At 40.6% G+C, this 55,329-nt stretch carries 66 protein-coding genes, 2 tRNA genes, 4 pseudogenes and 1 riboswitch (2 of these 73 cut by a window edge); of the genes and pseudogenes, 16 read left to right on the top strand and 56 right to left on the bottom strand.

All coding sequences use genetic code 11. The features are described from left to right. On the top strand, nt 1–946 hold the 3' portion of the coding sequence (locus tag DQN49_RS01535) for an NAD(P)/FAD-dependent oxidoreductase (protein WP_005693148.1). Its footprint begins 389 nt before the window's first position; 946 of the gene's 1,335 nt are visible here — the last part of the coding sequence; its start codon lies off the left edge, out of view; its stop codon occupies nt 944–946. 78 nt (nt 947–1,024) lie between these two features. Here DQN49_RS01535 and plsB read toward each other — a convergent pair whose 3' ends face one another. Beyond that, nucleotides 1,025–3,457 carry a glycerol-3-phosphate 1-O-acyltransferase PlsB gene (gene plsB, locus DQN49_RS01530; protein ID WP_013527334.1) on the bottom strand — a complete coding sequence of 811 codons (2,433 nt, stop codon included), beginning with the start codon at nt 3,455–3,457 and terminating at the stop codon, nt 1,025–1,027. Between the two features lie 254 nt (nt 3,458–3,711). On the opposite strand from plsB, the gene lexA reads away from it, so the two are divergent. Then, nucleotides 3,712–4,335 carry a transcriptional repressor LexA gene (gene lexA / locus DQN49_RS01525; RefSeq protein ID WP_005648504.1) on the top strand — a complete coding sequence of 208 codons (624 nt, stop codon included), beginning with the start codon at nt 3,712–3,714 and terminating at the stop codon, nt 4,333–4,335. 142 nt (nt 4,336–4,477) lie between these two features. Next, on the top strand, nt 4,478–5,302 hold the full coding sequence (gene dapF, locus DQN49_RS01520; protein ID WP_005655521.1) for a diaminopimelate epimerase: 825 nt from the start codon (nt 4,478–4,480) through the stop codon (nt 5,300–5,302). A 218-nt stretch (nt 5,303–5,520) separates the two neighbouring features. On the opposite strand, the gene tpx is transcribed toward dapF, so the two are convergent. Continuing rightward, nucleotides 5,521–6,018 (bottom strand): thiol peroxidase, encoded by a 498-nt coding sequence (gene tpx, locus DQN49_RS01515; protein ID WP_005652331.1) that lies wholly within the window; start codon nt 6,016–6,018, stop codon nt 5,521–5,523. A 62-nt stretch (nt 6,019–6,080) separates the two neighbouring features. Beyond that, nucleotides 6,081–6,325, bottom strand: a pseudogene (locus tag DQN49_RS01510) (hypothetical protein); the annotation flags it as partial. A 326-nt stretch (nt 6,326–6,651) separates the two neighbouring features. Here DQN49_RS01510 and purL point away from each other — a divergent pair. From purL to DQN49_RS01495, 3 genes and pseudogenes are all read left to right on the top strand, one after another. Continuing rightward, nucleotides 6,652–10,480: pseudogene (purL, locus tag DQN49_RS01505) on the top strand (phosphoribosylformylglycinamidine synthase). Between the two features lie 195 nt (nt 10,481–10,675). Then, on the top strand, nt 10,676–11,029 hold the full coding sequence (locus DQN49_RS01500; RefSeq protein ID WP_006995406.1) for a hypothetical protein: 354 nt from the start codon (nt 10,676–10,678) through the stop codon (nt 11,027–11,029). Nucleotides 11,030–11,042: 13 nt separating this feature from the next. After that, entirely contained in the window at nt 11,043–11,786 is a 744-nt protein-coding gene (locus DQN49_RS01495) for a glycosyltransferase family 25 protein (protein WP_005655529.1), read from the top strand. 60 nt (nt 11,787–11,846) lie between these two features. On the opposite strand, the gene DQN49_RS01490 is transcribed toward DQN49_RS01495, so the two are convergent. Together DQN49_RS01490 and envC are read right to left on the bottom strand one after the other, a co-directional pair. Continuing rightward, nucleotides 11,847–12,689 carry a divergent polysaccharide deacetylase family protein gene (locus tag DQN49_RS01490; protein WP_006995407.1) on the bottom strand — a complete coding sequence of 281 codons (843 nt, stop codon included), beginning with the start codon at nt 12,687–12,689 and terminating at the stop codon, nt 11,847–11,849. Next, nucleotides 12,689–13,921: a murein hydrolase activator EnvC gene (envC, locus tag DQN49_RS01485; protein WP_065246947.1), complete on the bottom strand. Its 1,233-nt coding sequence runs from the start codon at nt 13,919–13,921 to the stop codon at nt 12,689–12,691. The genes DQN49_RS01490 and envC overlap by 1 nt, the downstream gene beginning before the upstream one ends. Before the next feature lie 175 nt (nt 13,922–14,096). Here envC and DQN49_RS01480 point away from each other — a divergent pair, with 175 nt between their 5' ends. Next, nucleotides 14,097–14,780, top strand: a complete 684-nt coding sequence (locus DQN49_RS01480; protein ID WP_006995410.1) for a 2,3-diphosphoglycerate-dependent phosphoglycerate mutase — start codon at nt 14,097–14,099, stop codon at nt 14,778–14,780. Nucleotides 14,781–14,854: 74 nt separating this feature from the next. On the opposite strand, the gene rpmE is transcribed toward DQN49_RS01480, so the two are convergent. Then, nucleotides 14,855–15,067: a 50S ribosomal protein L31 gene (rpmE, locus tag DQN49_RS01475; protein ID WP_005625828.1), complete on the bottom strand. Its 213-nt coding sequence runs from the start codon at nt 15,065–15,067 to the stop codon at nt 14,855–14,857. A 176-nt stretch (nt 15,068–15,243) separates the two neighbouring features. Between rpmE and mutY the strand changes: the two genes are divergently transcribed. From mutY to DQN49_RS01450, 5 genes are all read left to right on the top strand, one after another. Continuing rightward, nucleotides 15,244–16,380, top strand: coding sequence for an A/G-specific adenine glycosylase (gene mutY, locus DQN49_RS01470; protein ID WP_006995412.1), 1,137 nt, complete (start codon nt 15,244–15,246; stop codon nt 16,378–16,380). After that, the gene (locus DQN49_RS01465) at nt 16,358–16,630 is read left to right on the top strand and encodes an oxidative damage protection protein (RefSeq protein ID WP_005670008.1); all 273 of its coding nucleotides are present in this window, start codon (nt 16,358–16,360) and stop codon (nt 16,628–16,630) included. The genes mutY and DQN49_RS01465 overlap by 23 nt, the downstream gene beginning before the upstream one ends. A 14-nt stretch (nt 16,631–16,644) precedes the next feature. After that, the gene (gene mltC / locus DQN49_RS01460; protein ID WP_006995413.1) at nt 16,645–17,718 is read left to right on the top strand and encodes a membrane-bound lytic murein transglycosylase MltC; all 1,074 of its coding nucleotides are present in this window, start codon (nt 16,645–16,647) and stop codon (nt 17,716–17,718) included. 236 nt (nt 17,719–17,954) lie between these two features. Beyond that, nucleotides 17,955–18,030: transfer RNA gene (locus DQN49_RS01455), tRNA-Phe, on the top strand. Nucleotides 18,031–18,032: 2 nt separating this feature from the next. Next, nucleotides 18,033–18,108, top strand: a tRNA-Asn gene (locus DQN49_RS01450). A gap of 218 nt (nt 18,109–18,326) precedes the next feature. Here the strand turns inward: DQN49_RS01450 and DQN49_RS01445 are convergent. Together DQN49_RS01445 and nadR are read right to left on the bottom strand one after the other, a co-directional pair. After that, nucleotides 18,327–19,007, bottom strand: a complete 681-nt coding sequence (locus tag DQN49_RS01445; protein ID WP_006995414.1) for a metallophosphoesterase family protein — start codon at nt 19,005–19,007, stop codon at nt 18,327–18,329. Then, nucleotides 19,004–20,245 (bottom strand): annotated as a pseudogene (gene nadR / locus DQN49_RS01440) (multifunctional transcriptional regulator/nicotinamide-nucleotide adenylyltransferase/ribosylnicotinamide kinase NadR); the annotation flags it as partial. The gene DQN49_RS01445 and the pseudogene nadR, both read right to left, overlap by 4 nt. Beyond that, nucleotides 20,222–20,399, top strand: a riboswitch (FMN riboswitch). Its footprint overlaps the pseudogene before it by 24 nt. A gap of 88 nt (nt 20,400–20,487) precedes the next feature. Here nadR and ribB point away from each other — a divergent pair. The 3 genes and pseudogenes from ribB to DQN49_RS01425 all read left to right on the top strand — a co-directional run bounded on the left by ribB (nt 20,488) and on the right by DQN49_RS01425 (nt 22,273). After that, nucleotides 20,488–21,135: a 3,4-dihydroxy-2-butanone-4-phosphate synthase gene (gene ribB, locus DQN49_RS01435; protein WP_005666218.1), complete on the top strand. Its 648-nt coding sequence runs from the start codon at nt 20,488–20,490 to the stop codon at nt 21,133–21,135. Nucleotides 21,136–21,161: 26 nt separating this feature from the next. Beyond that, nucleotides 21,162–21,641, top strand: a pseudogene (locus DQN49_RS01430) (glycosyltransferase family 25 protein); the annotation flags it as partial. Nucleotides 21,642–22,009: 368 nt separating this feature from the next. Next, nucleotides 22,010–22,273, top strand: a complete 264-nt coding sequence (locus tag DQN49_RS01425) for a hypothetical protein (protein ID WP_005640694.1) — start codon at nt 22,010–22,012, stop codon at nt 22,271–22,273. 38 nt (nt 22,274–22,311) lie between these two features. On the opposite strand, the gene DQN49_RS01420 is transcribed toward DQN49_RS01425, so the two are convergent. The 12 genes from DQN49_RS01420 to DQN49_RS01365 all read right to left on the bottom strand — a co-directional run bounded on the left by DQN49_RS01420 (nt 22,312) and on the right by DQN49_RS01365 (nt 34,136). Next, a complete protein-coding gene (locus DQN49_RS01420) occupies nt 22,312–23,157 on the bottom strand; it encodes a hypothetical protein (protein WP_005688922.1) in 846 nt (281 codons plus the stop codon). 61 nt (nt 23,158–23,218) lie between these two features. Then, nucleotides 23,219–23,338 carry a Com family DNA-binding transcriptional regulator gene (locus tag DQN49_RS01415; RefSeq protein ID WP_005641687.1) on the bottom strand — a complete coding sequence of 40 codons (120 nt, stop codon included), beginning with the start codon at nt 23,336–23,338 and terminating at the stop codon, nt 23,219–23,221. A gap of 175 nt (nt 23,339–23,513) precedes the next feature. Further along, nucleotides 23,514–24,002, bottom strand: a complete 489-nt coding sequence (locus DQN49_RS01410; RefSeq protein WP_006995417.1) for a hypothetical protein — start codon at nt 24,000–24,002, stop codon at nt 23,514–23,516. Further along, nucleotides 23,995–24,621 (bottom strand): hypothetical protein, encoded by a 627-nt coding sequence (locus DQN49_RS01405; RefSeq protein ID WP_006995418.1) that lies wholly within the window; start codon nt 24,619–24,621, stop codon nt 23,995–23,997. Before DQN49_RS01405 ends, DQN49_RS01410 begins: the two co-directional genes overlap by 8 nt. Nucleotides 24,622–24,633: 12 nt before the next feature. Continuing rightward, complete coding sequence (locus tag DQN49_RS01400) at nt 24,634–26,661, bottom strand: pyocin knob domain-containing protein (protein ID WP_006995419.1); 2,028 nt, start codon at nt 26,659–26,661, stop codon at nt 24,634–24,636. Between the two features lie 3 nt (nt 26,662–26,664). Continuing rightward, a complete protein-coding gene (locus DQN49_RS01395) occupies nt 26,665–27,261 on the bottom strand; it encodes a YmfQ family protein (RefSeq protein WP_006995420.1) in 597 nt (198 codons plus the stop codon). Continuing rightward, complete coding sequence (locus tag DQN49_RS01390) at nt 27,258–28,322, bottom strand: baseplate J/gp47 family protein (RefSeq protein WP_006995421.1); 1,065 nt, start codon at nt 28,320–28,322, stop codon at nt 27,258–27,260. Before DQN49_RS01390 ends, DQN49_RS01395 begins: the two co-directional genes overlap by 4 nt. A gap of 14 nt (nt 28,323–28,336) precedes the next feature. Further along, the gene (locus tag DQN49_RS01385) at nt 28,337–28,687 is read right to left on the bottom strand and encodes a phage GP46 family protein (protein ID WP_006995422.1); all 351 of its coding nucleotides are present in this window, start codon (nt 28,685–28,687) and stop codon (nt 28,337–28,339) included. A gap of 69 nt (nt 28,688–28,756) precedes the next feature. Continuing rightward, nucleotides 28,757–29,392 (bottom strand): phage baseplate assembly protein V, encoded by a 636-nt coding sequence (locus DQN49_RS01380; RefSeq protein ID WP_006995423.1) that lies wholly within the window; start codon nt 29,390–29,392, stop codon nt 28,757–28,759. Between the two features lie 9 nt (nt 29,393–29,401). Then, on the bottom strand, nt 29,402–30,526 hold the full coding sequence (locus tag DQN49_RS01375) for a phage baseplate assembly protein (RefSeq protein WP_006995424.1): 1,125 nt from the start codon (nt 30,524–30,526) through the stop codon (nt 29,402–29,404). Then, nucleotides 30,516–31,853 carry a DNA circularization protein gene (locus DQN49_RS01370; protein WP_006995425.1) on the bottom strand — a complete coding sequence of 446 codons (1,338 nt, stop codon included), beginning with the start codon at nt 31,851–31,853 and terminating at the stop codon, nt 30,516–30,518. Before DQN49_RS01370 ends, DQN49_RS01375 begins: the two co-directional genes overlap by 11 nt. Before the next feature lie 3 nt (nt 31,854–31,856). Then, on the bottom strand, nt 31,857–34,136 hold the full coding sequence (locus DQN49_RS01365; protein WP_006995426.1) for a phage tail tape measure protein: 2,280 nt from the start codon (nt 34,134–34,136) through the stop codon (nt 31,857–31,859). Nucleotides 34,137–34,243: 107 nt separating this feature from the next. Here DQN49_RS01365 and DQN49_RS01360 point away from each other — a divergent pair. Further along, nucleotides 34,244–35,571, top strand: a protein-coding gene (locus tag DQN49_RS01360) for an IS3 family transposase (RefSeq protein WP_111723549.1) whose coding sequence is annotated in 2 segments (ribosomal slippage) — nt 34,244–34,697 and nt 34,697–35,571 — 1,329 coding nt in all. Because the reading frame shifts where the segments join, the coding sequence is not laid out codon by codon here. A 6-nt stretch (nt 35,572–35,577) separates the two neighbouring features. Here DQN49_RS01360 and DQN49_RS01355 read toward each other — a convergent pair. The 36 genes from DQN49_RS01355 to DQN49_RS01205 all read right to left on the bottom strand — a co-directional run. Then, nucleotides 35,578–35,805, bottom strand: coding sequence for a hypothetical protein (locus DQN49_RS01355; protein WP_111723547.1), 228 nt, complete (start codon nt 35,803–35,805; stop codon nt 35,578–35,580). Between the two features lie 14 nt (nt 35,806–35,819). Next, nucleotides 35,820–36,161, bottom strand: a complete 342-nt coding sequence (locus DQN49_RS01350; RefSeq protein ID WP_006995428.1) for a hypothetical protein — start codon at nt 36,159–36,161, stop codon at nt 35,820–35,822. Further along, a complete protein-coding gene (locus DQN49_RS01345) occupies nt 36,161–36,532 on the bottom strand; it encodes a hypothetical protein (RefSeq protein WP_005642621.1) in 372 nt (123 codons plus the stop codon). Before DQN49_RS01345 ends, DQN49_RS01350 begins: the two co-directional genes overlap by 1 nt. Before the next feature lie 9 nt (nt 36,533–36,541). Continuing rightward, complete coding sequence (locus tag DQN49_RS01340; RefSeq protein ID WP_006995429.1) at nt 36,542–37,957, bottom strand: phage tail sheath subtilisin-like domain-containing protein; 1,416 nt, start codon at nt 37,955–37,957, stop codon at nt 36,542–36,544. Then, a complete protein-coding gene (locus DQN49_RS01335; protein ID WP_006995430.1) occupies nt 37,950–38,132 on the bottom strand; it encodes a DUF2635 domain-containing protein in 183 nt (60 codons plus the stop codon). The genes DQN49_RS01340 and DQN49_RS01335 overlap by 8 nt, the downstream gene beginning before the upstream one ends. Beyond that, nucleotides 38,104–38,766: a DUF1834 family protein gene (locus DQN49_RS01330; protein ID WP_065246955.1), complete on the bottom strand. Its 663-nt coding sequence runs from the start codon at nt 38,764–38,766 to the stop codon at nt 38,104–38,106. The genes DQN49_RS01335 and DQN49_RS01330 overlap by 29 nt, the downstream gene beginning before the upstream one ends. Beyond that, a complete protein-coding gene (locus DQN49_RS01325) occupies nt 38,750–39,181 on the bottom strand; it encodes a gp436 family protein (RefSeq protein ID WP_006995433.1) in 432 nt (143 codons plus the stop codon). The genes DQN49_RS01330 and DQN49_RS01325 overlap by 17 nt, the downstream gene beginning before the upstream one ends. Nucleotides 39,182–39,190: 9 nt before the next feature. Next, a complete protein-coding gene (locus DQN49_RS01320; RefSeq protein WP_006995434.1) occupies nt 39,191–39,496 on the bottom strand; it encodes a hypothetical protein in 306 nt (101 codons plus the stop codon). Between the two features lie 63 nt (nt 39,497–39,559). Beyond that, nucleotides 39,560–40,483: a Mu-like prophage major head subunit gpT family protein gene (locus DQN49_RS01315; RefSeq protein ID WP_006995435.1), complete on the bottom strand. Its 924-nt coding sequence runs from the start codon at nt 40,481–40,483 to the stop codon at nt 39,560–39,562. Next, a complete protein-coding gene (locus DQN49_RS01310; protein WP_006995436.1) occupies nt 40,483–41,520 on the bottom strand; it encodes a phage protease in 1,038 nt (345 codons plus the stop codon). The genes DQN49_RS01315 and DQN49_RS01310 overlap by 1 nt, the downstream gene beginning before the upstream one ends. A gap of 281 nt (nt 41,521–41,801) precedes the next feature. Beyond that, nucleotides 41,802–42,218, bottom strand: coding sequence for a phage virion morphogenesis protein (locus tag DQN49_RS01305; RefSeq protein WP_065246956.1), 417 nt, complete (start codon nt 42,216–42,218; stop codon nt 41,802–41,804). Between the two features lie 135 nt (nt 42,219–42,353). After that, nucleotides 42,354–43,655 (bottom strand): phage minor head protein, encoded by a 1,302-nt coding sequence (locus tag DQN49_RS01300; RefSeq protein WP_065246957.1) that lies wholly within the window; start codon nt 43,653–43,655, stop codon nt 42,354–42,356. Next, entirely contained in the window at nt 43,639–45,261 is a 1,623-nt protein-coding gene (locus DQN49_RS01295) for a DUF935 domain-containing protein (RefSeq protein ID WP_006995438.1), read from the bottom strand. Before DQN49_RS01295 ends, DQN49_RS01300 begins: the two co-directional genes overlap by 17 nt. Before the next feature lie 79 nt (nt 45,262–45,340). Further along, complete coding sequence (gene terL, locus DQN49_RS01290; RefSeq protein ID WP_006995439.1) at nt 45,341–46,981, bottom strand: phage terminase large subunit; 1,641 nt, start codon at nt 46,979–46,981, stop codon at nt 45,341–45,343. Then, nucleotides 46,971–47,114, bottom strand: a complete 144-nt coding sequence (locus DQN49_RS10160) for a hypothetical protein (RefSeq protein WP_005681449.1) — start codon at nt 47,112–47,114, stop codon at nt 46,971–46,973. Before DQN49_RS10160 ends, terL begins: the two co-directional genes overlap by 11 nt. Continuing rightward, entirely contained in the window at nt 47,111–47,614 is a 504-nt protein-coding gene (locus tag DQN49_RS01285) for a DUF1804 family protein (protein ID WP_006995440.1), read from the bottom strand. Before DQN49_RS01285 ends, DQN49_RS10160 begins: the two co-directional genes overlap by 4 nt. Before the next feature lies 1 nt (nt 47,615). Then, on the bottom strand, nt 47,616–47,882 hold the full coding sequence (locus DQN49_RS01280) for a hypothetical protein (protein ID WP_006995441.1): 267 nt from the start codon (nt 47,880–47,882) through the stop codon (nt 47,616–47,618). Further along, nucleotides 47,882–48,139, bottom strand: a complete 258-nt coding sequence (locus DQN49_RS01275; protein WP_006995442.1) for a hypothetical protein — start codon at nt 48,137–48,139, stop codon at nt 47,882–47,884. The genes DQN49_RS01280 and DQN49_RS01275 overlap by 1 nt, the downstream gene beginning before the upstream one ends. Continuing rightward, on the bottom strand, nt 48,136–48,270 hold the full coding sequence (locus DQN49_RS10560) for a hypothetical protein (RefSeq protein ID WP_006995443.1): 135 nt from the start codon (nt 48,268–48,270) through the stop codon (nt 48,136–48,138). Before DQN49_RS10560 ends, DQN49_RS01275 begins: the two co-directional genes overlap by 4 nt. Continuing rightward, a complete protein-coding gene (locus tag DQN49_RS01270) occupies nt 48,263–48,520 on the bottom strand; it encodes a DUF2681 domain-containing protein (protein WP_006995444.1) in 258 nt (85 codons plus the stop codon). Before DQN49_RS01270 ends, DQN49_RS10560 begins: the two co-directional genes overlap by 8 nt. Then, entirely contained in the window at nt 48,520–48,810 is a 291-nt protein-coding gene (locus DQN49_RS01265; RefSeq protein WP_006995445.1) for a DUF2644 domain-containing protein, read from the bottom strand. The genes DQN49_RS01270 and DQN49_RS01265 overlap by 1 nt, the downstream gene beginning before the upstream one ends. Further along, a complete protein-coding gene (locus DQN49_RS10155) occupies nt 48,807–48,974 on the bottom strand; it encodes a hypothetical protein (protein ID WP_006995446.1) in 168 nt (55 codons plus the stop codon). The genes DQN49_RS01265 and DQN49_RS10155 overlap by 4 nt, the downstream gene beginning before the upstream one ends. After that, nucleotides 48,974–49,522 carry an N-acetylmuramoyl-L-alanine amidase gene (locus DQN49_RS01260; RefSeq protein ID WP_006995447.1) on the bottom strand — a complete coding sequence of 183 codons (549 nt, stop codon included), beginning with the start codon at nt 49,520–49,522 and terminating at the stop codon, nt 48,974–48,976. The genes DQN49_RS10155 and DQN49_RS01260 overlap by 1 nt, the downstream gene beginning before the upstream one ends. Before the next feature lie 80 nt (nt 49,523–49,602). Further along, nucleotides 49,603–50,031, bottom strand: a complete 429-nt coding sequence (locus tag DQN49_RS01255; RefSeq protein WP_006995448.1) for a Mor transcription activator family protein — start codon at nt 50,029–50,031, stop codon at nt 49,603–49,605. A 105-nt stretch (nt 50,032–50,136) separates the two neighbouring features. Beyond that, the gene (locus DQN49_RS01250) at nt 50,137–50,355 is read right to left on the bottom strand and encodes a hypothetical protein (RefSeq protein ID WP_006995449.1); all 219 of its coding nucleotides are present in this window, start codon (nt 50,353–50,355) and stop codon (nt 50,137–50,139) included. A 10-nt stretch (nt 50,356–50,365) separates the two neighbouring features. Next, nucleotides 50,366–51,001, bottom strand: coding sequence for an antA/AntB antirepressor family protein (locus DQN49_RS01245; RefSeq protein WP_111723545.1), 636 nt, complete (start codon nt 50,999–51,001; stop codon nt 50,366–50,368). A gap of 495 nt (nt 51,002–51,496) precedes the next feature. Continuing rightward, nucleotides 51,497–52,048: a KilA-N domain-containing protein gene (locus DQN49_RS01240; RefSeq protein WP_006995452.1), complete on the bottom strand. Its 552-nt coding sequence runs from the start codon at nt 52,046–52,048 to the stop codon at nt 51,497–51,499. A 26-nt stretch (nt 52,049–52,074) separates the two neighbouring features. Beyond that, on the bottom strand, nt 52,075–52,473 hold the full coding sequence (locus DQN49_RS01235) for a gp16 family protein (protein WP_006995453.1): 399 nt from the start codon (nt 52,471–52,473) through the stop codon (nt 52,075–52,077). After that, nucleotides 52,463–53,011, bottom strand: a complete 549-nt coding sequence (locus DQN49_RS01230; protein WP_006995454.1) for a hypothetical protein — start codon at nt 53,009–53,011, stop codon at nt 52,463–52,465. The genes DQN49_RS01235 and DQN49_RS01230 overlap by 11 nt, the downstream gene beginning before the upstream one ends. A 113-nt stretch (nt 53,012–53,124) precedes the next feature. Beyond that, nucleotides 53,125–53,502 carry a hypothetical protein gene (locus tag DQN49_RS01225; protein WP_006995455.1) on the bottom strand — a complete coding sequence of 126 codons (378 nt, stop codon included), beginning with the start codon at nt 53,500–53,502 and terminating at the stop codon, nt 53,125–53,127. A gap of 5 nt (nt 53,503–53,507) precedes the next feature. Then, nucleotides 53,508–53,675, bottom strand: a complete 168-nt coding sequence (locus tag DQN49_RS10150; protein WP_006995456.1) for a hypothetical protein — start codon at nt 53,673–53,675, stop codon at nt 53,508–53,510. Next, complete coding sequence (locus DQN49_RS10145) at nt 53,672–53,830, bottom strand: hypothetical protein (RefSeq protein WP_005688593.1); 159 nt, start codon at nt 53,828–53,830, stop codon at nt 53,672–53,674. The genes DQN49_RS10150 and DQN49_RS10145 overlap by 4 nt, the downstream gene beginning before the upstream one ends. Before the next feature lie 8 nt (nt 53,831–53,838). Next, nucleotides 53,839–54,036 (bottom strand): ANR family transcriptional regulator, encoded by a 198-nt coding sequence (locus tag DQN49_RS01220; protein WP_006995457.1) that lies wholly within the window; start codon nt 54,034–54,036, stop codon nt 53,839–53,841. Nucleotides 54,037–54,234: 198 nt separating this feature from the next. Further along, the gene (locus tag DQN49_RS01215) at nt 54,235–54,852 is read right to left on the bottom strand and encodes a DUF3164 family protein (RefSeq protein WP_111723543.1); all 618 of its coding nucleotides are present in this window, start codon (nt 54,850–54,852) and stop codon (nt 54,235–54,237) included. Continuing rightward, on the bottom strand, nt 54,853–55,044 hold the full coding sequence (locus DQN49_RS01210; RefSeq protein ID WP_005647090.1) for an HTH domain-containing protein: 192 nt from the start codon (nt 55,042–55,044) through the stop codon (nt 54,853–54,855). Nucleotides 55,045–55,052: 8 nt separating this feature from the next. Continuing rightward, nucleotides 55,053–55,329, bottom strand: partial view of a hypothetical protein gene (locus DQN49_RS01205; RefSeq protein ID WP_111723541.1) — the 3' portion only. The gene runs 20 nt beyond the window's last position; only the last 277 of its 297 coding nucleotides appear in the window; the start codon falls outside the window, past its right edge — the gene reads right to left on this strand; the stop codon is at nt 55,053–55,055.

Below are 55,329 nucleotides of genomic sequence, written 5' to 3'. Positions count from 1 at the left end.
GGCTGATAATTGTATTTTTTTAGATAGTTCAAAACAGGCTTTACGTTTTCAACATAAACTGTTGGAATTATTTTTAAAATTTTCAGAAAACCGCGCATTAGATGACATTGGCGAAGAAGAATTTAAACAAAAGTTAGTGGATGAAAATAAAGTAAATATTGCTATTGTGGGAGGTGGTGCTACTGGTGTGGAATTAACCGCAGAACTTTATCATGCCGCTGAAGATTTGTCTTCTTACGGTTATGGTAAAATTGATAGTTCTTGCTTACAAGTTACTTTAGTCGAAGCAGGAACACGTTTATTGCCAGCATTACCTGAAAATTTATCTGCTGCAGTGTTAGATGAATTAAAGGAAATGGGCACCAATGTGCAATTAAACACAATGATTACTGAGGCGCAGCCAAATACACTTATTACCAAAGATGGCGGGGAGATTAAGGCTGATCTTATTGTTTGGGCAGCTGGGGTTCGCGCCTCAACAGTAACGCAGCAATTTGATGGATTAGAAATTAATCGTATCAATCAATTAGTGGTTAAAGATACACTTCAAACTACGGTTGATGATAGTATTTTTGCGATTGGCGATTGTGCTGCATTAATACAATCAAATGGTAAATTGGTTCCGCCAAGAGCGCAAGCTGCACATCAAATGGCAAAGGCTTGTGCAAAAAATATTTTTGCATTGTTTGAAAATAAACCACTGAAATCTTTTAAATATAACGATAAAGGTACTTTAGTTTCTCTGTCAAATTTTACCGCACTTGGTAGTCTAACCAATAAGTTTGGTAAAAATCCACTTACCGTTCAAGGTAAATTTGCGCAGTTTGCTTATGTGTCTTTGTATCGAATGCACCAACATGCTTTGCACGGTTGTATTAAAATTGGTTTGATTATTCTCGTTGATAAATTGAATCGTTATTTAAAACCAAGATTAAAATTGCATTGATTAAGTATAATTTTTCGTTAAATGCGATCTAAATCATTATATAAAAGAAAGGGCATCAATGATGCCCTCAGTATTGTTTTATGAAGAAAGATCTTCGGATTTTTCAATTGTTCCTTTCACCGTTAAGCAAATTTCTGTTGAAATCAAATGGGAAAGCGTTGAAGCTAATTCTTCTATTTTATCAAGAACAGTATAACCAGATTCATCAAAGTAACGTTGCTCTTTCAAGTTTGCAATAAAGCTTGAAAAAACCGCTTTATCAAAGAATTCTGGTGCATTTATGCCGTGTAATACTGATAAACGTTGAGCAACAAGCTGGCTTTCTTTTTCAAGTTCAGCTCGAGAAATAGCAGGTTGTTTTTGTAAAATAGTGACAGTAATGTAATAACGTTGCAAGATTTCCCGCATTCCCGCAGACCAAAGCTGTAAAATTCGTACTTTTGATTTATTAATAGATAAGAAGTTATCATTTGAATTAATAACGCTTTGGCGTGCAAATTCATTAATGATTTGATGGATTTGTACATTCAATTCATCTTCATTGAAATGTAAGAACAATTCGCCTTGTAAGAAAGGGTAAATTTTTCTAATCGCGTCTAATAATAAATCTTTTTGGATCGCTTCGTAATGCAAAATAATACTCGCAACTAAAGATGGTAATACGAATAGATGCTGAATATTATTACGATAATAAGTCATTAGTACAGCAGATGAACGTTCTAAGCGTACAATTTCGCCAAAATTATCTTTTTCAATTAACACACCTATACGATCTAAAGCTAATACGTGTTCTAACATTGCTTGCGGTGTCACATTTGGTAGCACTACGTCCGTAGAATAAGGGACATTTTGTAACAATTGTTGATAACTACTAAGTTGTTCTAACAGTTGCTCACGTGAAAGTGCTCGCTGACGAGATGAAAGTAGTGCTGTACCCACAAGGTTCATTGAATTAACTGCCGCTGCTTTGTTAATATTAATCATTACTTGTTTAGAAATATTATTTACCGCAGGTGTAAACCATTGTGGTTTTTCTTCGTGATTTTGCTCTTTCCAATCAGGGAAATGTTGGCTCAAATAGTTTGAAAGCGTAATTGGCTCACCAAAATTTACAAAACCTTGACCAAGATTACGTAATTTTTTAATTACACGAAGTACTAAACCCGCATTTTCTTTTTCTTTCGCTGCACCACGTAATTCCTTTGCATAAGTGTCTACTTCTAATACGTGTTCATAACCAACGTAAACAGGAACAATCGAAATTGGGCGAGTTTGACTATGTTGCAATGCTTGAAGTGTCATTGACATCATACCTGTTTTTGGTGCCAGCAAACGACCTGTACGAGAACGACCGCCCTCAATAAAATATTCGACGGAATAGCCTCGATGGAATAGTTCTGATAAATATTCGCGAAAAATGGCAGAATATAGTCGATTTCCCTTAAAAGTGCGGCGAATAAAGAATGCCCCCCAACTACGAAACATTCTACCTATAGGCCAGAAATTTAAGTTAATCCCTGCCGCGATATGTGGCGGAACAAGACCTTGATGATAAAGCACATAAGAAAGCAATAAGTAATCGATATGACTACGGTGGCAAGGCACATAAACAATTTCATGACCTTCTAACGCTAATTTACGGACACGATTCGAATTTTGTACATCAATACCTGAATAAAGTTTATTCCAAAGCCAACGTAAAAAACGATCTACTGCACGTAAACTTGAATGGCTGACATCAGCTGCAATTTCATCCAAAATTTTATATGCTTCTTTTTGTGCTTTTTCAATACTGATATTTTTTGATTTTGCTTCATCTTCAATTGCTCGTCGGATTGCTTCTGATTGCAATAATTTATTAAACATTGCTTGACGATTTGGTAAACGAGGGCCTGTCGCTGAAATACGTTGTTTTGCGAAGTGCATTTTTGCAACTCGAGCCAGCTTTTGTGCAATTTTTTCATCTGAGCCATGTTCAACTACCATATAACGTAATGAAACCGCTTGAGAAAAACGCACAAAAGTATCACGTCCAAACCAAATTGCTGCAAATGTTTTTTGTATACCATTTAATAAACGCAAATTAGGCAAATCTGATTTATCTTCTTGTCCGGGAGAACGTCCCCAAAGAACAGAAACAGGAATAAGTTGCACATCTAAACTTTCAGAAGCGCGGTGTAATTCAAGATATTTATTGAAAATGGTAGTGGTTTCGTCTTTCGCACCTTTTGATTTAAAAATTCGGCGACCTTCGTCTAAATATACATAACGTGGTAACTTAACGCCATTAATTTCATTTTTCTCTGCGGGATCGGACAAGCCTAACGCTAAGCAATTTCGGCGGAAAATAACGAAATCAGTTTGAGATGTATAAGGCAAAACATAAACAATAGGTTGATGAATATTAAGTGAAAGCTCTTCTATTGGATTGGCGGGAATAGGATTATTTTTCACCAATGCAGACAGCGGCAAGCTCAATAATTGGCGATACATATTTATAAAATTTGCCATAATAAATTTTCTCTTTGTTATAAGTTTGTAGATCTTATAGACGTTTAAAAAGCAGTTTGTGAATAGAACTATTTTTAGCCCTTTGGTGTTTTTATCGTCCAAAAACTCAAATATTTTAACACATCCGATCTCAACTAATTTAGAAAATTTGGCGACAAAATGTGACTTAATACACAGATTTAAAAAATAACAGTTGCAACTTTACACAATCTGTATACAATACCAGTTATCTGTGTTTAAAAACAGGAGTGTATATGAGACCATTAACCGCACGCCAACAAGAAGTGTTGGATTTATTAAAACGCCATTTGGAAACAACAGGTATGCCACCAACACGAGCAGAAATATCTCGAGAATTAGGTTTCAAATCTGCAAATGCCGCAGAAGAACATTTGAAAGCACTTTCACGTAAAGGTGCAATCGAAATCATTCCCGGCGCATCTCGTGGTATTCGTATTTTAGACAATAGTTCGAATGATGAATTTGACGGTTTACCGCTTGTAGGGCGCGTGGCTGCTGGAGAACCGATTCTTGCAGAGCAGCATATTGAAGCGACATATCGAGTAGATGCAGATATGTTTAAACCACAGGCTGACTTCTTACTTAAAGTTTATGGTCTATCAATGAAAAATGTTGGTATCTTAGATGGTGATTTATTAGCTGTGCATAGTACTAAGGATGTACGTAACGGACAAATTGTGGTTGCACGTATTGAAGATGAAGTAACAGTAAAACGTCTTGAGAAAAAAGGTTCTATCATTTATCTACACGCAGAAAATGAAGAATTTGATCCTATAGTAGTCAATCTTGAAGAACAAAAAAATTTTGAAATTGAAGGTATTGCAGTAGGCATTATTCGTAATAACGCTTGGATGTAATCTGATACCAAGAATGAATAAAGTGCGGTAAAAATTTACGGTATTTTTACCGCACTTTGCTTATACTAGAGTTCTTTATTTGCCATGATTTTTGCTGCTCTTTATAATGCAAAAATCTTGAATTTATACAAAGGATGGAAAAATGCAGTTTTCCAAAATGCACGGATTAGGTAACGATTTTGTTGTGGTTGATGGAGTCACTCAAAATGTCTTTTTTACTCCAGAAACGATCCGACGTTTAGCCAATCGCCATTGTGGAATTGGGTTTGATCAACTTTTAATTGTTGAAGCTCCTTACGATCCCGAACTCGACTTTCATTATAGAATTTTTAATGCTGATGGAAGCGAAGTTTCGCAATGCGGAAATGGTGCTCGTTGTTTTGCTCGGTTTGTGACATTAAAAGGGCTAACTAACAAAAAAGACATCTCGGTTAGCACACAAAAGGGTAATATGGTTTTGACGGTAAAAGATGACAATCAAATTCGTGTGAATATGGGCGAACCAATTTGGGAACCAGCAAAAATTCCATTTACTGCAAATAAATTTGAGAAAAATTATATTCTGCGTACAGATATTCAAACCGTACTATGTGGTGCAGTTTCAATGGGGAATCCTCATTGTGTTGTACAAGTAGATGATATTCAAACAGCAAATGTTGAACAGCTTGGTCCTTTGTTAGAAAGCCACGAACGTTTTCCTGAGCGTGTCAATGCTGGTTTTATGCAAATCATCAACAAAGAACATATTAAGCTTAGAGTTTATGAACGTGGTGCTGGCGAAACTCAAGCCTGTGGAAGTGGTGCTTGTGCAGCTGTTGCAGTTGGAATTATGCAAGGCTTATTGAACAACAATGTCCAAGTAGATTTACCAGGCGGTTCGCTCATGATCGAATGGAATGGTGTTGGTCATCCACTTTATATGACAGGCGAGGCGACCCATATTTATGATGGGTTTATAACTCTTTAATATTTTTCCCCACTTATCTTAAAAAAGATGAGGCGTTTTTCTTAAATTAGCGTAAACATTTTGTATCTAAATATATTTTTATTGAACTGTTTGATAACTTTAAGTAATCAGAACAAGCATTTTTCATACAATCTCTAGATTTTTTACTCAAAGAAATAGATTATTAGCATAATAAAAAAACCGCCTCTCGGCGGTTCTTGTTTTAAATCTTCTATCTACTACGCTAACACTGCCAATGCAGCTTCATAGTTTGGCTCTTCTTTAATTTCTTCAACTAACTGGCTGTGTAAAACATTGTTTTGTTCATCTAACACAATAACTGCACGAGAAGTTAAACCTGCCAACGGGCCAGTTTGAATATCTACGCCTAATTGTGAGTGTAATGCGTGGTTACGAAAAGTTGAAACTGTTTTGGCATTTTCAATCCCTTCTGCTCCACAAAAACGAGCTTGAGCAAAGGGCAAGTCTGCTGAAATACAAAGCACAACAGTATTACTTAATTTTGCCGCTTGTTGGTTAAATTTATGTACTGAAGTCGCACATACACCTGTGTCGATGCTTGGAAAAATATTTAGGACCTTGCGTTTACCTGCAAAATCGTTTAATGCAACATCGGCTAAATCATTACCGACTAAAATAAAGTTTTCTACTATTTCGCCTACTTGAGGGAAATGTCCGCCAACTTCAATAGGGTTTCCTGCTAATGTAACTGTCATAAAATCCTCTTTATTTAGATTAAGTGAAAAGTGTTTAAACTATACCACGCTTTCTAATTATTTCCACCAATTAAAGCTATCCAGAATTTGATTTTCGGGAAAATTTCAGCCACCACACAATAACCAATAGCAAAGACTAATGAAAACAGTATGTGCGTTACCCCGATCCAGTTAAATCCGTGAAATCAATAGGGCTCTGCGCGGTGGAAAAGGATGCTCCGCTCCCCATTTAACGAAAGCAGAGATAAAACCTGCAAAAAATTGCAACGCCATAACGACGTTTAGATGGTTCTGAAAATAAGCTCATTGTTATGTCCTTAAATTAATTAAAAGTATAAAAATTTCCGAGTTTATGAAAGTGTGTAATTTTACGTCTGTTATATCATCAAACAAAAATACTTCAATTGGGTTATCTTTGGCTGGCTGTTCATAAGGTTTTAAAATTTATTAGCAATAGATAAAGTAATTGATTGATTTTTTAGCGATTGTAGAGCGAGTATAAACTTTGTATTACTTGAAAATAGGGAGTATGTTTGAACATAAATCTTATTATTTTATTTTGTGAATGCAAACGTTTGCTTTGTTCGTTATAATACGTCTGTTTTTTCTTTTTCTTTTATACGGAACTGCAATATGACTGTCAAAACCTTTCGTGGCTCGCCTGCTCTTTCTGAATTTCGTTTAACCCAACTTCAGCAAAAATGTCAGCAATATCAATTGCCTATAAAGTCAGTTTATGCAGAGTATTTGCATTTTGTTGAACAAAAAACATCGCTTGTAGAAGATGAAATCGTTAAATTACAAGCATTATTGCATTATGGATCAATGTTTTCTGAACTCAAGCCTGCAGGATATTGTTTAATTGTGACTCCACGAGTGGGGACAATTTCCTCTTGGTCTTCAAAAGCGACAGACATCGCTCACAATTGTGGTTTGTCGAAGGTAAATCGTATTGAACGTGGTATAGCCTATTACTTCAATATTGAGCGTGATTTAACCGAAGCAGAATTGGCTACGCTGAAAGATTTATTACACGACCGTATGTTAGAAACCGTGTTAAATCACGAAACAGAAGCAACCTTGCTTTTTACTCAACAAGAACCCAAAGCATTAACTACCATTGATATTTTAAATGGTGGACGTCAAGCATTAGAACGGGCGAATATTGCCTTGGGTTTAGCGTTGGCAGATGATGAGATGGATTATTTAGTGGAAAGTTTTACTGCCTTAAAGCGTAATCCACAGGATGTAGAGCTTTATATGTTTGCACAAGCGAATTCGGAGCATTGTCGCCATAAAATTTTTAATGCCGATTGGATTATTGATGGCAAAAAACAGGATAAATCGCTGTTTAAAATGATCAAAAATACCTTTGGGCAAACGCCTGATTTTGTGCTTTCTGCTTATAAAGATAATGCTGCAGTAATGGAAGGTTCGAAAGTCGGGCGTTGGTTTCCTGATCCTGATGGACAATATCGTGTTCATCAAGAAGATGTGCACATTTTAATGAAAGTAGAAACACATAACCATCCCACAGCAATTTCGCCATTTCCTGGTGCTGCAACAGGCTCTGGCGGGGAGATTCGTGATGAAGGGGCAACGGGGCGTGGGGCAAAACCCAAAGCAGGTTTAACAGGTTTCTCGGTGTCTAACCTCGCTATTCCAAATTTTGAACAACCTTGGGAAAATCCATTGTCTAAACCAAATCGCATTGCTTCTGCCTTAGATATTATGATAGATGCGCCTTTAGGTAGTGCGGCATTTAATAATGAATTTGGTCGCCCAGCATTATTAGGTTATTTCCGTACTTATGAAGAAAAAGTAAATAGTTTTGCTGGAAAAGAAGTGCGCGGTTATCACAAGCCGATTATGTTAGCGGGAGGAATCGGTAATATTCGTGGCGAACAGGTTCAAAAAGGCAAAATTCCAGTCGGTGCTAAATTGATCGTGTTGGGTGGGGCAGCAATGAATATCGGTTTAGGTGGTGGTGCTTCTTCGATGGACAGTGGTAATCAAAAGAAGATTTAGATTTTGCTTCTGTTCAACGTGAAAATCCGGAAATGGAACGCCGCTGCCAAGAAGTTATTGACCGCTGTTGGCAATTAGGCGAAGAAAATCCAATCCTGTTTATTCACGATGTGGGTGCGGGTGGTTTATCTAATGCAATGCCTGAATTGGTACATGATGGCAAGCGTGGAGGAAAATTCGATCTGCGTTCAATTCTTTGTGATGAAAAAGGTATGTCGCCATTGGCAATTTGGTGTAATGAATCGCAAGAACGTTATGTATTAGCCGTTGCGCCAGAAAACCTCGAATTATTTACCGCACTTTGTGAGCGTGAACGTGCCCCTTTTGCAGTGATTGGCGAAGCAACACAAGCAGAACATTTAATCTTGCACGATAGTCATTTCGATAATAATCCAATTGATTTACCAATGAATGTGTTATTAGGCAAAACGCCTAAAATGACGCGTGAGGTTTTGTCAAAAACAGTAGAAAATCAATCACTTAAAACAGAAGGTATTCAATTAAAAGAAGCATTCCACCGTGTATTACGTTTACCCGTTGTTGCAGAAAAAACTTTCTTAATTACTATTGGTAATCGCTCGGTAACAGGAATGGTAGCCCGAGATCAAATGGTGGGTCCTTGGCAAATCCCCGTGTCTGATGTGGCTGTTACTACTGCTTCACTGGATAGCTACCACGGCGAAGCAATGGCAATGGGCGAACGCTCTCCAGTTGCCTTGCTAAATTTCTCGGTTTCGGCACGTTTAGCTGTGGCGGAGGCCATTACTAACATTGCTGGCACCCACATTGGCGAGATGAAACGTATTAAACTTTCTGCTAACTGGATGAGTGCAGCAGGTCACACAGGCGAAGATGCAGGACTTTATGAAGCAGTAAAAACCTTGGGCGAAGAATTTTGTCCTGCGTTAGGCTTAACTATTCCTGTGGGTAAAGACTCAATGTCGATGAAAACCACTTGGATCGATAATGGCGAACAAAAATCAGTGACTGCCCCACTTTCATTAGTAATTTCCGCTTTTGCTCGTGTAGAAGATGTACGTAAAACGCTTACGCCACAACTTCGTACCGACAAAGGTCTCTCGAGTTTATTGCTAATTGATTTAGGCGAAGGGCATAATCGATTAGGTGCGACCGCACTTGCTCAAGTGTACAAACAGTTAGGAGACAAGCCTGCCGATGTGGTAAAGGTTCAACGCTTAAAAGATTTTTACAATGCAATGCAAATTTTAGTGGCAGAAGATAAATTATTGGCTTATCACGACCGTTCGGACGGCGGTTTAATCACAACTCTTGCAGAAATGGCGTTTGCAGGGCATTGTGGGGTAGAAGTTGATATTTCAGCTTTAGGCGACAACGATTTAGCGGTATTATTTAACGAAGAATTGGGAGCGGTTATCCAAGTTGTCGATAGCCAATTAGGTACGGTAACTGCTGATGATCGCTTTGAGATCAGCCGCGGCAGCCATAAATTATTCAGCGAAAAACGCTCTGAATTACGTAGTATTTGGGCAGAATTAACTTACCAAATGCAACGCTTACGCGATAATCCAGAGTGTGCTGAGCAAGAGTTTGAAGCTAAGAAAAACCCTGACGACAAAGGATTATCCGCATTTTTGACTTACGATGTGAATGAAGATATTACTGCGCCATTTATCAATAAAGGTGTAAAACCAACCATTGCAATTTTACGTGAACAAGGTGTAAATAGTCATTATGAAATGGCAGCAGCGTTTGATCGTGCAGGCTTTAATGCAATTGACGTGCATATGTCTGATTTAATGATTGGTCGTCGTAATTTAGCAGAATTCAATGCAATGGTTGCTTGTGGCGGTTTCTCTTACGGCGATGTGCTTGGCGCTGGGGGCGGTTGGGCAAAATCCATCTTATTTAACCCGAAATTACACGAGCAATTCAGCCAGTTTTTTATCAATCCAAACACACTGACCTTAGGCGTATGTAACGGTTGTCAAATGATCTCTAACTTGGCGGAAATTATCCCAGGTACAGAAAACTGGCCGCATTTTGTACGCAACAAATCTGAACGCTTTGAAGCGCGTGTGAGTTTAGTGAAAATTAATGAAGTGGATTCAGTTTGGTTTGCAGGAATGGCTGGCTCACATATGCCCATTGCGCTTTCTCACGGGGAAGGACAAGTTAAGTTTAAATCAGTTGAACAGTTTGCAGGCTTAAAAGCACAAGGCATCATTGCTGCACAATATATTGATAACAACGGTAGACCCAACTATATCCTGCCAATCCGAATGGTTCTGCGGAGGGCATTACTGCAATTACAAATCTTGATGGGCGAGTTGCTATTATGATGCCACACCCTGAACGTGTGTTCCGTGCTGTGAGTAACTCTTGGCACCCAGAAAACTGGACAGAAGACGGTGCGTGGATGAGATTATTCAGAAATGCAAGAATGGTATTTTAGAGAAATAAATGGACTTGAACGCTAAAAAAGTGCGGTGGAAATCTAGCAGATTTTCACTGTGTGTGTTACTTTTAAAACGGAATTTACGTATTTGTAAAATGAATAGGTAGGGGTATAATTATCTACCATAACTAAACAAATCACATCGTTTACGATTTGTCTTTTTATAAATAAATATTTTATGAAGGCGGAATTATGTTAATCACATTAACACATATTAATAATAACTTGATAATAAGAAATGAAATTTTAGATAGTCTTGGCAAGCAAGCAAGCAAGCAAGCAAGCAAGCAAGCAAGCAAGCAAGCAAGCAAGCAAGCAAGCAAGCAAGCAAGCAAGCAAGCAAGCAAGCAAGCAAGCAAGCAAGCAAGCAAGCAAGCAAAGAGTGACTTAAATAGTACATCACAAAGCAAACAAATTATTCTTCAAGAAATAAATAAGGTAAAAGAAAAGAGAACAATATTAGAAAAAATAATAAGATTGTTTACTAAACATAAAAGAATTACTGCTAAACAAAATAAGCAGAAATTTATCGTTCCATTTAAATAACTATGGAGAGATTATGTTTATTACACCTATCTTCATTATTAATCTAGAAAAATCTACAGATCGAAAAGCTTATATGCAAGCACAGTTTGAACAGTTATTTTCGAATAATTTAATACAAGAAATTCACTTTTTTGATGCTATTTATGGAAAATCAAATCCGAATCACCCATTGTTTCAACGTTACAATGAAAATAAGCGGTTGAATGCAAAGGGGTATCCTTTAACCTTGGGTCAATTAGGCTGTTATGCGAGCCATTATTCTATGTGGGAGAAATGTGTAGAATTAGATTACCCTATTATTGTATTAGAAGATGATGCTAAATTTAAAAATAATTTCTTAGAAGTACTTGATTTTATTAATAGCGATAAAAATACGTTTGAATTTTTCTGGTTACAACCTGATCGTTTGAAAAATAAAAGAAAATTGATCTCTAATTTCGGTAATCTTTCGATATATCAATTTAGTAAAGGATTTGCTGGTGCTACAGGTTATTATTTAACTCCCCAAGCAGCAAGGAAATTTTTAACACAAAGCAAGGAGTGGTATTTAACCGTGGATGTGACAATGGATCGTTTTTTTGAGAATAAAGTGCCACCTTATGCAATAGTACCATTTTGCTTAGAAGATGATGGCGAGATAGAATCAACTATTTATGAGAAACAAAAGAAACAGAGATCATTAAAAATAGTGATTATGAGAGAGTTGTTTAATCTAAAAACTAATATTAAAAGACGTATTTATAACTTATTCCATTGATAAATTGATATAGTAGACAAAGCAGTTGTTAATGTTTATTTTTAAATATTAGCAACTGTTTTATTTTGGAATTCCACGTAGTAATCCTACAGGCTCAAAAGGTTCTATAGAAGTTGGCGCGGGCATTTCGCTGAATAATAAAATAAATGGCTTGGGCGGGATTACTTTTTCATTTCGCCATAAGTTGCCCATTCCGACTAATTGAATATCTTCGGGTAAATTACGAAGACCTGCTTGTAAAACTGCAATCGTATTTGGACGAGGATGACCTATTGCAATGGCGGAGCCGTGTTTTCTAGCATAGTGAATTGCTGCTTTAAATTGACGTTGAACGTCTGCGAATTCGTTACTATCATCTAAAAATATATGGCGATCTAATGAACGCACGCCTTGTTCTTTTGCTATTTTCCCAGCTACAGATTTTCCTATTGTTCGACTATCTAAAAAGAACAAGTGTTTTTCTTGAAGTGCGGTCATTAAATAAGTCATTAATTGGGGATCTGCCGTAGCTGCACTCCCCATATGATTGTTCATACCGATGGCATCACGCACAATATTTTTAGCCGTATTAACGCGATCATTTACTTGTGCTGCAGACATTCCTAAATGTAATCCGCCGTCTTCGATTTTAATTGCACTAATTGGTTGCATCGGCATATGGATTAAAATATCTCTACCTTGAGATTTTGCTTCTTGATTACGTGCTCGAGCATAGGGCGCAGCAGGAATAATTGCTACGGAAATTTCACGTGGCATCGCAAAAATTGCCGCATCTTCTTTGGAATGATAGCCTACATCATCAATCACAATAGCAAGTTTACTTTGAGCAAAAGAAAAAGAGGTATAAAGTGCGGTAGAAAAAACAATGAAATTTTTTACCGCACTTTTTATCAAAATATTCATCAACGAACCCACCCTGCAGGATTTACTGGCGTTCCTTTACGGCTAATACCAAAATAAAGCGCAGAACGTGATATTTCCCCTGTATTTCCTACTTGAGCAATAACCTGCCCTGCTGAAACAAGCTGACCAACTTTCACTGATACCGCTTGATTGAAGCCATATAAACTTAAATCAGTTTCGCCGTGTTTAACAATAACCATATAACCATAACCATTTAAATATCCCGCTAAAATGACGCGTCCAGCTGCAATTGCTTTAACAGGCGTGCCTGCTGATGCGCCAATTACCATACCTTTCCAACGTACTTCGCCTGCTTGGATAGAACCAAAAGTATGCAAAATTGAACCAGAAACTGGTAAGGAATATTGTTTTTTTGCCGCCCCTAAACCGCTTGTACTATTAAGTAATTGGCGTTCTTGCACAGTTGGTTGATAAGGTTTTGATGTTCGTTTTTCTTCAGCTTTTTGGCGTTGAGCAAGTGCCTCTCTTTCACGTTTTTCTTGTTCGCGCGCTGCTTGTTCAGCTCGTTGAATTTCTTGACGAAGTGCTTGTTCGTTTGCTTTTAGTGCATTCAATTTATCTTGATCTAGGGCTAAATTTTTATTGAGTTCATTCAGCGTAGATTGATGCTCTTGCTGTGCTTTTTGCAATGCTTGTTGTTGTTTTTTTTGTGTGGAAAGTTGATTTCGGTGATTCTTTTGTTGAGAGAGAATCGCCTTTTTTTGTACTGCAATTTGTGCTTGCGTTGCTTTTAAATTATCAATCATTTCAATCCGAACTTGATTTAAATGCTGATAATAAACTTTCATTCGCTCTGCTTTTGTCGGATCTTTGGCAAACATTCGTTCAATCAGCGATGGATTAATGCCTGAACGATAAATTATATCTATTTGTTTGGCTAATCGTGCTTTTTGCTCACGTTCCTGTTTTTCTAATTGTTTGAGTTGCTTATCTGCATCGGCAATTTGCTTACGAATTTCCTTTAAACTTATTTCGGTTTCAAGCAGTTCACTCGCAACACTGTTAATTTTACTCTCGTGTTTTTTTAAATTTGCTTGTAACTTAGTTTGCTCACGTTTTTGCTTCTCTATTTTAGATTCTTGTTGCTTAATTTGTTTTTGAATTTGATTGAGATCGGAAGATTGGCTGACAGGCGAAAATATTAATAAACCGCAGCTTAAAAGTGCGGTTAATAATAATGATGTTTTTTGATTAACGCCAAAACGCAACATAATTCATCCTAAATTCGTAAAACTCGCAAATCTTATCATATTTGTTAAAAGGCGAAAAAGTTTGATGGTTATTTTTTGCTAAAGATCAGGAAATCATCCCTTTTAACTTTTAAAGCTAAGGATTTTTTGCTATAAAATGTGCGTTCTTTTTATTTGAAAAAATTAGGAGATTCTTATGGAATTAGTATTTATCCGTCACGGTTTTAGTGAATGGAATGCGAAAAACTTATTCACAGGCTGGCGTGATGTGAATTTAACTGAACGTGGTGTGGAAGAAGCAAAAGCTGCGGGTAAAAAACTGTTAGACAAAGGTTATGAATTTGATATCGCATTTACCTCTGTTTTAACTCGAGCAATCAAAACTTGTAACATCGTGTTAGAAGAATCCCATCAATTATGGATTCCGCAAGTAAAAAACTGGCGTTTAAATGAACGTCATTATGGTGCTTTACAAGGTTTAGATAAAAAAGCGACTGCGGAGCAATACGGTGACGAACAAGTTCATATTTGGCGTCGTTCTTACGACATTTCTCCACCAGATTTAGAGCCACAAGATCCAAATTCTGCACACAATGACCGTCGCTACGCAAATATTCCATCTGATGTTGTGCCAAACGCAGAAAATTTAAAATTAACATTAGAACGTGCATTACCATTCTGGGAAGATCAAATTGCACCAGCAATGCTTTCTGGCAAACGTGTTTTAGTGGTTGCTCACGGAAATTCACTTCGTGCGTTGGCAAAACATATTATCGGTATTTCTGATGCTGAAATTATGGATTTTGAAATTCCAACAGGCCAACCTTTAGTTTTAAAACTTGATGATAAATTAAATTACGTAGAACATTACTATCTTTAATTAAGTTCAACGTATTGTTCTAACTGTATAAAACAAAACCCCGCAAATTAGCGGGGTTTTTAAGCAAGTCCAGATTATTTTGTGCTTGGAATTTTGAAACGGCTGTTGAAACGCTCGACACGACCACCAGTATCAACAACACGTTGTTTACCAGTGTAGAATGGGTGGCAGTTACCACACACATCAAGATTGATGTCTTTGCCTAAAGTTGAACGTGTTTTGATCACATTACCGCAAGAACAAGTCGCAGTAATTTCTTTATATTCTGGATGAATACCTTGTTTCATAGAAAAACCTCAAAATGAAGCCACGCCGCTATAGGAACTTTCTCCCCACACCGCGTGAGTGAATAATACGCCATAATTGGCACCAAATAGGTTGCGAATTATACTGAAAAAATGCAGATAAACAAGCTCTATTTTCGTGTAAAATCATCAGCATTTTTAACCGCACTTTTCTTTTTATGTTAGCAAAATCTTCCATCAATGCGCCATTTGCCAAATCTGTTTTAGCTTGGTACGACAAGTTTGGACGCAAGCATTTACCTTGGCAGAAAAATAAAACGCTTTATGGTGTATGGCTTTCTGAAGTGATGTTGCAACAAACGCAAGTTGCGACGGTAATTCCTTATTTTGAGCGGTTTATCAAAACATTTCCAAATATCACCGCACTTGCCAATGCTTCACAAGATGAAGTGTTACATTTATGGACGGGCTTAGGCTATTATGCACGAGCACGTAATTTACATAAAGCCGCTCAAAAAGTGCGGGATGAATTTAATGGAAATTTCCCGACAAATTTTGAGCAAGTTTGGGCGTTATCTGGAGTGGGACGTTCAACTGCTGGTGCCATTTTATCTTCTGTTTTAAATCAGCCTTATCCAATTTTAGATGGTAATGTTAAACGTGTGTTGGCGCGTTATTTTGCTATTGAGGGATGGAGTGGCGAGAAAAAAGTAGAAAATCGCTTGTGGGCATTAACGGAGCAAGTTACACCTACGACGCGTGTGGCAGATTTTAATCAAGCAATGATGGACATTGGTGCAATGGTTTGCATGCGAACTAAGCCCAAATGCGATCTTTGTCCGTTAAATATAGATTGTTTGGCTTATAAAAATACAAACTGGGAAAAATTTCCAGCTAAAAAACCTAAAAAAGCGATGCCAGAAAAAACTACCTATTTTTTAATTTTGTCGAAAAATGGCAAAGTATGTTTGGAACAGCGAGAAAACTCAGGATTATGGGGCGGATTATTTTGTTTTCCACAATTTGAAGATAAATCCTCGTTGCTTCATTTTTTAGCCCAAGAAAAAGTCACGCATTATCAAGAATGGCCGAGTTTTCGACATACATTCAGCCATTTTCATTTAGATATTCATCCAATTTACGCCGAAATGGAGAGTACTTTATGCGTAGAGCAGGCCAATTTAGACTGGCGAAAAGTGATGGAAAGCACAAAAGAATACCAATCAAACCTATCAAGTGCGGTCAAATATTGGTATGATCCACAAAATCCTGAACCGATCGGGCTGGCTCAGCCTGTGAAAAATCTTTTAATACAATTTGTAAGGAATCATTATGGCAAGAACAGTATTTTGTGAATATCTCAAAAAAGAAGCGGAAGGCTTAGATTTTCAACTTTATCCAGGAGAGTTGGGGAAGCGTATTTTTGATTCAGTAAGTAAACAGGCTTGGGGCGAATGGATTAAGAAACAAACGATGCTTGTGAATGAAAAAAAACTTAATATGATGAATGCAGAGCACCGTAAATTATTAGAACAAGAAATGGTTAATTTTTTGTTTGAAGGTAAAGAAGTTCATATTGAAGGTTATGTTCCACCATCAAATTAGTTATCTATCCTACAATGAAAAAATATTTATTATTGGCATTATTGCCTTTTTTGTATGCTTGTAGTAATTCATCGAATCAAGGTATTAACTATGATGAAGCCTTTGCTAAAGACACGCAAGGGTTAGATATTCTCACAGGGCAATTCTCGCATAATATTGACCGAATTTGGGGCGTCAATGAATTGTTAGTGGCAAGCCGTAAAGATTATGTGAAATATACAGATTCTTTTTATACGCGTAGCCACGTGAGTTTTGATGAAGGTAATATCGTTATTGAAACTCAGCAAGATCTAAATCGTTTACATAATGCTATTGTTCATACCTTGTTAATGGGGGCGGATGCAAAAGGTATTGATTTATTTGCATCTGGCGATGTGCCGATTAGCTCTCGCCCATTCCTTTTGGGGCAGGTTGTGGATCATCAAGGGCAACAAATTGCTAATCAAGTTATCGCAAGTAATTTCGCCACTTATTTGATTCAAAATAAATTGCAAACACGTCGATTACAAAACGGGCATACTGTGCAATTTGTTTCTGTTCCTATGATTGCAAACCACGTAGAAGTGCGTGCACGAAAATATTTACCATTGATTCGTAAAGCTGCACAACGTTATGGCATCGATGAAAGTTTGATTTTGGGCATTATGCAAACAGAATCAAGTTTTAACCCATATGCGATTAGCTATGCAAATGCTATTGGTTTAATGCAGGTGGTGCCTCACACTGCGGGTCGAGATGTATTTGCAATGAAAGGCAAAGGTGGGCAGCCATCAACGCGTTATTTATATGATCCTGCGAATAATATTGATGCTGGCGTATCTTATTTGTGGATTTTACAAAATCAATATTTAGATGGAATTACGAATCCAACCTCAAAACGTTTTGCCATGATTTCTGCATATAATAGTGGTGCAGGTGCAGTGTTACGTGTTTTTGATAATGATAAGGATACGGCGATTTACAAAATCAACCAAATGTATCCAGAGCAAGTTTATTGCATTCTAACGACGGTTCACCCATCATCACAAGCACGCAATTATTTGTTGAAAGTAGATAAAGCACAGAAAAAATTCCGTGTAAGACGATAATTAGATTTGTTTATATAATCAAAATGCTCGCTGGCTAACACCATCGAGCATTTTTTATTAAAAAGTGCGGCAAATTTTAAAATAGTTTTTATTATTTCGTTGTTTTAATAAACATATTGATGATTAACTATTCAAATGAAATGTTTTTTCCATTTTTTTTCAATTTAGTTATTGACCGAAAACCGAAAAAATAGTTTAATACGCCCCGTTGTCAGGCAGTAGCCAATAACGATAACGCCTCGATAGCTCAGTCGGTAGAGCAGGGGATTGAAAATCCCCGTGTCGGTGGTTCGATTCCGCCTCGAGGCACCATTTCCTCCTTAGTTCAGTCGGTAGAACGGTGGACTGTTAATCCATATGTCGCAGGTTCGAGTCCCGCAGGAGGAGCCAAATTTAAAAAAGCCGCTAAAGAGATTTAGCGGCTTTTTGCTTTCTTATATATAAAATATATAATCTTCTCTAGTCTTGTAACTATAACTAGGCATCAAAATTCAAAATGGCGTATCAATGAGCGAGAGCCTTCTTATTTTTGATGTTAGCAAGCGACCTAAGTCGCTTGCGTTTAACTTAAAGAAGAAAAATGAATCGGCTTTTATTTTGGAATAGATTTATTTTTCACGATCATCGATGGTTTGCAGCAAATAATTTCCCTCTGCATCAGCAAGACTGCGGAAACCTACATTCGTGATTTTGTAGGGATACTTTGTTCGATAAGTAAAGTTTTCGTGATGATGTCCGTGGAATACTAGCTTAACCCCCATCTTCATTGCCAAATCATTAATTACTTGGAAACCCATCGGATGTGGTTTAGGGGCTTCGTGACAAATCAACACATCTGCTTGTTGGTTTTCTAAGATTTCAATATCTGATGGAAAAATTGACGTGCGATGACGCAAAGGCACACCGCCTCGCCAAATCTTCTCCTGTGGGCTATATTGGCAATAATGAATAGGATCAAAAAACATGGGGCGATTTGGTGGCATCCAAATTTGCCCACGGAATACACCTCCTAATCCCGCAATGCGAGTTCCTTGAATATCAACTACGCGATTGTGTAAATTGCGTGATTGCCACTTAGAACCCCAAATTGCATTAAAAGCACTAATGGTTTTGCTATCATGATTTCCATGAATAAACCAAATATCACAATGTTGCGCAAGTTTATCCAACTCATCTGCTGTCGTGAGCTGTAAATCGCCTAAAATTATGAGTGCGACATTCTCCTGTTCGCTCACAAAAGGGTAAATATGATCGTAGCTTCCGTGTGGATCACCGGCAAATAAGATCATTGATGTTTTCCTTTTATAACAAATGGACTATTTTGCAATTCACTGATTTCTTCTTCATTTAACACTTTCTCAATGACTGCTTTAACTTGGTTATAGCGATCAAGATAACTTGGCGATTCAATCTCTATATAAGGAACTTTATATTTATCTAACAGTTTTTTGAGTAGTTGTTGAAATTGTTGGCGCTGCTTTTGTGAACCTAAACTGCGCAAGCCATCATCCACCCATTCAGTATTATTTTTAAGCAAAATGGTGACATCGAAGGGATATTCTTTAATCATCGAATCTAAAAATGGATGGGCTTTTCCTTCATATTGAATGCAGAACGCTTGCGTGGTGATGAAATCCGTATCTATAAATGCAATTTTATGTGCATGGCGCACAGCATAATCAATGTATCGTTGATGACCAAGTGCCATTTGCGGATAGTCAGAATATTGCATCGCTTGCTCGTCGCCACCTAATTTTTCAAATACAAATTCACGTCCATATTCCCAAGCGGAAGTTGTGTTAAATACGGCGGCTAACTTATTAACTAGCACGCTTTTACCACTACTTTCTCCGCCTAAAATTGCCACAGTTTTGGCAAAGAAAGGACGAACTTCTTTCGGAATAAATTTCCAATATTGGAATGGTGTGGTGCGAATTTTGGTGGCGGACACATTAAAGAAAGTGCGGTCGGGATCGACTAACGATACTTCTAAACCTAAGTATTTCTCGTAAGGTGCTTTGTCTTGAGGTTCGCTACTAAATACGATTGAAGGTTCAAAATGTTTTTCATGAAATAGGGTTTTAACCGCTTCACTCCAAGATTGCCAGCCGTTTGGATAACTTGGAATACCGTCTTCAATCAAATGATGAATAAAAATCTGATTTTTTTGATATTTGAAAATTTGCTGCATCCAACGCAAGCGATCCTGAACGGTTGGCATGCGTTTCATTTTACTATCGTAAAATAATTTCAAATCTCGCACCGTATCACTACACACGATAACGTGCAGTTCATCGACTTTACTGAACGCTTCATAAATCATATTTATATGACCTGTGTGTACAGGATAAAATTTCCCGAAAATGACACCGACTTTCTTCTCTTTTGTTTTTGACATAATCTGCTCTTGATAGCGTAAGAATTGAGTGTGTTTATTGTAGGCTAAATGAAAATATTTTTCACGTTCTGATTTAGTGCCTAGGTATTTTGCGTTATACTTAGCTCGCATTCTCAGGGCAGGGTGAAATTCCCTACCGGTGGTAAAGCCCACGAGCGTTTAAAAGTGCGGTCAATTTTTGGCAAATTTTTCTTGCTAAATTGTCCTGATTTTCACTTTTAAAGTCAGCAGATTTGGTGAAATTCCAAAGCCGACAGTAAAGTCTGGATGAAAGAGAATAAAACGAGTTGGGTTCCCAAATCGTTCATTTTATTTGCATTTCTCAGCCCTGATTCTGGTATTTAATTGAAATCTCAAATTAGGAAATTACTATGAATCAGTCAATTTTATCTCCATTCGGCAACACCGCTGAAGAACGCGTACTTAATGCAATTAATGCCTTTAAAAATGGAACTGGCGTATTAGTTTTAGATGATGAAGATCGTGAAAATGAAGGCGATTTAATTTTCCCAGCTGAAACAATCACGCCAGAACAAATGGCAAAATTAATTCGTTATGGCAGTGGCATTGTTTGTTTATGCATTACTGATGAACGTTGCCAACAACTCAATTTACCGCCAATGGTAGAACACAATAATAGCGTAAACAAAACGGCTTTTACTGTAACGATTGAAGCCGCAAAAGGTGTTTCTACTGGCGTATCTGCCGCAGACCGAGTCACAACCATTCAAACTGCGATTGCGGATAATGCTGTTCCGACAGATTTACATCGTCCTGGTCATGTTTTCCCACTTCGTGCAGCAAATGGTGGCGTACTTACCCGCCGTGGACATACTGAAGCTTCCGTTGATTTAGCGCGTCTGGCAGGATTTAAAGAAGCAGGCGTTATTTGTGAAATCACGAATGACGACGGCACAATGGCTCGCACCCCTGAGATTGTAGAATTTGCGAAAAAATTTGGTTATTCCGTGCTAACCATTGAAGATTTAGTTGAATATCGTTTAGCACATAATATTTAAAATGCAAAAGTGCGGTGAAAATTTCTATGATTTTTTTACCGCACTTTTTATATTATACTGTTCCAACTTTTTATTTATTTGGGTTACTTATTATGCATAATGCAGCTCAGCACAATTATGTTATCAGTTTAACTACTGAACAAAAACGCCGAAAACACATTACCGAAGAATTCGGTAAGCAGAATATTCCTTTCGAATTTTTTGATGCTATTACGCCCGACATTATTGAAGAAACCGCTAAAAAATTTAATATCACCTTTGATCGTTCATCAAAAGCAACTTTGTGTGATGCTGAGATAGCCTGTGCATTAAGCCATATTGTTTTATGGAATTTCGTTTTAGAAAATAATTTAGATTATATTAATATTTTTGAAGACGATATTTATTTGGGAGAAAATGCAAAAGAATTGTTGAATATTGATTATATACCTGAAGATACTGATATATTGAAGTTAGAAGCTCATGGAAAAATAATTTATGGAAAGTGTGAGCAAATAAAATGTAATATATAAGTTCGCAAAACTTTTTGCATAAAGTTGGGATTTATTTTGCATAAGCGTTTTAGTATTATGCAAAATAAATCACAGATTAAACCTAGACAAAAAACGCCCTTTAAATCATCATTAAAGGGCGTTTAAATTTTACACTTTAGATAAACCCACACAACATAACCGTTCCTAAAAAAGCAAGATAATTTCCTTTTCTTGTTTTTTCATTTAGTGAAATGGCATTACATATCTGCACTTATTTAGCCGTCCATACCTCCCCAGTCTAATTCGACCGCAGTCAGTCGTTTTGCCGCAATGATGACTTGCTATGCCTGCCGAAGAGAGTAATCCTGTGACCAACTTAAACAAGCACAGGAAACCACAAAATGACAAACTTTAGAATGAGAACCGAGCAAGAAATGATGATGGAATTAGCCCTTGTTGCCGTGAAAGAACACGACGGTTTTATTGCGGACGGTTCGCAATATTCACTACCTAACGGACGCGGGCAAACCTTTGTGTATAACACGGCGTTTTTAGATGTGCGGTTTGTGGAAGACGGGCATAAAGATTGTGTAGTCAGATTTACGTCCACACTTGCCCCTTTCGCCCCACCGTTTTATTGCTTGCTTTCCGAATTAGAAGACTAAAACAAAGGCTTCGTGATCACCCGAAGCCTTTTTCATAGCTAAAATTTATAGACTAAATTGTCCTCGTACGCCACTTGGTAGTTCAGCTTGGCATTGACCGTAATCCGTTTGGCGTTTTCAAACGCCTGCCAATTATCCACCTTATCTTCCAGCATATAATTCACAAAGCGAATAAACTCCGACTTCGTCGAGCTAAAGAACACATACGGTGGTCGCGTAATATTGACCAGTCGCAAGAAATCAATCAAATCAAAATAGGTGGCTTGTTTGTAGCTTTCCTGCTTGGTGCAAAGGTAAGGCGGATCTAATACAAACAACGCTTTCGGATCATTGCTAAACTTAGGCAAAAGCGTGTGGAATGATTCTTTCACAATCTCTACGCCGTCCAAATAGCCATCAGCCTTTGGATAATCAGACTGACGAATACAATGCCAGAAATTATGTTGGAATAAGTCATCAAGCGTTGCCACTTGTTGCCCACTGAACAATAACCAACTCGCTAAGCAATTTAGATCTTTATATCCTTTGAAGTTTTGAATAATTCTGATGCATTCTGCTTTACAATCCTTCGTCATACGTTTATTTTTTGACGTAGCGTTACCAACTACAGAGTAAAGCTCGGCTCGCAACCGGTTAATATCATCAATGTGTGCCAATCGCTCCGCATAGCCATCAAAATCATTGTAAATGACGCGGGCTTTCGGTTTTAACCGTTTGGCGGTGTGGCTTAATAAACCGCTTCCGCCAAATGTATCAATAATTATCCAGCCTTCGCCATCACCTTTAATATTCTCATTTAAAACTGTTTCAAAATGTTTAAGAAACATTCGTTTTTGTCCTATAAACGGCAACGGAGCTTGTTTAAAAGTATTTTGATTTGCCATAGTTTTTCCTTTCTATTCTATGGCGTTCCGATGCTCAAGGCATTCTGACACTCAAATCAAATTAACGTGTAGTATTAACGGTTTTGCAACGAGGGCATTTGATTTCTAAATAACCAACTATCCCCACTTTTGCCAATAATTTGTTACAAAATGTGCAACGGATTGCTTTAATTGACTGCATATATTTCTCCTAATCAAAAGATTTGTTACAATCCGCCCGCCTTGCGCAAGGTAGGCGGCGTATGGCTATATGCAGGCTCGTTCTGCGTAGCTGGTAACAACGAGCATTCCCAGTGCCGTTGTTATCGCCGTCTTTTCTTTATTGAATTAAACTTTGTGCAGGGTAAACGCTCCTTTTAACTTTTCTCTTTATTAAATATAGCCGCTAGTTGATTTGGGCTAAATCGCCAACCTCTCTCGCTACCGCAAATCGCATTAAAGCACCACTCACTGCAAAAATATTTTGAGCGTTTTTGTTTGATTCCAAGTACGATTCCTAGCGCACCCCACCAGTCATATTTCTTGCCTGAAGTGCGGTCAAAATAGGCTTTGATTTGTTCTTCAGTCACACCGTCAAGTGGGATTAAATCCCATTTGGTGTTATCGGACACATCAATCTGTTTGCAACGTACGCCGCCATCTTGTACTGATGAGGAGTAGCAGTCATATACTGTCGCATGCTCATAATGATGCCCATTGCCAAACTCAATACGCTCAATGGCAATCTCGCAGTGCGAGTATTTGCCCTTTGTGCAAAATCGAGTAATGCGGTCGGCTATCGCTTTGACTGGTTCTTTGCCCCAGTCTCGTTTGTGTTTGTACATCGCCAAATAGACCTTAGCCATTTTGATATTCCTCCATCAAGTTATCCATCTGCTTGATAATGTCATCATGGATTGATTGCAGTTGCTCAAGCGTGAGATTAGGGGCTTTAAGTTCATATTTGCGCATACGTTGATTAGCTAATTCAACCTGCAGTTTTTCGAGTCCTGCCGCTTGTGTCAAAATCAGGTTTGTGGCGGTCTTGTTATCCAGTCTTGCTCGTTGCGCAAAGTCTGAGATATATCGACTGCACTCGCCCTCATAATTTGCTGCTTTAAAGGCTTCTGCAGCAGCTTGGCGTTCACGGTACTCAGATTCAAACCTCGTCCAAGTGCTGTAAATTTTTGCCGCGTGCTTATCGATGTTGGCAACAAGGCGAGTTTGGGTTTCGGCTAAAAGTGCGGTTTGTTTTTCAGCTGAAATTTCCCACGTGAGTGTGTCAAGATTTAACTGGTGTGCTGCGCTAGGTTGCTGGTCAATTAAGATAGGATTGCCCGCTTTATCTACAATGATTTGCTTGCCTTGAGATTGTCCGCTTAACAATTGCTGATAATACTCATCAGTAATATTAATAGCACCCTCAGGAATTAAATTTACACCTTGTACTAAGAACCCATTTGTTTTTTTATCGTAGTAATACATAAGCTTTCTCCGTTAAAATCCTAATGCAAAATACATACTGTCATTGCGTTGGCTAATTACATAGAACCCACTATTTGTCATGCGTTGTCGATTTTCTACTGTTGTGCTATACGACCACACATTCGTAAATTCTGTAAGCCCAACAAAAAGTACCTTATTAGGAAAAGTGATTGGGAATGTAACAAGGCGTTGTTCGTTGGATACAAAGCCATGTCCTTTGTTAAATTTCCCCCATTGTAAAATCATCCCATTTGGCAATTTACACCATCCTGTTTCGGCTAGATTTTGACTAAATCCTTGGGTAATGGATTGTGTAACGATTTCTCTTACAGACTGATTAAAATCCGTAATCTGGCTCACGGTATGGGTATGATTACGGTCTGCTTTATCTTGTAATCCTTGTGCTAATCGCCCTGCATCAAGTGCACCAGTATTAGTTACCTCGCCGTGGGATTTAATCCAAAAGACCACATTATCAAAACTATTAAGGGCTTTGATGCATAATTTGAGGATGAGTGATTTAGGGCGAGTTTCATCGCCACCTGTTGCCATTTGAGAGGTGTCTTTTGGGGACACAAAGCCATTATCTCCATCTGCATTGTCATAACCAAGGGTGCTCCACAAATCTGAAGACTGAGCAAATGTTGTATAATCAAAATACGAATTATTCCGTCCTTGACTTGAGTGATTAAACCAAGAATCGTAGTCTATCGGTACTCTATGCACATGTCGTTTTAACTCATCCTCTTGTATTTGCCCCACAGACAAGCCATTCCCCGCATTACGCAAAAATCTATCTGCTACTTTGGGCACGCGTTCAATGGAGCCATATTTACCAACTAAGTGACGATATAATTCGGGGTAACGTTGTTCGGTAACTTGGGTGGCAATCTCGTCAAAGGCAATCCAGCCTGCAGGGATATTATCCACGGCAAAATAAGCCGTCATGCCCACATCGCTACGGGTTAAATCTGGGAGTATGTTGCTGTTGCCCAAAGTGCGGTATAAATCGGGAAAGGTTTGTTGGCTGAATGTTGAACCATCAGCACGTAAAAAACCAACGGGATTGGTTACCGCACGGGGAAATGACACGACGGCACCAATAGGCACGCCGTCGCCGCCTGCATCTTTCCATTCTGACCAATTTGAACCATTAAAAAAGCGTGTTTTGATTTTGTTGTCATTCGCTTTACGTGCAATTTGACGCACCGCATTTGTTGCTCCACCGCTAACTACTTCAATATGCCATTCCCCATTTTCAGGAAGATTTTGACCGCTTGCTAAGTAATAATTGCCATCGGTTTTATAGCCATTGGCATCGCCTTGCCCTTGTTCTACTTTGAAATTCCCAATACCATAGCCTGCAAGTGTATCAGGCTTGTCTTCAATATCCGTATTAAATTGCGGTTTTGCCCCCTCGTGGTAGATTTTATTACGTTTGTAGGTAAAATCGCCGTTAGCGTGCATACGAAGTGTGCCAATCTCTCGGTTGCTTGATTTATATTCGAACCAGCAATCGCCATTGTTTGCTCCGATATTTAAATGGTCTCCGTATGAAGCATAATGCGGGTTGTCTGAAATACGGATGTTTCTTTTTGCCACAATACGATTTTCAAAGGTTTTCTCGCCATTAATGCTTTCGTTACCATTTAAACCAACCTTTCCATCTGCGGTAGTTTTGGCGTCTACTGCTTTGTCATAGGCGGTTTTAACCGCTTTTGAGGTTGCCGCTTTGGTTTCGCTGTTGCTGTTAGTAGACGAACTAAGCTGAACTTCGCCTTTTTGAGTTAAACTTGCCGTCTTTCGGTTATCATCAATAATCTTCACAATCGCTTGATATAACTGCGTTTGTGTTTCTGCCTTCGGGGTAAATCCCGCTTTTTGCAACACATAATGCGCTTCCGCTTGTACATCGCGTACTCGGTCTTGCAAATTATTAAGCCACGTATCGGTTACTCGCGTGCCTTGTTCGCCTGTTGCTGGATTACCATTGTGAAAAAGTCCATCATTGGAATCAATTTGAGGCATTAAACTTTTCATATATTAAGATCCTGTTTGATAAGCAAAATAACAGTAAGTATGTGCAGGTTTTAAATCTCGGAAGAACTCCTCAATAATTGGGTCGCCAAATTCCACTAAATGATTACCTGCAAAGGAACTACCTGCGCGAAAATACACAATATTGTCATCCCCATTAACCACCGATACTCGCCACATAAAAATCAAGTTATCACGCTCTTCGTTGCGAAATTGAACCAAATCTCCCGTCATTGGTAAATCATTCGCAAGGGGAGAAAACTCTTTAATTTCGATGTGATATCCAATACTTTCCGCAATCCGTTTAAAATAGGGAATGGATAAGCCCCCAATCGCATTTAACTTGGCAATGACACGTTTTACTCGTGCTTGATAGTTATTGCTATAATCTGTTTTTATGTCGCATAAACGTTCCCAATCAGACAACATCGTATTGGAGGTGGAGGGTTCAATAATTTGCAATAAATCCACCGCACTTTTTTGTAATCGGTCAAAGGCATTACCATCCACCTCACACTGTGCTAAAAAACGCTCTCCATTTACGTCGTATGAAACAGGCGGATAAAGTTTTGCTAACACCTTTTTGTGGTCAGTTTGCATCATGCCATCTCCGTAACGGTGATTTGACCTAACCGAAACCACTCAATTTTTGTACGCACATCCGCTTTTAGATTAGTGATAGGTGCCGTAAACTTACGATCAACCACACCGACCAAGTTATTTACTACCGCTTCACATTGCGACACAATCAAATCATCGCCTGGGATTAGCGTATTAAAATAATCCGCAAGTGCGGTAGAAATCGCTGCCTTAATTTCGGGTAAGGTCACGCCACTGATTTTTACCTGAATATTAAAATTGACTTTTGTTACATCAGGTTTCACGACTTTGCTTTCACGAGCGGTTACTGGACGCACATCGTCAATATATTCTTGGCAGCGACGTATTGTTTCATCGCTTGGCACATCGTTATTTGATGTGATCGCAATATCTACCGTACCAAGTCCACGACGCAACGGGTAAACATAAGCCGCATCCACGCCATCCACCGATAACGCCCATGTACGATAGTCATAACGATTACCCCCAGCAGGTGGTCGGCGAATAATCTCAAGCAAACGTTCGAGCAAAGACGCATCGCTTTCTGAATCCGTTGCACCAATTACATCATTTAGCACCACATCGGATTGCACGCCTAAAGGTGCCGCCATAAAGTTTGCTTTTGTCGCAGTTTTAATATTTTGGCTAGCACCCGTCGCAAGACTTCGCACGGCAACAACGGCAGAACCGCTTACAGAAATCACCGCACTTTCGGTGGTTTCATAAAATCGGTTATCGTCTGTTTTAATTTGTAATCCCGCTTTAAGTACTGCATCAGGGGTACCAGTTACAGTTGCACCGCGCCCACTGGCATAAGTCGCATTACGACGGCGAATACCACGCAAACCCGCATGTTTTTCAAGAAAATCCGTGTCGGCAGTATCCGGGAAGAATTGTTTAATAATCCATTTTTGATGGGCATAAATACCTTCCGCTACGGCAGCAAGGCTACTGGCACGTGCATAATAGTCACTATCTATGCTCACATCAGCACTCGGTTCTAATGACTGCACATCGCGCAAAATCGCTTGACGAATATCTTCTAAACTCGGCACAATAAACATGGTTTAAACCCTTTTTAAATGACTTTTACCGGGTGTTTAAAATGATAGGTTTCGCCCCGGTTATCTCGGATGGATATATCTAAAATCAATACACCGTTATGTGGTTGGGTATGATTGACAATAATTTCGTCCACACGTCCATCATCAATCAAGGGTTGCAAGGCTTCTTCGGCATATTGTTGTGCAATTAAACCTATGCGCGACACATCTTTTTCGCACGGAATAAGATGGAGCAGAGAGCCTACACGCCCATCTGCCCACCAAGTGCCTAATGGTGTGGTCAATCTGATATACGCTGCATTGGCAAGCGTACTGATTTGTTTACTTGTATAGTCCCCGGTAAACGGGCTGATCTCTCTGTCCATATTGACAGGATAAGATAAGAGGTAAAAAGAAAGGAGATGCAGGGTTTCAGCATCTCCTTTAAGGTTAGATTATTCAGGTTTACTGGTTTTTCCTCCGCTATCGCCAGTATGTTTGTGGTTCCTTAACGAAATTGTACCAGCTTCCACATCGCCGTCAGTCGTAAAGCTACCGCCACGTTGTTCTACATTACCAGTAAAGCTCGCACCACTGCCACCTTGCACAGCCATACCACCATTACCATTGATTTGCCCTTGGGCAGTAAAGACCTGATCGGTTTCAACCAGTGGACTTGATATATCCACTTTTGTTGCAGCGTTAATCTTTAATACATCACAATCAATCTCAATTAACCGCCCCTTTTTTAATACAATGCTAGAGCCACTTTCATCATAAACGGCCACTTCGCCACCTTGCAGATTTTTCACGCGGAAAGAACCGTTCTCGGTTGCAATCACAATACCGTGGGTAGTTTGTCCGCCAATGGGTAAAATCACTGCTTGCGTATTTGCTGGAGGCACAGAAGTAAAGCCAAACTGCTGCATCAACTCTACATCTTGTAAGGTTTCATCCGCAAGCCCTGAAGCTTGCACTTTTTGAATATTGTCCGCACTTTTTACTAAGTGCAGCACACCTCGAAAGGCTTGACGGATTTCCTCTGCCGCACCTTGCGCCTTTTGTTGAATGACTTTGCTTAATCGTCTCATTTTGTCCCCTTAATTCGCAGCCACCCAGCTGCCATGTCCGTTAGTAGCCATTAATTTTTTACCCTTACGCTTACGTGCTTTTTCTGCTTTTGCGTTGTAAGCGTCCGGTGTCCAAATGCCATCTTGTTTAAAGCGTAGTTCCGTTTGTGTGCCAGCGTTTCGGCTCAGCATAAAACGTCGCCCCATTAAAAAGAAAATGGCATCAATAGCATATTCCTCGCAAATTACATGCACACGTTGCCCTGGTTGCCATAATGTACCGTCTTGCATTTTGTGATCGGGTACAACGATAGTAAGGGTAAAACCTTCTAGCATACTGTCCGCAATGTATTTTTTCGCCCATTTTTGCAAGGCTTCCAAGTTATCCACATCAGATACCACCACAGTTTTCGGCTTGTAGGTAGTCATTTCAGGATCGTGATAAACCCATTTCAGATCGTTTTTGTTATCTTGTCCTTGCTTGCCGTGGCTTTGTGCCAAAAATGTTACTTCGCTAAACCGATTCGACACATCAAACGTTAAATCCGCCTGCTCAAAGTTGTTTCGTTTGCCGTCTTTCATGCAACACAAGGTCGCCACAGGTGGTGTGCTGTAATCCGCACCGCCCACAATTAGCTCTCCATTTGGCTCAAACCACAAGTGCAAGCCTGCCGAGTTCGCACAACGCATTGCCGCATTCCAAGCTGTTTCGCCTACGTCAATATCGACTTTATCTAATGTTGGATTATTTTCCGCACGCAATGCCACTTTTTTAATGCCAAGCGGTTCGACAATCTTTTTCACCGCATCCAACATGGTCAAGCCTTTTACATTGGTGATTGGGGCAGAGCAATCCACAAGGATACTCGCACGGTCGCGCCCATTGAGGCTATAAGTGCGGTTAGTTTTACTAATAGTATGCTGTGTCGTATCCACGATGCCTGTCATTACCAGCTCGCCATTAATACGCACTTTCACTTCTGCTCCCGAAAAATCAGGTAAAACTGTGCTATTTGAAGGCACGCCCAAATCAAATTTAAAGGCATCGGCAGGGATTAAAAAGTCACTATCAATATCATAACTCTTCCAGCTATTGTGGGCTTTACCGTCCACTTCCAACGTAACATCATTTTCATAAGGGTAATTATTTGACATAGCTGTTTAACCACTCCCCACGCTCAACAAAATTCGGATAACGGATCTGCGGATTCAATCTTAATAATTCATCTGCACGTTTGTAATCCTGATAAAATGCATGTGCAATCTGTTGCACAGTACCGCTAAATGGTACCTCACGCACCATTAAAGGCGGTTTACGATTAATTGCCGCAAGGGCAAGTTGAGTAAACTTATGCGCTTTATTGCGTAATTGCTCTGCCGTATTGTGCGCAGCCGTATAAAAACTCGTATTAGGTGTGCTTAATACCGTGATATTTTCCCCACGATGTTCATCGTCTGCTTGTTTGCGTAACAATTGTAAATTATCCATAATTTGTGACCGCACTTGAGTCGTGATGTAATCAATATCCTGTGGCAATAAATCATCCTCCTCTACCAATTCAGTGGCAATACGCAACAAAGCAACACTAGAGGCTAACTGCATCATTAAATGCACAGATTCAGTATCATCCTTACTAAAAGAGGTCGTTAATGATTTCAATGCTGCTTGTTCTTTGGCAGATTTAATATTCTTACCGCTTACCAAATCTGCAGGAATATGCTTAATTTGACGTATTGTGCGGAGTACCTCATCAAATTTTGCACGCAGGGTTAAGTCCTTGCGCGCAGCAATTTGGCGCAACCCCGAATCAATCATTGTCACCAAATCACGCACAGCACGGCTAGATTTTGCTTTAAAGTTATCTTTTGACACCACGGAAGACACATGATATTTAGTTTTATCAAACCCAAATAAACTACGAATTTGCTCAAAGCAACCAACTAATGTTCCCCATATACCCATCAAACGAGAAGCGACATTCATCACAAAAGCTACAGATTCCATGACTTGAGCATACAACTCCATCACATCATCAATAAAATCTTCCAGTTCTGATAACAGTTCATCAATTTTTGCCAGCAATGAAAACTGGAATACAAAAATCGGTTTAGCTGGCGTAGATTCGATAAAAGTCAAATCTAACGCCACATAATCAATCATCTCCGCTTCGTGGTGAAAACTCGCCCCGGTGCAAATCATATTTTGCAAACGCCCACGAATCGGATGCACTAATGTTGCCGCACCTGATTTTTGTAACACGCTTAAAAACTTCTTAAAGTCCGTGTAATAACCTGGTCCATAAAATACGGCTTGCATACGCACGGTTAATGGATTTAACCCCAAATCTTCCACGTCTGCACCATTGACGAAAGGATAAGCATGCTCAATGGTCGAGCGATAGACATCATCATCCACCGAAAGCACATCAAAACGCACGCCACGAAAACTCGCACGTTGCACAGGCATTGTCCAACCAGCCATCTTTTACCCCCGTTTTAAGTCTTGATATTGATACTGAGACGTTTGTTCAGCCACAATCCGTCCGTCTAAATCCACCTTGATTTCGTTTTGAATCGTGAAATTTTGGCTTTCAATGGCGGTTTTTAATCCGTCGCTAATGGTTTGCCCAAAATGCTGAAAATCAGCTTGATAGTTAGCCAAGCTAGATAAATCTCCCAGTGTGAGACTTAAAGCGGAGTCGGTGTCATTAGCCGCTACAGCTAAGCCTGAATAGCCTTTCCCCTGATTGCGAATGTCCGCAATTTTCACCGCACTTTGGCGCGTGCGCTCATCATATTGAGCTTGCGTGAGTGTGCCTCGCTCAAGGCGTAAAGCGGCAACTTCATCTTTACGTGCAATTTCAGCCACTTCGCCCGAGCGAGAAGCCGTCCTCCAGACTGAGTTTTTGTTATAACCGAAACCTTGCGGTGCGTAATGGGTTGTGGTCGGTTTATTGCCACCGTAAGCATTGGCATAAAATTGGTTTTCTAACTGCTTTTCTTGCACAGTTTTGGCTTCGGCTTTTTCTTCAACCTTCGCTTCTTCCGTTGTACGTTGTTCTCCAGCAATCATTAAACCACTGGTAAAAAGTGCCCCTGCACTAAGAATACTGCCTAACTTACCGCCCCCTTTAATTTTTAAACCGTTTTTCCCTTTCCCTAGATTGCCAGCAACATCTGCTACATCACTAAGCCCAACTCCACCTCGTTTAACGCCCAATAATGCTAATGCACCACTAGCCGCAATCGCAGCCGTACTTAATGCTGTAATAACAGTGCCAGCTGTAGTCAGTGTAGAGGTTAAATCAGGATAGGCTTTCGCATATTCAGCCAGTTTTATAGCCGCATCGCCAAGTGCATTATTAAAACTTTTCATGCCTTCCATTTGTGCAAATTCAACTGCATTTTTAGCTTGTTCTACTTTTGCACTATTAGTTGATATCACAACTTTATGGGACTTATCTGTAGCACCGTCAGAATTCGTGACTTCTTCTTTTACTTGCTTGCCTAGTTCAACATTGTTGCGAATCCCAAGAAGTGCCATTAAGGCTTGACGGTCAGAAATAATCTGCCCAATGGCCGTACCTTCTACTAAGTTTGTCATTTGTTCTATTAAGGATTGCTGTTCTTCTTTTTTAGCTGTTTTCAATTTTGCTTTTAAGGCTTGATAACGTTTATCTTCTCCTACAACCATATCCATAATAGAACCAAAGGCCTCAATAGAATTTTTACCTTGTTTCTTCTCATTCTCCATTGATTTAATAAAATCAATGCCGTGGGTTTTGCCATCTTTGCCTTTAATTTCTAATTTAGAAAAACGATCTGCAGTCTCTTTAGACGTAAGTTTGGCGAGTAAATTAACCAGGTTATTCCCCGCTTCATCGCTTGTCCCTGCGGTAACACGCGCTTGTTGGTTTGCGACTAATAATGCTTCAAAGCCATCCATGCCCGAAAGCCCAGCCGATTTAGCTGCCGCCATTTGTTGTGGAAGCCAACGTGCCATATCGGAAAGTTCAAAGTTACCCGCTTGCCCAGCAGCCACAGCCTTATCTAATACCGCACCAATTTGATCTTCGCTGATGCCAAATTGCTGCATAGCGGAAATTGCAATCGCCGATAAATCTTCTGTACTTGCACCTGTTGCTACTGCACCTTTTTGTAAAGTAGGCAATAACTTCATTGCGGTTTCAGCTTTCACAGTACCGGAGGCTAATAACTTATCCAATGCGCCCAAGGCTTCTTCTTTCGTCCCTCCTCCAGTTTCTACTGCACTTTTCACCGCATCATGTAATTCTTTCTTTCCTGCAATTCGCCCAGCTACGTCTCGGTCGGAGAAGGCAGTATTGGATACCATCGCCAAGCGTCGGTCATAGTCCATTTCCTTTTTCATGGGTTGCGCCATTACCATAGCTCCAGCCGCCATGCCTGCGCCCACACTAGCAATGGCAGTTCCAACATTGCCTAATCGTTGCCCCCACGTGGTTTTCCCCATTTCTGCATTAAGCCCAGCAATTTTTGAGCGCGTCGCTTCAGCCGCACGGGCTAATTCGCGACTAGTGGCTGTGCCACTACGTTTTAATCGGTTATAAGCGGCAATGGTATGATTAATTTCTTGTTGGATTTTATGTTCACTTCGCACGCCTAACCTTTCACGCGCTTGAGCCATAGCACGTGTGCTTTGCGTAATCTGCGATTGCGCTCGTCGAAACACACGACTTGCTTGGTCTTGCGCTTTCAGCTTCAACGCTAAATTCAACTCAGCCATTTTTAAACCCTCTTTAAACTCATTTTAAATCCACAAAAAAAGGGGCTTACTGATCTGCACCCCAAAAGTTGGACTAAACAACCAACTCACTAAGGTGTAGATTTTTTATGACCAAATACAATTTTCTTTTCAAGCAACAAGTCATCGAATTTTATCTTCAAAATGGTAAAAATAGTTCACTTACCCGCAGGCATTTTCAACTTGCCGAAACAACATTAGAACGTTGGATTAACCAATTTAATCATAGTGGAATCAATGGGCTAGCGGTGCTGGGTAAGAAGCGAAATTACTCACCTGAATTTAAACTTAACGTGATACAAGCGGTTAAAAATGGGAAATTTTCTGCAGAAGCCGCTTGCTTACATTTTGGTATTGCCAATGCAGGTGTTGTTAGCCAATGGTTGAAAGCCTTTGAAAAACAAGGTATAAACGGCTTAATCCCCAAACCTAAAGGTCGCCCAACCATGAAACTCCAATACCCTAAAATGCCGCCTAAACCGAAAACACGAGAGGAAGAACTAGAATTGGAAAATCTCCGACTACGTGCGGAGAACGCAATCCTAAAAAAGTTGCAAGAGCTCAACCAACAAAAAATGCAGAAAAAGCCGCTATCGTAAAGGCATTACGCATTCATTTTCCGCTGCCCATTTTATTAGATTTAATCGGCTTGGCACGCAGTGTTTTCTTCTATCACTTGAAGACGAAAAACGATAAAAATGTAGCACTCTCACAAGAAATCGCCACTATTTATCATGATAATCACGGAAACTACGGTTATCGCCGAGTGACGTTTAAGCTAAGAGAAACCATTAAAATTAACCATAAAAAAGTGCAACGTATTATGCAATGGTTGGGGCTTAAGGGAAAATGCAAGACACAAAAATATCGTTCTTATCAAGGTGAAGTCGGGCATATTGCGGATAATCTGTTACAACGCGATTTTACGGCAACACAGCCTAATGAAAAATGGGCAACCGACATTACCGAATTTAAGTGCGCTGAAGGCAAGCTCTATTTATCCCCAATTAAGGATTTATTTAACAATGAAATTATTGCTTATGATTTAGCGCGAAGCCCGAACTTTGAGCAAATTACCCGAATGATGAAACAAGCTGTAGCAAGGCTTGAAGGCGCAAAACCGATTTTACATTCCGACCAAGGTTGGCAGTATCAGATGATAGGTTATCAAAACATACTCAGGGAGAATGGCATTCAACAAAGTATGTCAAGGAAGGGGAATTGTTTAGATAATAGTGCGATGGAAAGCTTCTTTGGGCGATTAAAAACGGAATGTTATTACGGCAAACGATTTGAGACGTTCGAACAACTGGAAAAAACGATCCATGAATATATTCATTATTACAACCATGAGCGCATTCAGGGGAAACTAAAAGGACTCAGCCCTGTGAATTACAGAACTCAGTCCTTGAACTAAATCAGTCTAACTTTTTGGGGTCAGATCATACGCCCCCTTAGTTTTACGACGCATAAGGTTGTAATGCACCGTGTCGCCTTTTTCTGACTGAGTTTTAATACCTTGCGAATATTGCCAACTTGCCACCCACGCAGCAACTTCAGCGTGACACATTGCTCGTACTTCTTCAGCAGTAAACCCAAATTTAGCCAATAAAATAACCGCACTTCGGTAATTCTTCTCGGCATCAAACACACCGTAATGTTGTTTTATTCGGTTTCGGCTTTGCTCGGGCTTTCCCCAGCGTCGATGTGCTTTTTTCGCAGTTCTGCGATAGCTTGCGTAATCAGCACATAATCATCCGTGGCAAGGTTATCCAGTAAAAACTGTGGCGTGAGCTTATCTTGCGCAATACCGATAATATCAAGCTGTTCAGATAAATAAGCCAAATCCACGAGCATTTGCTCCGCTTTCGTGAGGTTTTCTTTCTCATCTAAACCAAGCTCGGCGACTTTCTCAAGGGCAGCACATTCGCCACCCAAGGTTAGTAATCGCACGTCAAAGTCAAAATAACGCTTGTCTTCATAAGAGATACCAAGAAGTAAACGCATTATTCTTTTACCTCTTTAAGCGCATTCATCTGGATATCAATAACGGCTTCGTTATCCACCGTGTATTTCTCGCCTACTTGGGTAGTAAAGCAGCCAAGGTAGGACGTACGCTTATCTTCTTGATTAAGCGGATATACCGTGATTTTCGCATCACTGATCCCCGCCCAATCAATTTCCGAACCATCCACTGGCATTGCTGCCGTCAATGATAATTCCCAAGTCGCAATGCCTTTGGCAAAACCACGTGCACGTCCTTCAGAGTTCATGGTTTTGACTAATTTACGCCCAGTTTGTTTTGTCACGTTTAAATCGGTAATTTCAATTTCCGTGCCGTCCACTTCAAGCACAGCCGAACCTGCATATTTTTCCATTTACGCCCCCTATAAAATTAAATCAATTCGGTTAGCGACAACGTGTAAGCCATTTACCACATCCGCTGGAATTGCCGTATCTAAACGATTTGGATCTTGGCCATTGCGCACAACAAGCAATTTACCCTTGTTCGCATCCACATTTTCTAAAATCTCTTGTTGCTCTAAACGATAGAGCACATCAAGGATTTCCGACCGCACTTTTGGTGGGGTGCGATTAGATAATTTCGCACGAGGGAAACGTAACTCAATACGCTGTTCAATCGCTTTACGCGTATAATCAAGTGTGCGAATTGTGGTTAAGTCTAACCACGCAGGATCATCTACATTCGCAGGTGACTTGGTATAAGTCGTAATGGCACGCATAATTTGCACACGATTATTTACCACTGTAATAGGGGTTAAACCGTGGAATAACGCCTGATTGACTTCGGTTTTTAACGGTGTTTGAGTGGCATCAACAGGGGTTAAACCTTTAATCTCAAGTGTATTTAACGGTTTAGCTGGGTCTTCTTCGCCTGCAATAACCGCCCCATATCCCGCAGCGATTAAGGCATTAGATTCCACCGCCCCTTTATACCAACCCACTGTAATACGGTTAGCATTAATTTTCTCGGTATAAGTGGTACCGCTTGCCAACGTACCATTAAAACCTAATACGCCAACACCTGGTTTTTTCTCAACAGGACTTGCTACCGACTCTAAATGTTCGCGCAAGGCTTTCGCATTTTTATCATCCGCAAAAGGGGAGATAATCACGTGATAGTGCTGACCAGCTACAGATGCTAATGCCGCTGCTAAATCGGCATTTTCGGCACCATTTGCAAAGGCAGAAACATTCACTGCCATATCATTTACGCTTAATGTGGCATTGACACTAATCTCATTGCCAATTTCGCCTTTACATTTTGCAGTAAGCGTAACAGTACCTTCATTGACTGTTGTACTGACAGGACAATATTCCCCCGCATTAATCACTGCATTTAAACGGGCGGCAATGTTGGCAGCAGTTTCCGATTTAGCAATTGCCACCGCATAATCAAGACCACCAATGATAACTTTAAGCACCCCTGCATTGCTTGCTGTGCCTGTTAGCGTAATGGTGCCAGTTGCCGCCACACCTGAATCACTCTCTTTTAAACCAATCACCGTTAAACGGATCATGGCATTATTTTGGATAGCAATACGCGCCATTAAGTGAGCCCAAGACCCAGCACCAAATGTATTTTTTGCATCTACATCCGAATAAATCGGTGTCGGTGCGCTAAATGCTTTTGTTGCATTTAACATCGGTGCCACAATTAAGACATTTTGCTCATTTGTTGGCAAAGTACTCACTGCATTGCGTGAGTTGTATTCTGTATAAACACCCGGTTTACGAAGACTCGTCGGGATATTATCAAAATCAATATTCGTTTCATCCATTGTCTTTCTCCTGTTCTTTGCGTGAACGTGTTTCTGTGATTACAATCAAATCGCCATCATTAATACGACGTTGATAATAAATCGACGGCTCTACCTCTACCGGTACTTGTTCAATATAGGTATAAGGCTGATGTTCCATCGGCACCTTAATGCCTATTGCTGCTTTCACTTTCATTTTGTGTCTCCACCTCAAACGGCACTGTGGCACCGCTTATTGGGTCATAAATGTTGTTACCAATACGTTCTAACATCGGATCTGGTGGCGATAGCTCGCCATGATAATGCGTAAACAGATAATCAGGATTTTTGCTATCCTGTGTCATTTCAGGATAACGGCCATCTTCTAACGGGCTTAAATCCTCATAGACTGCGTCATACTCAATCGCATAAGCCGTTATCGCCCCACCTTTAAAAGTGGCATTATTAAAGAGCGTGCGCACCCTAGTCGGTTTCAGTGGCTTGACTAATTGCCCTAAGGTTTGCGCATCTAACAAACGGCGTACGGCTGTAATCAACTGATTAACGCCCACCTCTCGTTTATCCGCTCCGCCTTGTCGTGCCGCAATATTGCTACGCAAGCTATTTACTGCCACGATAATGACAAAGTTTGCTGTGGATTGATGACGCTTCAAATTAGTGCCCATACGTTCGATACGTGCGCCCCCAAAAGTGACTAAACACATCGGCAAACGTGATGTCCCAAGACTTTCATCATCGAGCTCGCCACCGTAGCTTTTAACGGTATTGACTAAACGCCCTAAGCCACGCTGTAGGCGTTCTACAAGAGCATTTTCAATTTGAGTAATCACGCGCAAAAATCCTGTTTTTCGGATTAGTAAAAATCACACCATTGTCGTGTTCGTTGGCATCATTATTCTCTGTCGGTGGCAACCCCAGCGAAATCTTACCCACACTGATATCCTCAAGTTCTTTTAAACTTAATTTATAGCGTGTAATAATTTCTTCTGTAATCGTCACATGAGACATACTCGCTAAACGATAACGTGCCAAATCACAACAAAGTCGCACCAAGTTTTGTGGTACATTCACAAGAGGGAGGGTATAACGTGCTGCCAAATAACCATCAATTTGGCTTGAGCTATCAGACAATGCAATATCAAGCAAATTGTCATTAACTTGCCCAGTCAAATCGCGGTCGGTCAGCTCAATGGCTTGTACTTCCCCTACACGTAACACAAAATCTTCAGCACTGGCGTAATGCATCACTCATCCTTATTTTTCGCAGATGGGAATAAGTTCTAACCAAGGATCTTCAGCAAGCATAATAACTTGCTCACCTGTCAAGTTTTCAACTGGAATTTCCACTGCACTTTCTTTGTTAAAACGATAGCCGCAGCGACCATAAGAGGCTTGCGGATGAATTGCACGTAACGTCACCGCATAGGCAATAGGATGAATCGCATCACTACCTTTGGGCGTGTCATCCAACTCGTCTAAAGTGCGGTCGGTTTCTGTGGTGTTTTCCGCAGAATCGGTTTTCACTTCATCGTCTGTCTTGTTTTGCTGTTTCTTTGCCATAACTTCCTCCTAGTCATTTCTTGCTTTCCCTCGCAAGCGAGGGAAGGCAAGGAAAGAGACGGATTACTCCACAATCTGTGAAGACACCATCACTTTAAGCGTCCCTTTCAACACATTGCTGGTACCGTTGATAATATCGGCTTCCACTAAACGTTTTGCTGTATATTCAAGTGCAGGTGGCACTAATAAGATATTCGGACGAATATTTAACAACTTGCCGCCATCGCCTTTTAAGGATTTCATTTTTGCCAACACGCCCATTAAGACATCTTCAGTTAATTCGCTGTCTTCCACACGATGAGCAAGTTGCCAGAATGCAAAACCTGCATTACCACGCGCACGCACGCCCCAAATATAGGTATCTTCCATAAATACCGTATCGGATTTAGACGGATCAAATTTCGTCTCAATTTCAGGGGTTAAGCGTTCTTGCCAAATAAATGGCTTCACGGCATTCGTCGTATCCAACAAATAAAACGCTGGTTTTCCTGCTGCACTGCCTTTGGTAATATTACTTTGCGTGGTTTGATTGCCTGTGCCATCGACTTCCGCAAAAACAGGATGATCGTCATCAAAGAAATTCTGCCCGTCATAGCAAAGGGTGCTTTTACCTTGTTTAATTAAGCCAAAGACTAAATCATCAGGTAATTCCGCCGCACTTTGTCCCATTTGTTTTACCATCGGACTAAATAAGCCCACCTGGTCGTCTTCAATATTGGTGCGCGGAATAGCAACAGTGCTTTCAAACAACTTATTCGATACTTGCATACCTTGTGCTTGCATTTTGCGTAAACGACGTTTACCCACCCATTCTTGCAATTTTGGGAAATGCCCTAACCAACCGTAAGTATTGGTTTCGGTAGAACTTGCAATCTTCATCGCAATTTCTGACCATTGAGGATTAATCACGTTTAAACCGCTTGCAAAGTCTTTTTTAAAGGCTTCATCAAGGGCTTTTAAAAGTGCCGATTTTTTGAATTTATCCATTATTTTTGCTCCTTATAGGTTGCCATATAATCTTTTTCGCTTAAGCCTAACGCTTTTGCTGCTGCACTCTCTGCCGCACTTAACGTTGCCACTTTCTGCTCTGGGTCGCCTTTTGCTTGTGGCTCACCACTTAATGCTGCCATTGCAGGTGCTTTTTCTAAATAAGCACTTAATGCTTCAACAGATAAACTTTGCGCCCAATCTTTTAATGCGGGAGCCAGTTTGCCTTGCGATAATGCTGCTTTGATTAATGCCGCTTTCTTGTCCGCTTCTACAGATGTTTTAAGCGCATTAAAATCAGCCTGTAATGCGGCTACCTGTTCGACTGGCACAAATTTAGCAGGATCAGGGTTGCCCACTTGTGTGGATAACGCTGCCACTGATTGTTCTTTTTCAGCTAATTTTGCGTAAACATCTAACACGTCCACAGAGCTATCGCCTTTAGCTGCCGAAAGTGCGGTCACTTTCTCCGTAATGTCAGCTTCACTTGCATCTGCTTTTAAAACAAACAGTGTGCATAATGCTGCCAATAATTTTTTATTCATTGGATTGTCCTCTTGTAACAAATTCACGCTGGCTGCCACCATTGCCTCCTCCATGCCATCTAAAGCAGGCGTATTGGTTAATGCAGCATGAAAGATCTTGCGAACATAGCCGTCTGTGTCGTAAGCAAACACAGCCGAGATATAACGATATTCGCCATTTTTGATATAGTCCGCGGCTTTATCAGTCCAACGCACATCAGCAAAAATCCCTTGTGGGGTAAAATAGAAATATTCCATCCAGCCCGCACTCGGTGCTTCTTTGCCGTTTTTTAGGGAGTGAATAATTTGGTGTTCATAGTCAATAGGAAGGGGATTGCGTTGATTATTTGCCAACGCCACCACATCCGCGCCATTTGTATCTGTTACATACCATGCCTCCACATCGGTTGGTCTGCCGTCTGTAGCGCGAAATTTGCCATAAGGTAAAAGTTGGATACGACCATACTTCGCCTTGTCAATTTCAAAACTACAAGCGGCAACTGTTAATTTCATCTGAAACCATCCTTAAAAACTCAATCTAGGATGGCAGAATATCGAATTGAACGAGATAACAAGAGATGACTGGCTTCAGCACAACCCAATAATTTGAAATGTTAGACAATGAGGAACAAGCCTCACATTAAAGACGTGAAAGATTGAATGATTGAAAACAACCCAACCCCATTTTAAAACGCTTTAAAACCGTTTTAAATTGTTTTAAAAATTTAAAGATGAAATCTTATACCCTAAAAGTAAAAAATCGCCCTACGTGCGATTTAGGGCGATTTTCTGATTTATTTAATTAAGCGTTGGAAGTAGTCTTGCACGTCTTCCAAAATATCTGCCTTATCTTGAGGTGTTAAAGCCAAAAAAGGACGAGCTGGAATTTCTACTTTACGACCTCGTCCAGCTTTACCGCCGAATTGATGAATAGCCGCGTAAGGCTCATTCGTCCCCACAATGGCTTCATTGTTATTATATTCAGAAGTAATGCTCGCCATCAGGTTTTCAGTATCCACCAAAGGCGTACCTTGACGATATTTCAGCCCCAGCCATTTAGGACGCCCCCCAACATCAAAATTTTGCAGCACAGCTGATTCCATTGTCCCCGCAATACTTCGCATTAACGGAGCTCGATGAGCGGTGGCTTGTGCAAGGCGTTCTAGTGCCGATGCAATTTCTTGTGCGTTATTGATTTCAATGTCTATCATAATCGTTGATTTTTAAAATTTAAGGGGGTATAGTCGTCAAGCCACTAGAAAAGCGATGAATCTCGAGGATCGCAAGCGATAGGTTGAAATAGTACCTTGGACTGTGTGCGGTGGGTTCGAGCCCCGCCTAGTGGCTTACTCTTTAAATGCCTTTCTCCATTGCTTATCACTCACTAATCTAAACGACTGAACAAAAATTTCCGGTTCTTTGCTTAAAACCTTCAATACTGCAAGCAGTTTCTTGCCATTAACATCCTTATAAAATTGGTATCCTAGTTCATCGACTACAATTTTATCTGGAGCATTGATGATATCTGGCAACGCCTCATACTCATCAATCCCAAAATCTTGCCCATCACGGCTATTAAACTGTTTAATTAAAGTATCATCAGAAAGCCACACTGTGCCAGTTTTGCTTTTCAATAAATCCTTACTTTCCGCACTCAAGACACCTGCCGCAAATTTAAAATTTTTGGTAAGACTATCTCGCACCTGTAACATTTGATCAGCAGTGAGTTTTTTTCCATCTAGGCTGAGCGTTTGTTTCATCTCCGCCATACGCTTTGCCAACAATTCAAAATCGTGCTTAAACTCCCCACCTTTCATCTCAACTTTCGCAAACGCATGCGCCAGTTTTTCAGGATAAAGATCCAAATTAGGCTTGTAGTTTAATCGCCCTACATTGTAATCAAAGCCTTTATCCGTCACACGTATCGTGCCATCAGGTAATTTAAACCCTACCGTCTTTTCACGATTACCTTGCTTATTCGCAGGGCGTTCTACTTCCACCAAAAATTCAGAACTATCGTCAGGCTTATCAATCCCACGGCGTTTCAAATCTCTTTCGCCTAACGCAATTACCGTACAGCGACAATTAAACCCATTGGGCGGGTAGAATGTCGCCCAAAACGGATCATCATAACGATACACCTTACCGCTCAATGCTAAATGGGCAGGACGAGTACGCGCATCACCCACGGCGGAATATTGCCAATAAGGGCGATTATCCACATTGTCACGTAAGCGTTGATAACGCGCAGCCGAATAAGCGGACTGCATATTAACACGATAAATCGTATTTAACCGACGCGGCGTGCCAAAATATTCCCCTGTTTTGGGATCTGCCAGTAAATGCCCATCAATACCACGGATAGACGGATCTTTTCCAAAAATCCAGCCTTTGCGTTCAAATTCACTCACCAGTTCTTTTTTCCAAACGTGAAAGCCTTTGCCCTCACGCATAGCCGTTTCTAAAGATTGGTAAATATCCTTTGTCATATCAAGGCTAGTTAGGTGCGCAATCGTCGTGGCACGTGCCAATGCGCTATCGTGCATTTCTTTTGCTAACACCTTACTGGCAAGCATTTTCTTTTGGCGCAAAAACTCAATGGCTTGTTTGGGTTCTACGCCAATGGCAAACTTAGGTGCGCTCGGCATTGGCAGCTCCTAATAAATCAGCTAAAAATACTGCACTTGTCAAATAGGCTTGATGGCTTTCACTGGTTAAATCAGGATAAAGTGCGATCAGTTTTTCCTGTGCTTCGTCATAGCTTTCACTTGCCATGACCACGCCTACAATTTGTTTCATCATAGGATCAAGCTGTTGATTAAAATCCGCATTTGCCAGTGCATCATCAATCAAACCGTCCAGTTCAGCTTGTTCGTCCTTTGTACCATTCTGCGCCGATAACGCAGCAGCACGGCAACCGCAAGAACAGTCTTTGCCGTGGTTAAATACGGCAGAAAGTGCGGTCGTTTTTTCGTCCGTTTTCTCGCCTTGCGGTGTTCTTAAAATCAGTTCACCTTCCTGCGGTTCAGGAATTCCTAATTTATCCCGCACCCAACTTTCAGAAATCTGCACGCCAATGCCGGTAAGTTTAGGGATGGCTTCTGCAAAGACCGATAAATCTTCATATTCTTTTGTGTCAAACTCAAAATAAGGGATACGATGTGGCGCAATATTCGGATCAACATTAATTTGCAAATACGGCAAAATGATTTGTTGAGTAATGGTTTGCGCAATCTGTTTCGCATCGCTAATCATCAAATCACGACGCACTTCATTATGCACATTACCTAACGCATTGGTGGAGCTTTTACCATCCGCCCCCGATGTTAAGGTTTGCCCCAAAATCAACCGAGCAATAGATTTCTCGCACCAATCAACCATCTGTAAAAATGGATTATTACCCGATGCAGCACCCGCATTAGCGACGTTATGTAGTTCAATCTTCATCGATTCAGGCATAATGCCTGCCGCGTTATGCCCAATTTCAGCCAACGCACGCAGTAACGTGCGTTTCTCCGCATTAGTGGCACCGGCACCATATTTACCAATGCGAATCGGCATACCATAAAGCTCTAAAAACTCGGCAAAATCACGCACAGAATAATGCTTATACATATGAAGCCATGCCAATGTGCGATATAAGCCATCACGCGCCAACTGTGTCGAACGAGATTTATGGCGATGTACCACCCAACCAAAAGGACGTAAAGGCTCGCCCATTTGATTCGCTGGCGTGCGTAATAATAAACTATCGTCTTTATCCAATTTAAACCAAGACTGAGGACAAGGTTTAAAGCCTTTTGGAACCCATTTGCCATCCACCTGTGCCCATTGAATTTCCAACGCCGAAAAACCGTGTCCCACGGCATCCATTAAATCCATAAACAAGTCTTCAAGATTGGGATATTGATAAAATAACTCATCAATCTCTGCTTGCAATTTTTCTTCCGCAGGGGTTGCATTACGTGGCTCAACAATACGCCAATCTAGTGTTAAAACTGAACGCTTACGCGTCATCATATTCGCCGCAATACTGCTATCTTGCTCTTCAATATCCATGAAAAGTTGATGCTGTGCCTGAATATCGCCGTTTTCGGCATCCTCTAAAATCTGCTTTAATTTTGAAGGCGTAATTTTTGCAGAGGGGTGATCATCTAATACACGCCCCGTTGCAGTCACTTCCGCTTCATCGGTTTGTGTTGGCTCTGTTTCATTACCTTTTAAAAGCCCTTTAACCTTATCTAAAAATCCCATTTAAACTCCCTAAAAAATCAACCGCACTTTCATCATGCACCGTTTGCCTACTTTTGCTTTGTACAAGCCCCGATTTCAATTAATCTCGCCAAAACGAATAAAGATCATCGTCTTCATCTTCCACATCAAACGTATCCAACTGATCCAACCCAATCCACTCAATCGCTGCCGAACTACCCACTGCATTACGCCACAACATTTCCAGCGCATCTGGGCCATCATCATGGTCTGCTTTCGGGAAATGGCGTAACTGGGAAATCAGTGTAGTTTGCGAGCTATGCAACAAAATTAAGCCATTCGCCATGTGGGGTTGTAGGCTCTCAATACGCAACATTTTGTCTGTATTTGGCTTCGTCGCCGTCGCTGGAACAGGAATGCCACGTTGCGCAGAGCGTTTCACTAATTCATCTTTTAAAAACTCTTGGAATTGCACCGTTTCAACAAACCACCGCTGACAGTGGTATTGCTTCTGCATACGGATCACATCTTCAATAATTAAATCAGGCAAACGTTTCTTCACTTGCGCTTCCACCACATATAACTTGCCTGTTTCTCTATGATATCCGCCCACTAAAATGGCAGAGGGGTCTCTACTTGCCCCTGCTTTTCCTAAGGATGGGTCAAGCGCACCGAAATAAATTAAATTTGCTGGCAATTCCGTCCAATAAGTCAAACTATTGGCAAACATCGCATCATCACTGCTTAACGGGTCATTTTGATATTCCGAATCAAAGGTGGCATGCCCATCACGAGCGCGAATCTTCATCAAGGTTAAAATCGGGCGAGCAGCCCAACTTACTACCGCACCTTTATCCATTGCCGCTTGATTTTGCGTATAGAAAGCATCAGCCACCGCTTCGCCTTCGTTTAAGTAGAAGTCCTCCCACTTATCCCACAGGCTCATATCATCAGGCTGACGAATTAAGGCTTTAAACTTGGCTGTCTTCCACGCTTTACTCGATAAAGTGCGGTTTAAAACACTGTCGTAATGGAGAATAGTCCCGATATATACCACATCTAACTTATCTCCAGCCGCCCCTAACGGAAGGACGGTTTTCTTCAACCAATCGTGCAATTTGTCACGCTGTTCAGGGCTCCGCACTTGTTCGTCATTTTCAATATCATCCAGTACCACCAAATCAGGACGATACGCCCCATGGCGTAAACCACGCAATTTCTTGCCGGAACCTGCCACTTGCACTTTTTGATTGGCTTTTGTGATAATGGTTGCCGCTTGCCACACACGCCCTTGTCCTGCTATTTCAGGGAAATCAATGCGCAAACGTTGGTTAAATTCCAACTCTACTTTAATGGCTTCCAACATTGGATAGGCTTGGTCGATACTATCCATCACAATCAACGCATAGCGTTTTTTCTGTGTCACAAGACAGTAAAGTGTAAAGAGCTGGGAGACCAAGGTCGATTTAGCTTCACCACGTGGCGCAGCAATGGCCAAATGAACTGATGATGGCTGTTGTAATACTTGTGGCAACTGCTCAAAAAGATAGTTATGCAACTGCGAACGTGAACTTGAGCGCACATAATGCGGAAAGTAATTCGACACAAAAAAGTCATAGCCCGAAACAGGATCTAACACCTTTTTGCGTCGCTCACTAATGGCAGCAAGAGAATCATCCCACCCCTCAAACTTTGCCTCGACCTTTTGTCGCAAGCTGTCCGAATAGGCTTTTAATTCCGCTAATAATTCTTTATTTTTCATAACTTACTCTAGAAGCCGATAGACAAAAAGCAATAAATAAAAACCATCCCCAACCACTAATACCTTGGCTTAACAATAAGAATGCACAAATAATGGCTGCAAGTGATGGCAACTGAAAAATTAAGAGTTTCATGCTTTAAATTCCTTATCTAAAGTTTTCCCAAACCCTTCCAACAAGTCCGCAAACTCATTAATCAGCTCAGGTTTATTGGCTTGTATATAATCTCCAAACATCGTGATGGTCTTTATTGCCGTCGCCATTTCCGACACTTCTGGCAATAATCGCTTACTGCTTGCCACCATTTTCGAATAGCTATCACCCAAGCCCTGAATCAACTTCGCCTTTTCACTCACAGGCAATGCTTCCGCGCGCTTAATCTCATTCATTGTGTTTTCAAAATAAAGCACAAACGCAGTCAGCATGCCGCGCGCCACATCTTCCACTTTACCACTTGCCATCGTGTTCGCATCACGCACTTTATCCCAATTATCGCCACGCGCTTCGGCTTCACGTTTCCAGCGGCGTGCCGTGTTGTAAGATACACCTGCTTTTTCAGCGGCTAATTCAAGCGTTAAGCAATCAAACACATAATAACGGCGCACATCTGCCTTGGTTTTTTCATCATGTGCCATCTTAACCCCCGAATTTTGCTTTAATCAGCTCAAACCCAACAGAGACGACCAAGCCACTTAACCCGCCAATAACCGCAGCACGCACACCTAATTTCGCCAAACTTTCTTCTACCTTTGCCAAGCGAGTATCAATATCATCCACTCGACCGTCTAAGCGATCGATTTTATGGTTCGCTTGTCGGCTTAAAGCCAGAATCTCATCTAATTTGGCATTAATTTCTTGTTTTTCTGCCAATTGCTCTAATCGTTTTCGCTCTCTTGCTGACATTATTTATCCACCTTTTTATCTAACTTCTGATTGATTTCTTTCAACTGATCGCGCACCTCTTTCAAAATGCTTTCAAAGTGTTTATTTTTTACTTCAGCAAGCTCTTTACTCTGAAAATCCTGTTGCATTTGCTTTTCTAAGGCTTTAATCGCATGCTCATTTTCAGCCACTTTATCGTTTACCGATTTCCACGCCCAGCCGACTAATGTCATAATCAACGTCGTGCCAATGCCAATAAACACTTTATCGTCAATCATTTTGGCTCCTTACTTTCAGCACAAATCTCACGATACGTCGCATTATGTACCGCAATTTGTCGCAAGGTTTCCGTGGTATCTTGTCGGCTAGCAGTGATAATGCCAAATCCACTACAACTTGGATTAATCACGGAGATCGCCTGATTGCTGCAGGCGGTTAATGACATCATCACGGCCAGTATTACGAGTGTTTTCTTCATTTTTCTTTCTCACTTCAAAATGTTTCACTTGGGTTTCAGCCACGACTTTCTGCACTTGCAACTGGGCATTGGTTTTTAATAACTGCTCAATCTCACGGTGTGCCTGTTTCAGCTTAAACATCACATACGCACCCAATAGCACGAAAATCCCGAGCCCTGCTAAAATAATCTGCATACTCATCAAATCCCCCTTGGTCTATCCGTTTGTTCTGGCTCCACATAGGTTTCACTGGTAATCTGTTCTTCTGGTTTTGCTTGTTTGGCTTGAAAAGCCATCACTGCCCCTTTGGTTGCAGCAGAACCCCCACAAAAACAAGCAAAATAAAAAAACAAATCAGTGACCGTAGAACGGTCAAGATAGACCGCATAAATCAGTACACCCGCCATGACCAAAAAGCCGAAAAACTGAATAAACCCCGTTGTACTGGCTCGCCCATCACTATTGGTAAATAATTCAAAAAACTTATTCATCGGCATAATCTCCACATCATCACTTCGGCTGCCGTCGGTTTCCCTCTAGATACATAACTCCACGCATTTTTACTGTAAAAGTGCGGTCGATATTGCGTGACTTTTTGAGGCTTTTGAAACCAATTTAAAACACGTTTAAACACGCCTAAAAATTTCATCTTCATCACTCGCCCTCAAACAAATGTTCAACATTAATAACTTGTTCACTATCCAACCAACGCCACACATCAAAGCAAGGGCAGGCTTTTACCCATTCATTAGGTGTAATGGTGCCGTCGCCATTTAAATCTGGGCTTAAATCACGATGCCCACAAATTCGCGCATCAGGATATTTCGCCTCAAGTTGGCGTAATAAGCGATATAAGGCTTGCCACTGCTTTTCTGTATATTCACCGTGATTTTTGTTGCTTGCTGTTACACCACCCACTAGGCAAATGCCCAATGAATTTAAGTTATGCCCTTTAACATGTGCACCGGTTTCGCCTTCTTGTCTGCCACTTTCCACTGTGCCATCCACATCAATCACAAAGTGATAACCAATATGAAGCAAGTGTGGATTAAATTGACGACATCGCTCTGGATTACGTTTAAAACCACGTCCTTTGTGCCAGCTGTCGATAGTTTGCGCGGCGGTTTGTTGCGCCGTGCGTAAAGATTTGCCATTGCGCGTTGCTGAACAATGGATCACAATTTTTTGAATGGGATAAGCCATAAAAAATACCCTTAATCTATTGAGATTGAAGGGTATTGTCTTAAAAGCAGAGTAAAGAGAAGAGAGGAGCGGTTTCAGCACTAAAACAAGGCAAGATTATGGGTTTCTTCAGGATGGCGCATTTGCGCCAAAATCTCCCAACCGCTCCGATCAGAAAGTTGATATTTCGGACAAAGCTCAAGCATAGCCATACGCCCTGATTTATTTAAATGCTGGGTAAGATAATCATAATCGGCTTTAAAACGATAATTACGCAACACACGCAATGCCGTTTGGCAACGAGGAATATACAGCCACTCCCCACGAAAAACCTCTCGTAATTTCACCGCACTTTCCAAACCGATGAGTGCTTTGAGTTTTGGAAAATAATGCACCCCATCAGTAAATCGAAAGGTAGCCCCACCAAAATTTGTAATAATTTTCTCCACCGCAGCAAAGCCCACCAAATCCACCATCTGCTGCACCGTTTCAGGCAGTAGTTCAGCCACATCTTCCAAAGATTCAACCATAAACACCTCCGCAAATTGTTTTACACAATTCTCACACGGAAATTTTAAAAAGGCGGTATTTTTGAAAAAAAAAGATAAAAAAATCCCACCGAAGTGGGATTTTCTTTATGCCTTAATGGGCAATTCTTTCACTAACTGTCGCACCGTGCTAACTTGGCAATCCAATGCTGCGGTAAACACTGCAATCATACCAGCAAGTTGGCTATAACTTAAGGTATCAGCCGTGTTGTCAGTGATTTCCAACAACTGGCGCAAACAGTGCAAGCCACCAAGGCTACTTTGAATTTCATCAAATTGATGTTCTAATTCATATCCGATGCTCATCTTCGCCCCCTTACGCCAACAAATCCAACTGCACAGCAGCTGTTTTTGGTAATGTGGAGGAAAAAAAGCCCAAATTCCGCATTTTAAATGCCATCCATTTCACGCTATCTTTGGTTTTGCCTAATAGCGTACCAATTTCACGATAACTTAAGCCCATTTCACGATAGCGTAAAAAGTCTTTCGCTTGTGGGTTTGCCGTTAAAAAGGCGGTTTGCGCAGTGGTAATTAAACGTGCCAATTCATCTGGATTGTTGCGTAGAAATGTAGGGATGCCAATCAAGTGTTGCTTTAGACGAGCAAGTTCAGCCCTTGCCTTGTTATCATTGTCAATAAATTGCTGACGAATTTGATAACCGATTTCGGTATTTTCCATTAAGCATAAATGCTTGGCGGTATCGAGGGTAAGATGATAGTCTTTAATCTCCACTTCACGACTGCCCAATAGACCAGTTTTAACATTCTCAAATCTGAGAACGTTCAAAAAATCAACATCTTTACGAAAGTAACCATTTAATAAACGGCGATTGATCCAATCTTGAAATTTAGTTTTAACTTTTAAGCTTTCGTGAAGTTCACGAGCATTAATTAATTGAACAGATTGATTTTGAATTGAGCCATTAAAGGCTTTGATTGAGAAGTTTGTCATTTCTTTCTTCCTTTTGATGGAATATCCCTAGAATTAGGGCGACCGACAGCTCAAAACTGTGAAAGAAAACAGCGGAGTTATTCCCCACGCAACGTTTAGCAGTAGGTCTGTTATTGCCTACAGCCTACTTGTTGCATGTGTGAGTATTGTATTCCTCGCACTGTCGGTCATTGATTAATATTTTTTATTTTTCTACCGCACTGGTATTCTGATGCTCAAGGCATTCTGATACTCAAATTGCAGATAAAAAAATAGCACCTTGGTTCGGTTGTGCCTACCGTTCTCTCGGGCTTTTGATACCCTGATCGCAAAATTAACCTTTTTTTAATCAGAAATCAAGGTTTTTTACCCAACATTATGCAAAAAGTTTCGTCGCTTCGTAGGGTGGGCCTTAGCCCACCGCAAATATCATCACATTCTTATGGTGGGCTAAAGCCCACCCTACAAAACTAAAACCGATTATTCAGGGCTTGCGCTAAACCCTGTAAATCGGCTCTAGCGCACCAATGCCCAGACGGTCGCAATACTGCGGTTTAATTGCTCGGCGATTTGGCGGTTGCTTAAGCCTTGGCGGTGTAATAACACGATTTGGGATTTTTCTTGCATGCTTAAGGGCTTATTGGCGCGGCGGTGATGTTTCTTTTTGCGTTCCAACAGGTGAATTTTGCTTTTGAGTAAGTCAATGTATTCGTCTTTGCTGATATTGATGTTTTCAGAAACCATTGGTTGGCGATGGCTGTCTAAAAACGCTTGGTTGACCTTCAACTGAAAACGCGGGCTGATCCAGCCAGCATAGCTGACGGCGAGCAGTTCGTGGGCGTAGGTGCCGCGTTCATTTCCGCCATTAATCACAATTAATGGGTCAGTTCTCAGATCTGAGAACTGACGAATTTCCGCCAATAATTCCTGTGTGCTCTGCAACCGTAACCAGTTGTCAGGCTTTTTCGCACTGCCTTCACCGCTTAACTTATGCAACGTGTTCAAGCTGATTCTGCCATGTTCGTCTAAGGCGATCACTTCGTTGGCTAAGATAATTTGATTTTTCATGTTTTTTCTCCTGTTGTTTATATGAATTAATGTTGTCGATTGCGATCATACACCGCCAACATCTGCACCACCTTTTTCAACTGCCACGGCTGCAACCAATGCACAAAATCCACTTTAAACGAACGTTTCGCAATGCCATCGGCATATTCTTTCGGTAAACCATGTTTTGCTAAAAGTGCGGTAATTTTTGCCAAATAAATTTTCTTATCTTCACGTGGTGTCGCACGATTTCCCCAAAAATGACGACTGGATTTAAACCCCTTTTGCACCATAACATTTAACACCTGTTGCAATTCACTTTCCGTCATTTCAGTACAACTTGTTTTGCCCGTTGTACTCACCAATAATTGACGATAGGTTTCATCATCAAGACCTAATTGGCTTTTTCCAATATGGATTTTAGCGATTAAATTTTTACGCAACATAGCCTTTCTCCTGTTCCGCTTTCCAAGCTTTCCAAACCGCAAACTCAGGCATATTTTCCACAAATTGCAACTGCCCAATAGAGGCATAACGTTCAATATATTGAATGGCTGCCATACGTTGATCCTCTTCTTGCGCTGCCACGCTTTGCATTTCAGCTTTGCCTTCATTACGCACCACCGCAAACAAGGGTTTCGCCCCTTCATACACTTTCTTCAAATAGTTGTGATTCGATAACGCCTGAATATTGCGGGTTTCCCGACGGTTCTTCATCACCGCTTGCACCGTTTCATTCAACGCATGAGCCAATAATGGGCTAGGTTGATACATCTCTAATACGTCTTGCATTAATTTCAACGCACGCCCATTAGATAGTGCCGATCTTTCAGGACGAAACAACCCAATATAACTCACCAACGCACGGGCATTATTGCCTTTTAAATTAGTAATAATCCCTAACATCTCACGCCCCGCATCATCTTCCAACAGCGCATCCAAATGGATGTCACTATGGCAAATCGGGCAACGGCATAGTTTCATTATTGTTCCCTCAAACTTAATTTAAAACACATTACTCAGCCCACTTCATCTCACTTATCCCCCTCTTTTGTAAAGAGGGGCTAGGGGAGATTTGAATGGGCTGTAAATGGGTTTTATTTTGCATTCTGAAGAATTTTGTCAATAACTGGATCCTTCAAAAGAATTTTCTTAATAATCCCAATCAACGTATGACCAATTTCATTTGGATTATCAACTTTCGCACTAACATCCCATTCATCACCATCTTGGGTGCAAAAATCTAATTTTATTTTGTGCTCGAAACCATTTTTAACGTTAGCGTCCATACCCTCAAAAGCAATCCAACCAGCCCTCACAATTTCAGGTAACTTAAACATCAAACAAGTCATCGCATCCTTCACATATAAAACTGTCACTTCTTGATGGTATTCTGTTTTTACATTAAAAGTTAAATCGTCATCAGTGACTCCCACTTTAAACTCAAGCGTTACTGCATACTTTTTTTCTTCCATTTCATTTATCTCCCCAATCTCATTCTCAACCCTGGCAACAAATTCTGTACATTTCCCACATAAACAGCAGCATATTGAGCTTGCCTTGTGCGAAGATAGGTTTGTGCTTTAATAAGCTGCATTGCTGCTTGCTCTAACTGTTCATCCAACCGCACTTTTTCTTGTTCTGTCATACTTCCTCCCCTTCAATCACTGAATCAATTTCCACAACTAAACCGGTTAATGGCGGAGCGGTGTTTAAATCACACAACTCAATAGCTTGTTCTAGTGTTTCCGCTTTCATTTTCACTTCAATTACGCCATAAAGGCGCACGATATAATCAGCCATAAATCCTCCTAAAAAGGTCTTCTTAATATTCGTTCACAAAACGTAGCGCGGTGTTTGCACCACTCTCGGTTACGTGCGTTAGGTGCGTTAAGTTCTGCAATCGCCCATTGCTCTTTGGCGTCTTGCAGTTCGCCTCTACGTTCACTGTTTGCCGCTTGTTCACTGTAATATTTAAAGCGATCAAACTTGTTGATGTTTTTGTTCATAAGGTTCTCCTGTTGGTTTAAAGCCCATTATGAATGCCCTCATCTCATCCCCCTCTTTTGTAAAGAGGGGTTAGGGGAGATTTAAAGGGCATTTAATAAAGGGCATTTAAATAAGTTTTATAAATTCTTAAACATCAAATATGCTAACCACGCATATAGTGCAAAAAGACAAATTACAACGATGCCAGACTCACTCATCTACGCCCCCGCTACATCTAACGCAATCGGCACATACTGATCGGTTTCGCCCACACGTTCATAAAGTCGAACATAAGCCTTACTACTCACCACTTGCACGCTTTCGCTAATCGCCTGCATTGCGTTTTGCCAACGTTCATCTTGAATATCTACCCGTCGCAAACCTAAAATTCGTGAAGTGTTGAGGTTTCCCTCTTTATCCACATTAAACGCACGTTCAATTAATGCTTTTAGTTCCGGGCGAGAGCCTTCGCTCCATTCATTCAAGCACGCATCAATCAACACTTTTGCCGCTTGGATACGTTCATCAAATTGCAAATGGTCGTTAATCGCACGTTGGATTTTATATTTGCCGTCGTAGCTATAAAGTGTGATATTGCCTTTACTACCGCCCATTTTCGCATTGTATTTTTCAGCCGAAAGTTCAATAAACGCTTGAATATCGCCGAAAATGCCATCTTTAAAATTGCGCATCTCCTTATTTAAGGACACGCCTTTTTCCACCCATTCACGCACAAGCACATCACGTGCTTTGTCGATGTCTTTTACCAACTCAGCTGGCGTTAAATTGCCTCTTGCATCACGCCAGTATTCTTTCCCTTCAATCATTTGCTTCATTTAGAGCTCCTCTTTATCTAACTTAATCACTACAAGTCGCTTACCTTTATCACGTTTACATCGGGCGACTGTTGCCGAGCTGTAAATCGTTTTTTCACTCACATTGAGCTTCTTTGCTAATTCTTCCGCAGTCCCGTCACCCAAATTCTCTTCGCCACGATAGACTGCATAAATTTGCCGACGCGTTGCCATTCCTCCTCCTAGTTCAAATACTTCCGCCAAACCACACGGATACCTTCCACCGTAAATTGCGCTTCTTGGTATCGCCCCACATCACGCCCCACGTGATACACATAAGCCTGTTGGTCTTTCTCGAGCTGTTCTGTTACCGCATTATTCATCACACGCACCGTCGGTCTTATCTTCTCAAAGTGCACATTAATTACCGTCAGCCCCATTTCATTTAAGCGTCTCACTGCTTTTTCTACTTGTTCTAAATAAGCCAACATCACGGCATTGTTTTTGTTTAATTGTTTA

Origin of the sequence: Haemophilus aegyptius (genome assembly GCF_900475885.1) — a bacterium.
GTDB lineage: Bacteria > Pseudomonadota > Gammaproteobacteria > Enterobacterales > Pasteurellaceae > Haemophilus > Haemophilus influenzae.
The sequence above is the reverse complement of the archived record's forward strand: the minus strand, read 5'-3'. Positions and strand labels throughout refer to the sequence as shown.

Bases quoted from the DNA above. Each gene is read 5' to 3' on its own strand.
- DQN49_RS01375 (WP_006995424.1), bottom strand. From the start codon at position 30,526: ATGTCAAATAATTACCCTTATGAAAATGATGTTACGTTGGAAGTGGAC.
- DQN49_RS01215 (WP_111723543.1), bottom strand. From the start codon at position 54,852: ATGAAGCAAATGATTGAAGGGAAAGAATACTGGCGTGATGCAAGAGGC.
- DQN49_RS01385 (WP_006995422.1), bottom strand. From the start codon at position 28,687: ATGGACAGAGAGATCAGCCCGTTTACCGGGGACTATACAAGTAAACAA.
- rpmE (WP_005625828.1), bottom strand. From the start codon at position 15,067: ATGAAACAAGGTATTCATCCAGAATATAAAGAAATTACTGCGACTTGT.
- tpx (WP_005652331.1), bottom strand. From the start codon at position 6,018: ATGACAGTTACATTAGCAGGAAACCCTATTGAAGTTGGCGGACATTTC.
- DQN49_RS10150 (WP_006995456.1), bottom strand. From the start codon at position 53,675: ATGACAGAACAAGAAAAAGTGCGGTTGGATGAACAGTTAGAGCAAGCA.
- DQN49_RS01320 (WP_006995434.1), bottom strand. From the start codon at position 39,496: ATGGCAAAGAAACAGCAAAACAAGACAGACGATGAAGTGAAAACCGAT.
- DQN49_RS01240 (WP_006995452.1), bottom strand. From the start codon at position 52,048: ATGAAAAATCAAATTATCTTAGCCAACGAAGTGATCGCCTTAGACGAA.
- DQN49_RS01310 (WP_006995436.1), bottom strand. From the start codon at position 41,520: ATGAAATTAACAGTTGCCGCTTGTAGTTTTGAAATTGACAAGGCGAAG.
- DQN49_RS01350 (WP_006995428.1), bottom strand. From the start codon at position 36,161: ATGCGTTTACTTCTTGGTATCTCTTATGAAGACAAGCGTTATTTTGAC.
- lexA (WP_005648504.1), top strand. From the start codon at position 3,712: ATGAGACCATTAACCGCACGCCAACAAGAAGTGTTGGATTTATTAAAA.
- DQN49_RS01400 (WP_006995419.1), bottom strand. From the start codon at position 26,661: ATGAAAAGTTTAATGCCTCAAATTGATTCCAATGATGGACTTTTTCAC.
- DQN49_RS01365 (WP_006995426.1), bottom strand. From the start codon at position 34,136: ATGGCTGAGTTGAATTTAGCGTTGAAGCTGAAAGCGCAAGACCAAGCA.
- DQN49_RS01285 (WP_006995440.1), bottom strand. From the start codon at position 47,614: ATGGCACATGATGAAAAAACCAAGGCAGATGTGCGCCGTTATTATGTG.
- DQN49_RS01245 (WP_111723545.1), bottom strand. From the start codon at position 51,001: ATGACAAACTTCTCAATCAAAGCCTTTAATGGCTCAATTCAAAATCAA.
- DQN49_RS01500 (WP_006995406.1), top strand. From the start codon at position 10,676: ATGTTAATCACATTAACACATATTAATAATAACTTGATAATAAGAAAT.
- DQN49_RS01250 (WP_006995449.1), bottom strand. From the start codon at position 50,355: ATGAGCATCGGATATGAATTAGAACATCAATTTGATGAAATTCAAAGT.
- DQN49_RS01445 (WP_006995414.1), bottom strand. From the start codon at position 19,007: ATGATCTTATTTGCCGGTGATCCACACGGAAGCTACGATCATATTTAC.
- DQN49_RS01295 (WP_006995438.1), bottom strand. From the start codon at position 45,261: ATGGGATTTTTAGATAAGGTTAAAGGGCTTTTAAAAGGTAATGAAACA.
- DQN49_RS01265 (WP_006995445.1), bottom strand. From the start codon at position 48,810: ATGAATAAGTTTTTTGAATTATTTACCAATAGTGATGGGCGAGCCAGT.
- DQN49_RS01425 (WP_005640694.1), top strand. From the start codon at position 22,010: ATGACAAACTTTAGAATGAGAACCGAGCAAGAAATGATGATGGAATTA.
- DQN49_RS01395 (WP_006995420.1), bottom strand. From the start codon at position 27,261: ATGATGCAAACTGACCACAAAAAGGTGTTAGCAAAACTTTATCCGCCT.
- DQN49_RS01225 (WP_006995455.1), bottom strand. From the start codon at position 53,502: ATGGAAGAAAAAAAGTATGCAGTAACGCTTGAGTTTAAAGTGGGAGTC.
- DQN49_RS01325 (WP_006995433.1), bottom strand. From the start codon at position 39,181: ATGCATTACGCCAGTGCTGAAGATTTTGTGTTACGTGTAGGGGAAGTA.
- DQN49_RS01315 (WP_006995435.1), bottom strand. From the start codon at position 40,483: ATGGATAAATTCAAAAAATCGGCACTTTTAAAAGCCCTTGATGAAGCC.
- DQN49_RS01300 (WP_065246957.1), bottom strand. From the start codon at position 43,655: ATGCCGAGCGCACCTAAGTTTGCCATTGGCGTAGAACCCAAACAAGCC.
- plsB (WP_013527334.1), bottom strand. From the start codon at position 3,457: ATGGCAAATTTTATAAATATGTATCGCCAATTATTGAGCTTGCCGCTG.
- DQN49_RS01280 (WP_006995441.1), bottom strand. From the start codon at position 47,882: ATGTCAGCAAGAGAGCGAAAACGATTAGAGCAATTGGCAGAAAAACAA.
- mutY (WP_006995412.1), top strand. From the start codon at position 15,244: ATGTTAGCAAAATCTTCCATCAATGCGCCATTTGCCAAATCTGTTTTA.
- DQN49_RS01370 (WP_006995425.1), bottom strand. From the start codon at position 31,853: ATGGCTGGTTGGACAATGCCTGTGCAACGTGCGAGTTTTCGTGGCGTG.
- DQN49_RS01305 (WP_065246956.1), bottom strand. From the start codon at position 42,218: ATGATAGACATTGAAATCAATAACGCACAAGAAATTGCATCGGCACTA.
- DQN49_RS01210 (WP_005647090.1), bottom strand. From the start codon at position 55,044: ATGGCAACGCGTCGGCAAATTTATGCAGTCTATCGTGGCGAAGAGAAT.
- DQN49_RS10155 (WP_006995446.1), bottom strand. From the start codon at position 48,974: ATGAAGATGAAATTTTTAGGCGTGTTTAAACGTGTTTTAAATTGGTTT.
- terL (WP_006995439.1), bottom strand. From the start codon at position 46,981: ATGAAAAATAAAGAATTATTAGCGGAATTAAAAGCCTATTCGGACAGC.
- DQN49_RS01340 (WP_006995429.1), bottom strand. From the start codon at position 37,957: ATGGATGAAACGAATATTGATTTTGATAATATCCCGACGAGTCTTCGT.
- DQN49_RS01420 (WP_005688922.1), bottom strand. From the start codon at position 23,157: ATGGCAAATCAAAATACTTTTAAACAAGCTCCGTTGCCGTTTATAGGA.
- dapF (WP_005655521.1), top strand. From the start codon at position 4,478: ATGCAGTTTTCCAAAATGCACGGATTAGGTAACGATTTTGTTGTGGTT.
- DQN49_RS01235 (WP_006995453.1), bottom strand. From the start codon at position 52,473: ATGTTGCGTAAAAATTTAATCGCTAAAATCCATATTGGAAAAAGCCAA.
- ribB (WP_005666218.1), top strand. From the start codon at position 20,488: ATGAATCAGTCAATTTTATCTCCATTCGGCAACACCGCTGAAGAACGC.
- DQN49_RS01390 (WP_006995421.1), bottom strand. From the start codon at position 28,322: ATGTTTATTGTGCCGAGTTTAGAAGATATTCGTCAAGCGATTTTGCGC.
- envC (WP_065246947.1), bottom strand. From the start codon at position 13,921: ATGTTGCGTTTTGGCGTTAATCAAAAAACATCATTATTATTAACCGCA.
- DQN49_RS01415 (WP_005641687.1), bottom strand. From the start codon at position 23,338: ATGCAGTCAATTAAAGCAATCCGTTGCACATTTTGTAACAAATTATTG.
- DQN49_RS01495 (WP_005655529.1), top strand. From the start codon at position 11,043: ATGTTTATTACACCTATCTTCATTATTAATCTAGAAAAATCTACAGAT.
- DQN49_RS01270 (WP_006995444.1), bottom strand. From the start codon at position 48,520: ATGAGTATGCAGATTATTTTAGCAGGGCTCGGGATTTTCGTGCTATTG.
- DQN49_RS01480 (WP_006995410.1), top strand. From the start codon at position 14,097: ATGGAATTAGTATTTATCCGTCACGGTTTTAGTGAATGGAATGCGAAA.
- DQN49_RS01230 (WP_006995454.1), bottom strand. From the start codon at position 53,011: ATGAAACTATGCCGTTGCCCGATTTGCCATAGTGACATCCATTTGGAT.
- DQN49_RS01220 (WP_006995457.1), bottom strand. From the start codon at position 54,036: ATGAACAAAAACATCAACAAGTTTGATCGCTTTAAATATTACAGTGAA.
- DQN49_RS01380 (WP_006995423.1), bottom strand. From the start codon at position 29,392: ATGAGACGATTAAGCAAAGTCATTCAACAAAAGGCGCAAGGTGCGGCA.
- DQN49_RS01260 (WP_006995447.1), bottom strand. From the start codon at position 49,522: ATGGCTTATCCCATTCAAAAAATTGTGATCCATTGTTCAGCAACGCGC.
- DQN49_RS10145 (WP_005688593.1), bottom strand. From the start codon at position 53,830: ATGGCTGATTATATCGTGCGCCTTTATGGCGTAATTGAAGTGAAAATG.
- DQN49_RS01275 (WP_006995442.1), bottom strand. From the start codon at position 48,139: ATGATTGACGATAAAGTGTTTATTGGCATTGGCACGACGTTGATTATG.
- DQN49_RS01465 (WP_005670008.1), top strand. From the start codon at position 16,358: ATGGCAAGAACAGTATTTTGTGAATATCTCAAAAAAGAAGCGGAAGGC.
- DQN49_RS10160 (WP_005681449.1), bottom strand. From the start codon at position 47,114: ATGAAACTCTTAATTTTTCAGTTGCCATCACTTGCAGCCATTATTTGT.
- DQN49_RS01490 (WP_006995407.1), bottom strand. From the start codon at position 12,689: ATGAATATTTTGATAAAAAGTGCGGTAAAAAATTTCATTGTTTTTTCT.
- DQN49_RS01335 (WP_006995430.1), bottom strand. From the start codon at position 38,132: ATGAAAGTGAAAGCAGCAATAGGCATTAAGGTGCCGATGGAACATCAG.
- DQN49_RS01345 (WP_005642621.1), bottom strand. From the start codon at position 36,532: ATGGAAAAATATGCAGGTTCGGCTGTGCTTGAAGTGGACGGCACGGAA.
- mltC (WP_006995413.1), top strand. From the start codon at position 16,645: ATGAAAAAATATTTATTATTGGCATTATTGCCTTTTTTGTATGCTTGT.
- DQN49_RS01255 (WP_006995448.1), bottom strand. From the start codon at position 50,031: ATGGTTGAATCTTTGGAAGATGTGGCTGAACTACTGCCTGAAACGGTG.
- DQN49_RS01405 (WP_006995418.1), bottom strand. From the start codon at position 24,621: ATGTATTACTACGATAAAAAAACAAATGGGTTCTTAGTACAAGGTGTA.
- DQN49_RS01410 (WP_006995417.1), bottom strand. From the start codon at position 24,002: ATGGCTAAGGTCTATTTGGCGATGTACAAACACAAACGAGACTGGGGC.